At 67.1% G+C, this 57,671-nt stretch carries 51 protein-coding genes (1 of these 51 running past the window's edge); 21 read left to right on the top strand and 30 right to left on the bottom strand.

The annotated features are described in order from the left end of the window. The 3 genes in view from ACWEWT_RS28890 to ACWEWT_RS28880 are tightly spaced (at most 15 nt apart) and all read left to right on the top strand, a layout consistent with a single transcriptional unit that may run on beyond the window. Nucleotides 1–618, top strand: partial view of a hypothetical protein gene (locus ACWEWT_RS28890; RefSeq protein WP_452563633.1) — the 3' portion only. 216 nt of this gene lie to the left of the window's left edge; only the last 618 of its 834 coding nucleotides appear in the window; its start codon lies off the left edge, out of view; the stop codon is at nucleotides 616–618. Between the two features lie 15 nt (nucleotides 619–633). After that, complete coding sequence (locus ACWEWT_RS28885; protein ID WP_452563632.1) at nucleotides 634–2,604, top strand: fumarate reductase/succinate dehydrogenase flavoprotein subunit; 1,971 nt, start codon at nucleotides 634–636, stop codon at nucleotides 2,602–2,604. A gap of 4 nt (nucleotides 2,605–2,608) precedes the next feature. After that, nucleotides 2,609–3,355, top strand: coding sequence for a succinate dehydrogenase/fumarate reductase iron-sulfur subunit (locus tag ACWEWT_RS28880; RefSeq protein ID WP_452563631.1), 747 nt, complete (start codon nucleotides 2,609–2,611; stop codon nucleotides 3,353–3,355). A gap of 21 nt (nucleotides 3,356–3,376) precedes the next feature. Here the strand turns inward: ACWEWT_RS28880 and ACWEWT_RS28875 are convergent, their stop codons facing one another. Together ACWEWT_RS28875 and ACWEWT_RS28870 are read right to left on the bottom strand one after the other, a co-directional pair. Further along, nucleotides 3,377–3,574, bottom strand: a complete 198-nt coding sequence (locus ACWEWT_RS28875) for a hypothetical protein (protein WP_327149036.1) — start codon at nucleotides 3,572–3,574, stop codon at nucleotides 3,377–3,379. A gap of 70 nt (nucleotides 3,575–3,644) precedes the next feature. Beyond that, nucleotides 3,645–3,881 carry a DUF397 domain-containing protein gene (locus ACWEWT_RS28870; RefSeq protein WP_452563630.1) on the bottom strand — a complete coding sequence of 79 codons (237 nt, stop codon included), beginning with the start codon at nucleotides 3,879–3,881 and terminating at the stop codon, nucleotides 3,645–3,647. A 279-nt stretch (nucleotides 3,882–4,160) separates the two neighbouring features. On the opposite strand from ACWEWT_RS28870, the gene ACWEWT_RS28865 reads away from it, so the two are divergent. Continuing rightward, nucleotides 4,161–4,361 carry a hypothetical protein gene (locus ACWEWT_RS28865; RefSeq protein WP_327152527.1) on the top strand — a complete coding sequence of 67 codons (201 nt, stop codon included), beginning with the start codon at nucleotides 4,161–4,163 and terminating at the stop codon, nucleotides 4,359–4,361. 102 nt (nucleotides 4,362–4,463) lie between these two features. Here ACWEWT_RS28865 and ACWEWT_RS28860 read toward each other — a convergent pair whose 3' ends face one another. Further along, nucleotides 4,464–5,411 (bottom strand): DNA-3-methyladenine glycosylase family protein, encoded by a 948-nt coding sequence (locus ACWEWT_RS28860; RefSeq protein ID WP_452563629.1) that lies wholly within the window; start codon nucleotides 5,409–5,411, stop codon nucleotides 4,464–4,466. A 276-nt stretch (nucleotides 5,412–5,687) separates the two neighbouring features. Next, nucleotides 5,688–8,492, bottom strand: a complete 2,805-nt coding sequence (locus tag ACWEWT_RS28855) for an FAD-binding and (Fe-S)-binding domain-containing protein (protein WP_452563627.1) — start codon at nucleotides 8,490–8,492, stop codon at nucleotides 5,688–5,690. A gap of 353 nt (nucleotides 8,493–8,845) precedes the next feature. Here ACWEWT_RS28855 and ACWEWT_RS28850 point away from each other — a divergent pair, with 353 nt between their 5' ends. From ACWEWT_RS28850 to ACWEWT_RS28835, 4 genes are all read left to right on the top strand, one after another. Beyond that, nucleotides 8,846–9,157 carry a hypothetical protein gene (locus tag ACWEWT_RS28850; RefSeq protein WP_452563625.1) on the top strand — a complete coding sequence of 104 codons (312 nt, stop codon included), beginning with the start codon at nucleotides 8,846–8,848 and terminating at the stop codon, nucleotides 9,155–9,157. Next, a complete protein-coding gene (locus ACWEWT_RS28845; protein ID WP_452563624.1) occupies nucleotides 9,154–10,986 on the top strand; it encodes a hypothetical protein in 1,833 nt (610 codons plus the stop codon). The genes ACWEWT_RS28850 and ACWEWT_RS28845 overlap by 4 nt, the downstream gene beginning before the upstream one ends. Nucleotides 10,987–11,331: 345 nt before the next feature. Beyond that, nucleotides 11,332–12,447, top strand: a complete 1,116-nt coding sequence (locus ACWEWT_RS28840) for a DNA polymerase IV (protein WP_452563622.1) — start codon at nucleotides 11,332–11,334, stop codon at nucleotides 12,445–12,447. Between the two features lie 69 nt (nucleotides 12,448–12,516). Beyond that, a complete protein-coding gene (locus ACWEWT_RS28835; protein WP_452563621.1) occupies nucleotides 12,517–14,397 on the top strand; it encodes an ABC transporter ATP-binding protein in 1,881 nt (626 codons plus the stop codon). Between the two features lie 25 nt (nucleotides 14,398–14,422). Here ACWEWT_RS28835 and ACWEWT_RS28830 read toward each other — a convergent pair whose 3' ends face one another. The 7 genes from ACWEWT_RS28830 to ACWEWT_RS28800 form a co-directional block, all read right to left on the bottom strand. Further along, nucleotides 14,423–16,021, bottom strand: a complete 1,599-nt coding sequence (locus ACWEWT_RS28830) for a molybdopterin-dependent oxidoreductase (RefSeq protein WP_452563619.1) — start codon at nucleotides 16,019–16,021, stop codon at nucleotides 14,423–14,425. Between the two features lie 204 nt (nucleotides 16,022–16,225). After that, nucleotides 16,226–17,098, bottom strand: coding sequence for an anti-sigma factor (locus ACWEWT_RS28825; protein WP_452563617.1), 873 nt, complete (start codon nucleotides 17,096–17,098; stop codon nucleotides 16,226–16,228). Continuing rightward, entirely contained in the window at nucleotides 17,091–17,750 is a 660-nt protein-coding gene (sigK, locus tag ACWEWT_RS28820) for an ECF RNA polymerase sigma factor SigK (protein ID WP_452563615.1), read from the bottom strand. Before sigK ends, ACWEWT_RS28825 begins: the two co-directional genes overlap by 8 nt. A gap of 151 nt (nucleotides 17,751–17,901) precedes the next feature. Beyond that, nucleotides 17,902–18,555: a fasciclin domain-containing protein gene (locus ACWEWT_RS28815; RefSeq protein WP_452563614.1), complete on the bottom strand. Its 654-nt coding sequence runs from the start codon at nucleotides 18,553–18,555 to the stop codon at nucleotides 17,902–17,904. A 183-nt stretch (nucleotides 18,556–18,738) separates the two neighbouring features. Continuing rightward, nucleotides 18,739–21,027, bottom strand: a complete 2,289-nt coding sequence (gene lon / locus ACWEWT_RS28810; RefSeq protein ID WP_452563646.1) for an endopeptidase La — start codon at nucleotides 21,025–21,027, stop codon at nucleotides 18,739–18,741. A 203-nt stretch (nucleotides 21,028–21,230) separates the two neighbouring features. Beyond that, entirely contained in the window at nucleotides 21,231–22,949 is a 1,719-nt protein-coding gene (locus ACWEWT_RS28805; protein ID WP_452563612.1) for a thiamine pyrophosphate-binding protein, read from the bottom strand. After that, on the bottom strand, nucleotides 22,946–23,746 hold the full coding sequence (locus tag ACWEWT_RS28800; RefSeq protein ID WP_452563610.1) for a cyclase family protein: 801 nt from the start codon (nucleotides 23,744–23,746) through the stop codon (nucleotides 22,946–22,948). Before ACWEWT_RS28800 ends, ACWEWT_RS28805 begins: the two co-directional genes overlap by 4 nt. Before the next feature lie 133 nt (nucleotides 23,747–23,879). Between ACWEWT_RS28800 and ACWEWT_RS28795 the strand changes: the two genes are divergently transcribed. From ACWEWT_RS28795 to ACWEWT_RS28780, 4 genes are all read left to right on the top strand, one after another. Next, nucleotides 23,880–25,235 carry a hypothetical protein gene (locus ACWEWT_RS28795; protein WP_452563609.1) on the top strand — a complete coding sequence of 452 codons (1,356 nt, stop codon included), beginning with the start codon at nucleotides 23,880–23,882 and terminating at the stop codon, nucleotides 25,233–25,235. Between the two features lie 134 nt (nucleotides 25,236–25,369). Continuing rightward, nucleotides 25,370–26,173: a TIGR03084 family metal-binding protein gene (locus ACWEWT_RS28790; protein WP_452563608.1), complete on the top strand. Its 804-nt coding sequence runs from the start codon at nucleotides 25,370–25,372 to the stop codon at nucleotides 26,171–26,173. A gap of 366 nt (nucleotides 26,174–26,539) precedes the next feature. Beyond that, nucleotides 26,540–27,013, top strand: a complete 474-nt coding sequence (locus ACWEWT_RS28785; RefSeq protein ID WP_452563606.1) for an SRPBCC family protein — start codon at nucleotides 26,540–26,542, stop codon at nucleotides 27,011–27,013. A gap of 9 nt (nucleotides 27,014–27,022) precedes the next feature. Continuing rightward, complete coding sequence (locus ACWEWT_RS28780) at nucleotides 27,023–27,592, top strand: ribonuclease H family protein (RefSeq protein WP_452563604.1); 570 nt, start codon at nucleotides 27,023–27,025, stop codon at nucleotides 27,590–27,592. A gap of 376 nt (nucleotides 27,593–27,968) precedes the next feature. Here the strand turns inward: ACWEWT_RS28780 and ACWEWT_RS28775 are convergent, their stop codons facing one another. Together ACWEWT_RS28775 and ACWEWT_RS28770 are read right to left on the bottom strand one after the other, a co-directional pair. Continuing rightward, nucleotides 27,969–28,439 (bottom strand): NUDIX hydrolase, encoded by a 471-nt coding sequence (locus ACWEWT_RS28775; RefSeq protein WP_452563602.1) that lies wholly within the window; start codon nucleotides 28,437–28,439, stop codon nucleotides 27,969–27,971. Nucleotides 28,440–28,443: 4 nt separating this feature from the next. Continuing rightward, entirely contained in the window at nucleotides 28,444–28,968 is a 525-nt protein-coding gene (locus ACWEWT_RS28770) for a hypothetical protein (RefSeq protein WP_452563600.1), read from the bottom strand. Nucleotides 28,969–29,561: 593 nt separating this feature from the next. Here ACWEWT_RS28770 and ACWEWT_RS28765 point away from each other — a divergent pair. After that, a complete protein-coding gene (locus ACWEWT_RS28765) occupies nucleotides 29,562–29,867 on the top strand; it encodes a hypothetical protein (RefSeq protein WP_452563598.1) in 306 nt (101 codons plus the stop codon). 473 nt (nucleotides 29,868–30,340) lie between these two features. Here the strand turns inward: ACWEWT_RS28765 and ACWEWT_RS28760 are convergent, their stop codons facing one another. From ACWEWT_RS28760 to ACWEWT_RS28710, 11 genes are all read right to left on the bottom strand, one after another. Then, the gene (locus tag ACWEWT_RS28760; protein WP_452563596.1) at nucleotides 30,341–31,021 is read right to left on the bottom strand and encodes a hypothetical protein; all 681 of its coding nucleotides are present in this window, start codon (nucleotides 31,019–31,021) and stop codon (nucleotides 30,341–30,343) included. A gap of 109 nt (nucleotides 31,022–31,130) precedes the next feature. Beyond that, the gene (locus tag ACWEWT_RS28755) at nucleotides 31,131–31,775 is read right to left on the bottom strand and encodes a hypothetical protein (RefSeq protein ID WP_452563594.1); all 645 of its coding nucleotides are present in this window, start codon (nucleotides 31,773–31,775) and stop codon (nucleotides 31,131–31,133) included. Nucleotides 31,776–31,814: 39 nt separating this feature from the next. Beyond that, nucleotides 31,815–32,699, bottom strand: coding sequence for a hypothetical protein (locus ACWEWT_RS28750; protein ID WP_452563592.1), 885 nt, complete (start codon nucleotides 32,697–32,699; stop codon nucleotides 31,815–31,817). Between the two features lie 240 nt (nucleotides 32,700–32,939). Beyond that, on the bottom strand, nucleotides 32,940–34,103 hold the full coding sequence (locus ACWEWT_RS28745) for an MlaD family protein (RefSeq protein ID WP_452563590.1): 1,164 nt from the start codon (nucleotides 34,101–34,103) through the stop codon (nucleotides 32,940–32,942). Beyond that, a complete protein-coding gene (locus ACWEWT_RS28740; protein ID WP_452563589.1) occupies nucleotides 34,103–35,197 on the bottom strand; it encodes an MCE family protein in 1,095 nt (364 codons plus the stop codon). The genes ACWEWT_RS28745 and ACWEWT_RS28740 overlap by 1 nt, the downstream gene beginning before the upstream one ends. Continuing rightward, the gene (locus tag ACWEWT_RS28735) at nucleotides 35,194–36,294 is read right to left on the bottom strand and encodes an MCE family protein (protein WP_452563588.1); all 1,101 of its coding nucleotides are present in this window, start codon (nucleotides 36,292–36,294) and stop codon (nucleotides 35,194–35,196) included. The genes ACWEWT_RS28740 and ACWEWT_RS28735 overlap by 4 nt, the downstream gene beginning before the upstream one ends. Then, the gene (locus ACWEWT_RS28730; protein WP_452563645.1) at nucleotides 36,291–37,286 is read right to left on the bottom strand and encodes an MCE family protein; all 996 of its coding nucleotides are present in this window, start codon (nucleotides 37,284–37,286) and stop codon (nucleotides 36,291–36,293) included. Before ACWEWT_RS28730 ends, ACWEWT_RS28735 begins: the two co-directional genes overlap by 4 nt. Next, the gene (locus ACWEWT_RS28725) at nucleotides 37,286–38,317 is read right to left on the bottom strand and encodes an MCE family protein (protein WP_452563587.1); all 1,032 of its coding nucleotides are present in this window, start codon (nucleotides 38,315–38,317) and stop codon (nucleotides 37,286–37,288) included. The genes ACWEWT_RS28730 and ACWEWT_RS28725 overlap by 1 nt, the downstream gene beginning before the upstream one ends. Beyond that, nucleotides 38,314–39,867 (bottom strand): MlaD family protein, encoded by a 1,554-nt coding sequence (locus ACWEWT_RS28720; protein WP_452563585.1) that lies wholly within the window; start codon nucleotides 39,865–39,867, stop codon nucleotides 38,314–38,316. The genes ACWEWT_RS28725 and ACWEWT_RS28720 overlap by 4 nt, the downstream gene beginning before the upstream one ends. Before the next feature lie 3 nt (nucleotides 39,868–39,870). After that, entirely contained in the window at nucleotides 39,871–40,734 is an 864-nt protein-coding gene (locus tag ACWEWT_RS28715) for an MlaE family ABC transporter permease (RefSeq protein ID WP_058856987.1), read from the bottom strand. 4 nt (nucleotides 40,735–40,738) lie between these two features. Further along, nucleotides 40,739–41,557: an MlaE family ABC transporter permease gene (locus tag ACWEWT_RS28710; RefSeq protein WP_229718928.1), complete on the bottom strand. Its 819-nt coding sequence runs from the start codon at nucleotides 41,555–41,557 to the stop codon at nucleotides 40,739–40,741. A gap of 610 nt (nucleotides 41,558–42,167) precedes the next feature. On the opposite strand from ACWEWT_RS28710, the gene ACWEWT_RS28705 reads away from it, so the two are divergent. Continuing rightward, nucleotides 42,168–42,860 carry a serine protease gene (locus tag ACWEWT_RS28705; RefSeq protein WP_452563583.1) on the top strand — a complete coding sequence of 231 codons (693 nt, stop codon included), beginning with the start codon at nucleotides 42,168–42,170 and terminating at the stop codon, nucleotides 42,858–42,860. Nucleotides 42,861–42,960: 100 nt separating this feature from the next. Here ACWEWT_RS28705 and lppU read toward each other — a convergent pair whose 3' ends face one another. Continuing rightward, nucleotides 42,961–43,581: an LppU family putative lipoprotein gene (gene lppU / locus ACWEWT_RS28700; protein WP_452563582.1), complete on the bottom strand. Its 621-nt coding sequence runs from the start codon at nucleotides 43,579–43,581 to the stop codon at nucleotides 42,961–42,963. A 670-nt stretch (nucleotides 43,582–44,251) separates the two neighbouring features. Between lppU and ACWEWT_RS28695 the strand changes: the two genes are divergently transcribed. Further along, on the top strand, nucleotides 44,252–45,145 hold the full coding sequence (locus ACWEWT_RS28695) for a L,D-transpeptidase (RefSeq protein WP_452563581.1): 894 nt from the start codon (nucleotides 44,252–44,254) through the stop codon (nucleotides 45,143–45,145). Nucleotides 45,146–45,473: 328 nt separating this feature from the next. Here the strand turns inward: ACWEWT_RS28695 and ACWEWT_RS28690 are convergent, their stop codons facing one another. The 3 genes from ACWEWT_RS28690 to ACWEWT_RS28680 form a co-directional block, all read right to left on the bottom strand. Further along, nucleotides 45,474–47,477 carry a M13 family metallopeptidase gene (locus tag ACWEWT_RS28690; RefSeq protein ID WP_452563580.1) on the bottom strand — a complete coding sequence of 668 codons (2,004 nt, stop codon included), beginning with the start codon at nucleotides 47,475–47,477 and terminating at the stop codon, nucleotides 45,474–45,476. A gap of 59 nt (nucleotides 47,478–47,536) precedes the next feature. Continuing rightward, nucleotides 47,537–48,010, bottom strand: a complete 474-nt coding sequence (locus ACWEWT_RS28685; protein ID WP_452563579.1) for a DUF4190 domain-containing protein — start codon at nucleotides 48,008–48,010, stop codon at nucleotides 47,537–47,539. Nucleotides 48,011–48,129: 119 nt separating this feature from the next. Beyond that, nucleotides 48,130–48,909 (bottom strand): pirin family protein, encoded by a 780-nt coding sequence (locus ACWEWT_RS28680; protein WP_452563578.1) that lies wholly within the window; start codon nucleotides 48,907–48,909, stop codon nucleotides 48,130–48,132. A gap of 199 nt (nucleotides 48,910–49,108) precedes the next feature. Between ACWEWT_RS28680 and ACWEWT_RS28675 the strand changes: the two genes are divergently transcribed. The 5 genes from ACWEWT_RS28675 (at nucleotide 49,109) to ACWEWT_RS28655 (ending at nucleotide 53,395) form a co-directional block, all read left to right on the top strand. Next, complete coding sequence (locus ACWEWT_RS28675) at nucleotides 49,109–49,612, top strand: NUDIX hydrolase (RefSeq protein WP_452563577.1); 504 nt, start codon at nucleotides 49,109–49,111, stop codon at nucleotides 49,610–49,612. 79 nt (nucleotides 49,613–49,691) lie between these two features. Next, nucleotides 49,692–51,014, top strand: coding sequence for an MFS transporter (locus ACWEWT_RS28670; protein ID WP_452563643.1), 1,323 nt, complete (start codon nucleotides 49,692–49,694; stop codon nucleotides 51,012–51,014). Between the two features lie 53 nt (nucleotides 51,015–51,067). Further along, nucleotides 51,068–51,823 (top strand): LamB/YcsF family protein, encoded by a 756-nt coding sequence (locus ACWEWT_RS28665; protein WP_452563575.1) that lies wholly within the window; start codon nucleotides 51,068–51,070, stop codon nucleotides 51,821–51,823. Between the two features lie 25 nt (nucleotides 51,824–51,848). Further along, entirely contained in the window at nucleotides 51,849–52,535 is a 687-nt protein-coding gene (locus ACWEWT_RS28660) for a 5-oxoprolinase subunit B family protein (protein ID WP_452563574.1), read from the top strand. After that, nucleotides 52,532–53,395 (top strand): 5-oxoprolinase subunit C family protein, encoded by an 864-nt coding sequence (locus ACWEWT_RS28655; RefSeq protein ID WP_452563572.1) that lies wholly within the window; start codon nucleotides 52,532–52,534, stop codon nucleotides 53,393–53,395. Before ACWEWT_RS28660 ends, ACWEWT_RS28655 begins: the two co-directional genes overlap by 4 nt. A gap of 19 nt (nucleotides 53,396–53,414) precedes the next feature. Here ACWEWT_RS28655 and ACWEWT_RS28650 read toward each other — a convergent pair whose 3' ends face one another. Then, nucleotides 53,415–55,043: a DUF4185 domain-containing protein gene (locus ACWEWT_RS28650; RefSeq protein WP_452563570.1), complete on the bottom strand. Its 1,629-nt coding sequence runs from the start codon at nucleotides 55,041–55,043 to the stop codon at nucleotides 53,415–53,417. A gap of 173 nt (nucleotides 55,044–55,216) precedes the next feature. On the opposite strand from ACWEWT_RS28650, the gene ACWEWT_RS28645 reads away from it, so the two are divergent. Further along, entirely contained in the window at nucleotides 55,217–56,041 is an 825-nt protein-coding gene (locus tag ACWEWT_RS28645; protein ID WP_452563569.1) for a hypothetical protein, read from the top strand. Nucleotides 56,042–56,050: 9 nt separating this feature from the next. Here ACWEWT_RS28645 and ACWEWT_RS28640 read toward each other — a convergent pair whose 3' ends face one another. Next, nucleotides 56,051–57,511 carry a CCA tRNA nucleotidyltransferase gene (locus ACWEWT_RS28640; protein ID WP_452563567.1) on the bottom strand — a complete coding sequence of 487 codons (1,461 nt, stop codon included), beginning with the start codon at nucleotides 57,509–57,511 and terminating at the stop codon, nucleotides 56,051–56,053. Between the last annotated feature and the right edge of the window lie 160 nt (nucleotides 57,512–57,671).

The raw sequence follows: 57,671 nt of genomic DNA, 5'->3' as shown, positions 1-57,671 counted from the left end.
TTCTACTCCCCCTGCCTGAGCACATCGTGCGTCGAGGGAGCGAGCCATTTCGGCACCCCGTTCGGCGATCTGCCGATGATTCTGCCGCTCGGCTTCCTGGTGTTGCCGTTCCTGCTCGGATTCCGGCTCACCTGCTACTACTACCGCAAGGCCTACTACCGGTCGGTGTGGTTCTCACCGCCGGCCTGCGCGGTCGCCGAACCCCATACGAAATACACCGGCGAGACCAGGCTTCCGCTGATCATCCAGAACGCGCACCGCTATTTCTTCTATGTCGCGGTGATCATCTCGTTGATCAACACCTATGACGCCGTCCTCGCCTTCCACGGCAAGACAGGTGGTTTCGGCCTGGGACTGGGCAGCCTGATCATCGCCGGGAACGTGATCCTGCTGTGGGCCTACACCCTGTCCTGCCATTCCTGCCGGCATATCGCGGGCGGCCGACTCAAGCATTTCTCCGCGCATCCGGTGCGGTACCGGTTCTGGACCCAGGTCTCCAAGCTCAACACCAGGCATATGCAGCTCGCCTGGACAACGCTGGGCACCCTCGTGCTCACCGATTTCTACGTGATGTTGGTGGCCAGCGGCACGATTTCCGATCTTCGCATCATCGACTGAGGAGTTTGCACGGCTATGCCCGAAGTGGAGCGGCACACCTACGACGTCGTGGTGATCGGTGCCGGCGGCGCCGGCCTGCGCGCGGTGATCGAAGCCCGGGAACACGGCCTGTCGGTGGCCGTGGTCTGCAAATCGCTGTTCGGCAAGGCACATACCGTCATGGCCGAGGGCGGCTGCGCGGCGGCTATGGGCAATGCCAACGAGAAGGACACCTGGGAGACCCATTTCCGCGACACCATGCGCGGCGGGAAGTTCCTGAACAACTGGCGGATGGCAGAACTGCACGCCCGGGAGGCACCCGACCGGGTCTGGGAGCTGGAAACCTACGGCGCCCTGTTCGATCGGACCGCCGACGGCCGGATCAGTCAGCGCAATTTCGGCGGCCACACCTATCCGCGACTGGCCCACGTGGGCGACCGCACCGGGCTCGAATTGATCCGCACCATGCAGCAGAAGATCGTCTCGCTGCAGCAGGAGGACTACGCGGAGACCGGCGACTACGAATCGCGTATCAAGGTTTTCGCCGAATGCACGGTCACCGATCTGCTCAAAGACGGGGACCGGATCAGCGGTGCCTTCGGCTACTGGCGCGAATCCGGCCGGTTCATCCTGTTCGAGACCCCGGCGGTCGTGCTGGCCACCGGCGGAATCGGCAAGTCCTACAAGGTGACCTCGAACTCCTGGGAGTACACCGGCGACGGCCACGCCCTCGCGCTGCGCGCCGGTGCCCGGCTGATCAATATGGAGTTCCTGCAGTTCCATCCCACCGGAATGGTGTGGCCGCCGAGCGTCAAGGGCATCCTCGTCACCGAGGGGGTCCGAGGTGACGGCGGGGTACTGAAGAACACCGACGGCAGCCGGTTCATGTTCGACTACATTCCGGCCGTTTTCAAAGGTCAGTACGCCGAGAGCGAGGAAGAGGCCGATCAGTGGTTGCGCGACAACGATTCGGCGCGCCGCACCCCTGATCTACTGCCCCGTGACGAGGTGGCCCGGGCCATCAACGAAGAGGTCAAGGCGGGCCGGGGCACCGAGCACGGCGGTGTCTACCTGGATATCGCCTCGCGGCTCACTGCGGAGGAGATCATCCGCCGGCTGCCGTCCATGCACCACCAGTTCAAGGAATTGGCGGATGTGGATATCACCAAGGAGCCGATGGAGGTCGGACCCACCTGTCACTACGTTATGGGCGGTATCGAAGTCGATCCCGATACCGGCGCGGCGCACGTCCCCGGACTCTTCGCCGCGGGTGAATGCTCCGGCGGTATGCACGGATCCAATCGCCTCGGTGGCAACTCGCTGTCCGACCTGCTCGTCTTCGGGCGCCGGGCCGGACTGGGCGCGGCGGAGTACGTGGAAGGACTCGGCGAGCGACCGGCCGTCGCCGACACCGATATCGCGACGGCGGCGCGATCGGCACTCGCTCCGTTCGATCCGCCGGAGGGTGGTTCGGGTGAGAACCCGTACACCCTGCACACCGATCTGCAGCAGACCATGAACGATCTGGTGGGCATCATCCGCAAGGAGCAGGAGGTGCGCGAAGCGGTCGGCCGGCTGGAAGCGCTGCGCGGGCGGTTCGAGCATGTCACCATCGAGGGGCACCGGCAGTTCAACCCGGGCTGGCATCTGGCCCTGGATATGCGGAACATGCTGCTGGTCAGCCAGTGTGTGGCGCAGGCCGCGCTACTGCGCACCGAGAGTCGCGGCGGACATACCCGCGACGATCACCCGGGTATGGACCCGCAGTGGCGCAACAAACTCCTCGTCTGCACCACCGACGGCGAGGGTGTCGCGAATATCCCCGACATCTCGGTGAAGGTGCAGGAGCAACTGCCCATGCGCGACGAACTGCTCGCACTGTTCGATTTCGGCGAGCTGGAAAAGTACTACACCCCAGCCGAACTCGCTGGTCACCCGACCGCGACGAGCGGCACCGCGGCAGGGCCTACGCCCGAGGGCCGCGATTCGGACAGCAAGGAGGCGTAAGCGGATGAGTTACGACGCCCAGTTCCGGGTATGGCGCGGCGATACCGAAGGCGGGGAACTACAGGACTTCACGGTGCCGGTGCACGAGGGCGAGGTGGTGCTCGACATCATCCACCGCCTGCAGGCCACGCAGGCACCCGATCTCGCGGTCCGGTGGAACTGCAAGGCGGGTAAGTGTGGTTCGTGTTCGGCCGAGGTCAACGGAATGCCGCGGCTGCTCTGCATGACCCGGATGTCCACCTTCACCCCGGAAGATGTCGTCACAGTGACGCCGCTACGAACCTTTCCGGTGATTCGCGATCTGGTGACCGATGTCTCCTACAACTACCGAAAGGCCCGGGAGATACCGTCGTTCACTCCGCCACCGGATCTGCGGCCCGGTGAGTACCGCATGCAGCAGGTGGATGTGCAGCGCTCGCAGGAGTTCCGCAAGTGCATCGAATGTTTTCTGTGCCAGAACACCTGTCACGTGGTGCGCGATCACGACGAGAACAAAGAGGCATTCGCCGGACCGCGGTATCTGATGCGTATCGCGGAATTGGAGATGCATCCGCTGGATGTGGCCGATCGCCGGGATGCCGCCCAGGAGGAACACGGCCTCGGCTACTGCAATATCACCAAATGCTGCACCGAGGTGTGCCCGGAGAACATCAAGATCACCGACAACGCGCTCATCCCGATGAAGGAGCGTGTCGCCGACCGGAAATACGATCCGATCGTCTGGCTCGGCAACAAGCTGTTCAGGCGCTGATCGATAGCGCTCCCGCCGTTATCACAGCATCGCGACCACACCGGTCGCGACCAGGCCCACGAGTACCCCGACGAACAACGCCGAGAGAACCGAGCCGGTGAGTACGAACACACCCACCGCGGATGCCGCAAAGAGCAGGCCGACGATCAACCATTCGACGCCGTCGCCGGGCCCGAACTTGCGGAGCCGGGGATGGGAATTCTTGATCCCTGGGTCCACATATTGTTGTCTACCCGTTACCTGACGGAGCCAAACGCAGTGCTCGTGGGTGTATCCGGAAGGCCACGGGTCACGGCCGGTCGAACTCGCCGTCGCGTACACCGGCGGTGAACGCCGCCCACTCTCCCGGAGTGAACACCAGAACGGGCCCGTCGGGATCCTTACCGTCGCGCATCCCCACATGACCGTCGGCGAGCATCGCGATCTCCACCCGGTGGGTCCCCGGCGCGCCGGCGCCTCCATCGGCCGCGCCGCTTACCCAGCTGGCGCCGGAAAGGTCCACATTCGTACCGTTGTCGATGCTCATCCAGGTTCTCCTTCACCGCCGCGAAAATCGCCGTATTTCGTGTCGAGGGCCCCGGCGCAGCGCGCCTCCAGCATGTAGCGCGATGCTACGCGCAACCTCGCCGACACCGGGTTTACACCCGTCTACAAGAAATTCGGTAATTCGGTACCGGCAAAATCGCCGAATCTCACACCATCTGCGTCGTTCTCGGCCTATGGTGAGCTGTTGGTCGTATGTGCACACCCGGAAAACCACCGCGGACAACAGGAGTCGACCGCGGGTTCAGAAGGAGGTCGTGTGATGCGGTTGAATCTGGACGCCCCGATCCCCACCCTGCTCGCATGCGGTGACGATCCCGGCGTGATGACCCCCGAACAAGCCCATTCGGCAATGCAGTTGCACCTGGACTGCACAGTCGACGAGTGCCGGGTCCGCCGGCGCGCCCGTGCCACCCTCGTGGACTCGGGGCGTTGTGTGCTGGACAATCGCGCCCTCCAGTAACGGCCGGTTTCCACCACTCTGCGACACCCGTGACCGGCCCGATTCGGATATCGCCACCGGGCCGGAGCACACCCTCCGCGTTCGCGAAACCCGTTGACCGGCTCAGTGCCAGCGATGGTCGGTGACCGGAGCGCGCGGACCGAACCGTGGCTTACGGGCTTGCCCGCTGATCTCGAGCAGACGGATGGTGCGGTAACGATGCGGACGTACCGGTTCGAGGTACTCGACCATCTCGGCGTCGTCGATATCGCGGCCGAGCAGGGTCCAGCCGACGATCGACGCCAGATGATAGTCACCCACCGAGAGCGCGTCGGCGTCGCCGAACGCGCGCTGCGCGGTTTCCGCGGCCGTCCACTCCCCTATACCGGGGATCGTGCGGAGCCGGCGCGCGGCCTCTTCCGGAGGCAGGGCGGCGGATCGCTCCAGCGAATCGGCGACGCGAGCCGCCCGCACGACGGTCTGCCAGCGCTGCGGCCCGATATTGGCACGGTGGAAACTCCATGAGGGGATCCGGCTCCAGGTCGCCGCGTCGGGGGGCACCCGCATCCCCTCCGGGGCCGGGCCGGGCGGGGGACTTCCGAAACTGTGCAGCAGGCGCCGCCACGCGGCATGGGCGGAAACGGTGGTCACCTTCTGTTCCAGGATGGCGGGGACCAGCGCCTCGAGTACCCGGCCGGTGCGCAGCATCCGCAGCCCGGGGTGCCGCTGATGCGCGGCCGCCACCGTGGGATGGATGGGGACGAAATCGTCGACCTTCTCGTCCAGGCACAACATGCGCTCCAGCCCGTCGAGGAACTCCGCGGCACCGTCACCCCAGGCGTCCGCGGTGACGGTGACCGCATCGTCCTGGACCAGCCGGTAGGTGACCGGCCCGGCCGGCATCAGTGAGGTACGCCAGTGCGCTCCGTCCGGGGTGATCTGGTGGCAGGGGTCGCCGGGCCCACGGCGCAACGGCGCAAGCGTATGGGCGAGGTGGACCGGGGCGTCGGCGGACAGTGTCCGGGTCGCCCACGCGTCGTCGGTGGTTCCCGCTGTTCGGACAGGCACCATGTCATTGTGCGCTGTCGCGAGTAACAGTGCTCCATTGCACGACGATGAAGACCTGGGTCGAGCAAATGTACGGCTCTTGCCGTGAACGGAGGTTCCTATGATCACCGAAGCTCTCAATTGGCTGCTCGCGTTATGGGGGTCGGTATTCGCCGGCAGCTCCGGGTACGAGATTCCACCCGGCACCCTTCCATTCGGAAGTTGATCTTTCCGGAAGCACGGCCGTTTCCCGCCGATCGGCCGTACTCCCGGCTCTCACCCACCCCTGGGTGATCGAAATCAGCCGTCCTCCAGCAGAATCTGCGCGAGATGCCGGCCGCGGTGCGCGGTGAGGTGGGCGGCCTGGGTACGACAGGAGAATCCGTCCGCGACGAGCACCGCGTCCGGGCCGGCTCCCTCGACCGCCGGAAGCATTCCGTTGGCCGCCACCGCCGCCGAAATCTCGTAGTGTCCGTTCTGCATTCCGAAATTTCCGGCCAGACCACAACATCCTGCGATTTCGGTCACCTCGACCCCCATCTGGGCAAATATCCGGCGATCCGCCTCGAATCCCAGCACCGAATAATGATGGCAGTGCGGCTGTACGACCATCGACGAGCCCGGACGGCTCGGTGGCCGCCAGTCCGGTTGCGCGGTCAGGAACTCGGCGAGGGTACGAACCGCGGCCGCCACCGGCGCGGAACGGGGATCGGTGGGCAGCAGTTCGGGCAGATCCGCGCGCAGCGCCGCGGTACAGGAAGGTTCGAGACCGACCACCAGGCCACCGGCCCGCACATGACCCTCCAGGGCGTCGAGTGTGGCGCGTAGCCGTGCCCGGGCGCCGTCCAGCTGCCCGGTACTGATCCAGGTCAGGCCACAGCACACCGGTCGGCGCGGCACCGTCACCCGGTATCCGAGGGAATTGAGCAGGCGTACGGCCGCCAGGGCTATCTCCGGGTCGAAGGCGTTGGTGAAGGTATCCACCCAGAGCATCACGGTCACCGCGTTCGGATCCGTGACCTGCCGGTGCTCCGCTTCCCGCCAGATCCGCCGGAACGGCCGCGGCGCGAGCTCGGGTATCCCGCGGCGCGGATCGACTCCGGCCACCCGCATACCCAGTCTGCGCAGCGGCCCGGCGCCGGCCAGGGCGTTGATCAGCCGCGGCACTCGGGTGGCACCGGCGAGCCAGCGGGGGAGCATGCCCAGCGTGTAGTGATCGCGCGGGCGCAACCGGCGGCGGTATCTGCGGTACAGAGTCTCGGATTTGTAGGTCGCCATATCGACCCCGGCCGGACAGTCGGTCCCACAAGCGCGACAGGAGAGACACAGATCCAGCGATTCGGCCACCGCGGGCGCCGACCAGTCCAGTTCGCCCCGGACGACCTCCTGCAGGACTCGCGCCCGGCCTCGGGTGGTGTCCTTCTCATCGGCTGTCGCCAGGTAGGAGGGGCACATGAACCCGCCCGTGGCCCGCGTATCCGCCCGGCATTTACCCACCCCGACGCAGCGGTGCACCGCGGTCGAGAGATCCCCGGCATCGCCGCCGAACGCGAAACCTCCGGCCCGCGGCAGCGGTGGCAGACCGGCCAGCCGCAGATCGGCGTCGAGCGGACGCGGATCCACCAGCACGCCGGGGTTGAGGATATTCGCCGGATCGAACAGTGCCTTGTAACCCGCGAAGACCGCGCGGACCTCGGGTGAGTACATGATCTCCAGCAGTTCCGACCGGGCTCTGCCGTCGCCGTGTTCACCGCTGAGCGAACCGCCGTGACTCACCACCAGGTGCGCCGCGTCGGTCAGGAAGGCCCGGAACCGCTCCGGGGCGGCGGCTATCGGCAGATCGAGCCGCACATGGATACAGCCGTCACCGATATGCCCGTAGAGCATTCCGTCGACCTTGTGCTCGTAGGTCAACTCCTCGAAATCGCGCAGGTAGGCCCCGAGCCGGGCCGGCGGAACCGCCGCGTCTTCCCAGCCCGGCCAGGCCGGCTCGCCGTCGCGGGTCCGGCCGGCCAGGCCCGCCCCGTCGGCCCGGATACGCCATAGCGCGGCCGCGGCCCGCGTGTCCTCGATGATCCGCGTATCCAGGGCTCCGGCCGTCGTGCACAGGGTCCGCGCGGCGGCGTGGGTCGCGGCCGCGTTCTCGCCCGCCAGCTCCACGAACAGCCAGCCGTCGCCGCGCGGCAGGTCGGGCACCCGGCGGCCGTGGGCCCGCACCATATCGACCAGCCGGGCATCGATACCCTCCACCGCGACCGGCGCGACCGAGACCACCGCGGCGATATCGTCCGCGGCCGTGGCCAGATCCGGGTAACCGAGCACCACCAGCAGGGTCGCGGGCGGGATCTCCACCAGTTCCACCTCGGCCTCGAGCAGCACACCGCAGGTACCCTCGGCACCGACGAAGGAAGCCGCCACCGAACCACCCCGTTCGGGCAGCAGATGTTCCAGGCCGTAGCCCGATGCCTGCCGGTCGAACCGGCCCAGATCGGTGCGCAGTACGGCGAGCGAGTGGGCGGTGAACTCCGGCAGTCCCGGGACGGCGTCCAGGGAGTCCGCCAGCCGGCGGGTCGTGCCGGTACCGTCGATGATCCGCAGCTCCCGGACCCGGTCGGAAGTACGGCCCCAGGCGATGGCATGCGGCCCGCAGGCATTGTTGCCTATCATCCCGCCGAGCGTGCAACGGTTCTGGGTGGACGGATCGGGGCCGAACCGCAGTCCGTGCTCCCGCGCCCTGCGCTGCAGGTCCGACAGCACGACACCCGGTTGCACCCGGGCGGTCCGGCGGTGCGGATCGATACCGGCGATACCGGTCATGTACCTGCTGAAATCGACGACGATGCCGGGGCCGACCGCGTTTCCGGCGACCGAGGTGCCGCCGCCACGCGGTGTGAGGACCGTCCCCTCGGCCCGCGCCGCCTCCAGTACGGCCGCCACATCGTCGTCGGTACGCGGGAAGACCACCGCCTCGGGTAGCACCCGGTAGTTCGAGGCGTCGGACGAGTACTCGATCCGGCGGCGGTGGGAGATATCCACCGCGTCGATATCGATCCGCGCACGCAGATGCCGCGCGAGGGTGTCCCGTCGTATGTCCTGGTCGGTCACACGACCCAGCCTAGGCTCGCTACCCGCGATTCCTTCCGGATTCGCCACCACCCCGCGAACCGCGGCGAGTTGTCCGCCTCCGGATAGAGCACGGTCCCGGCTCAGAACCCGCATCGTGCCCGGGCGCTCTCCGGGCCGGAACCTCCGGTACTCGCGGGACGGGTTCTGCCCGAGCAGGTCTCGTTCCCGTGAACGGCAGGGAAACTTCCGGCCGGCCGGGAACCCATCATCGATCACTGCCGTCCAACCTTGTAGCAGAGCAGAATTCGCGCCGGTCCGGACGAATTCTGTGGTCCGTCGTCCGGCGGACCGCGGCGGTGCTGATCACCGCCGGAGAACGGGGAGAGATCGGTATGTTGATGGATATCGCAGCGGTGCAGGGCATCGCGGGGGAACTGCAGGGATCGGCCGGCGAGGTCAACGCCGCCGCACTACGCGCCGCGGACTGCCTGCGTGGATTCGAAACCGCCGACACCGGTCGCGATTACGGCGCGATCGGCGAGCGCCTGGGTGCGGGCCTCGGTGATATCAGCCGCTACCTGTTCTCCTGGGCCAACTGTGTACACGATTGCGGGACCGCGTTGCGGGCCAGCGCGGACAGCTGCGCCGGGGTGGATCAGGCCACGGCCACCAACCTCGGCGCGGTGGCCGGGGCGTTCGAATGAGATCCACCGACGACACCGGCGCCGACGCCGTCCTGGATACCGGGACGGAGGGGCTCCGGTACTTCGAGATCTTCCTGCCCCGCTACCTCGAATGGACCGGAAAGGTTCCGGCGGGCGGCGACTACCACGCGCTGGCCGCCGCCTACGACCAGCAACGCGGGATGGACCTCGCCACCCTGCGTGATCTCGCCACGGTTCTGGCCGAGGAACTCGACGGCCGGGTCGAGGACGAGGCCACGACCCAGACCACACGGTTCGGACAGGTACCCGGTTTGTGGAACGGGTCCCCCGCGGCCGCCGACGCCCAGCAGTTCCTCACCGATGCGGGGAGCCGGATCAGCACCGGGCTGGATTCCCTGGCGGCCGTCCGCACGGCCGCCACCACCGCGGTCGAACAGATCGACGACGCCCTGCGGAAGAAAGCCGAGGCCGCCCGAACAGGTTTCGACCCTGCCGCCGCGGCGGGAAAAACGGCCCAGCAGATCGACGAATTCATCGATATCGCCCGCGGACAGGGCGATACCGCCGCCGGATCGGTACAGGAGCGGCTGCGTACGGAACTACCCGAAACGTATGTGGACGGAACGGATCCGGAAACGATCTGCCGCAATTGGCTGGACCGGTTCTTCGTCGCCGAGGTCGACGCGCGGGCCGGGGCGTTCACCACGCTGTGCACCGAAGCGCACACCACCGTATCCGGCGCCTACGAGCAGCTGCTCACCGCGCTGAACACCGTGCAGCCCGGCACGTTCCTCTCACCCGGGGGACTGCCCGCGGCCGATTCCGATCTCACCTACACGACCGGGCAACCGGTCTACTCGGCCGCGGTCGGCTCACCGATCGCGGCAACGGTACCGGATGAGGAGACACCGCCGGCCGGGACGACTCCGGCCGCGGAGACACCGGACCCGGACAGCGATCAGGACGCACCGTCCAGCCTCGCATTGACCACGACACCGGCCGCCACGACCGTCCCCGCAACCACCGAAAGCCCGGTGACCACCGAAAGCCCCGTATCCACCGCGAGCCCCGTAACCACCGCGAGCCCCGTAACCACCGCGAGCCCCGTAACCACCGACGATCCCACCGGTACAGGCACCCCGGTGACTGCCGACGATCCCACCGGCACAGACACCCCGGTGACTGCCGACGATCCCACCGGCACAGACACCCCGGTGACTGCCGACGATCCCACCGGCACAGACACCCCGGTGACCGATACATCCGGAACATGGTCCCCCTCCGATATCACCGCCATGGTGACCGCGATCGGCACGATCACCGGAACCATTCCCGACATGATCACCGCGGTCGGCAGCTTCGCCGGAAACCTCGACGAGATCATCGCGGCCGGCGGCGAGGCCACCGCGGCGATCATCGACGCGGTCGACAACCAGAGTGCGACCGATACCTCGGCATCGCCGGGTTCTCCGGCGGATCCGTCCGCTCCGGCCGGCGTCCCCGCCACCGGCGATACCGGTACCGGGGACCCCGCGGCGGAAGTCCCGGCCACCGGCGAAGAGGGCGCCGCCGCGCCGGCGGGCGAGGAGGCCCGGAGCGAGGAGCCCGTCACCGCACCGGAACAACCGGCGCAGACCGAAACCCAGTCGGTGACCGGCCCGGCCGGCACCGACAGCTCGGTACCTGCGTCCACCGGTCCCGCCGGGACGGCGACCGGCGATACGAACACGAGCCCCGCCTTCTCCAGCCTGCGGGGCCTGCCGACAGTGCCGGTCACCCGAACCGCGAGCGACGAAGACCGGGTGCGGCCCGCCTCCAGCATCGTGATCGGCACGGAACGGGAGATCGACAGCGTCGACTCGCACTGAGTCACGAGACCGGCCCGGCGCGCGGATATTCGTCCACTACCGCCGTGGCTCGCTCGACAGCACGCCCGGCCCGCATCGCTGTGCGACCGGTTCACGAAGCGGCCGCGACCCGCTCCGGCGCGCTGCCACCGGGATCATCTGCGCCGCCGCCCGCCGGGATCCGCCGTCACCGCGGCATCCCGACAGGAACAGGTGATTCTCGGTAACCTACGACTCGCGGCGGACCGTCCGACACCCTCGGACCCACGTTGCGAATCCCACAGCCACGCGTTCGATTCGCTTCCCGGAGCGGATGCCACGCCCGATATCCACCGTCTTGTCGTACGGGTGGAGTAAGACGGACTCGTGGCCAGATGGCTGTTACATGTCGACCTCGACCAATTCCAGGCGGCGGTGGAGTTCCGGCGCCACCCCGAACTGCGCGGGCAACCGGTGATCGTGGGCGGGAACGGCGACCCGGAGGAACCGCGCAAGGTGGTGACCTGCGCTTCGTATCCGGCGCGCGCCTTCGGGGTGCGTGCGGGGATGGCATTGCGGTCCGCGGCGCGCAGATGTCCGGACGCGGTGTTCCTGCCTCTGGACGTCCCCTGTTACGAGGAGGCGTCCGAAGAGGTCATGGCCCGGCTACGCACCTTCACCGACCAGGTGGAGGTCTGGGGGTGGGACGAAGCGTTCGTGGCGGCCGATACCGACGATCCCGAACAGTTGGCCCGCGCGATCCGGGCCGCCGTCGCCGAACTGGACCTCACCTGCGCGATCGGTATCGGCGACAACAAGCTCACCGCGAAACTGGCCACCGGTTTCGCCAAATCGGTCGGCAAATCCGGTGCTACCGCGGCCGACCCGCCGGGCGCGCACGACGGGATGTTCCGGCTCACGGCCGCCAACTGGTCGGCGGTGATGGCACATCGTCCGACGAACGCGCTCTGGGGGATCGGGAGCCGGATCGCGGCCCGGCTGGCCGAACTGGATGTGCATACGGTCGGAGATCTGATGGCCGCCGACCGATCCCGGCTCGCGGCCGAGTTCGGTCCGACCAACGGGCCCTATCTCTGGGTGATGGGCCGTGGGGCCGGTGATACCGAGGTGGTGACGAAACCGCCGCCGGCGGTCGGGCGCAGCAGGTCGGAGACCTTTCCCCGGGATCTCGAGGACCGCGCGGAGATCGGCGCGCAGGTCGCCCGGCTGGCGGCCGAGGTCGCCGCGGAGATCACGGCGGCGGGTCGTATCGCGACCCGTGTGGCCGTCACCGTGCGCACCAGTACCTTCTACACCCGCAGCAAACAGTCCAAACTCGCCGAGCCCACCACCGATATCCCCGTGATCGTCGAGACCGCGCTGCGGGTGCTGGATCGTTTTCCGCTGGACCGCCCGGTCCGGCTGCTCGGGGTCCGCCTCGAACTCGCACCGGCCGGTGAGACATCCGGCACGCCGACTCCTGACCCTCCGGCCTTGACCTGAATATTGGTTGAGCTTTTAGTGTCGGTGCACTGGAGTTGAATCGGGCTCCGGAGCGGAAGGACATGTCAGATGAGCATGGAATCGGTGGCCTGGGACCAGATGTACCGGCGCATGCACGCACCCGAGGAACAGCGGTCGTTCAGCCTCGCCACGGCACGACGGATCGTGCGGTTCGCCCGGCCGCACAAGCGGCGGCTGATCACCTTCCTGGTGCTCAGCGTGGCGGCGGCCGTACTGGTGGTCGCCACACCGCTGCTCGCGGGCCGGGTGGTCGACGATATCTTCGCCGGCTCGCCGCCGCGGACGGTGATCCTCCTCGCGCTGGCGATCGCGGGTCTCGCGATTCTCGACGCGGGCATGGGCCTGGCCATTCGCTGGCTGTCGGCGCGTATCGGCGAAGGCCTGATCCTCGACCTGCGGACGGCGGTATTCGATCATGTACAGCGCATGCCGGTCGCGTTCTTCACCCGGACCCGGACCGGCGCGCTGGTCAGCCGGTTGAACAACGATGTGATCGGGGCGCAGCGCGCGTTCAGCGACACGCTGTCCGGTGTGGTCGCCAATATCGTCACCGTGGCACTCACCCTGGTGGTGATGCTCCAATTGTCCTGGCAGATCACCTTGCTCGCGCTACTGCTGCTACCGGTATTCGTGATCCCCGCGCGGCGGATGGGCGACCGGCTGGCCGATATCCAGCGTGAGGCCGCGGGTTTGAACGCGTCGATGAGCACGCAGATGACCGAGCGCTTCTCCGCGCCGGGCGCGACACTGGTGAAACTCTTCGGGCGGCCGGCCCAGGAATCCGCCGAATTCGCCCTGCGTGCCCGGCGGGTCCGCGATATCGGTGTGCGCACCGCGATGCTGCAGACCGTGTTCGTCACCGCGCTGACGCTGGTTTCGGCGCTGGCCGTGGCGCTCGTCTACGGCCTGGGCGGATGGTACGCCCTGCGCGGACAACTGGACGCGGGCGCGGTGGTGGCCCTGTCACTCCTGCTGACCAGGCTGTACTCACCGCTCACCGCGCTGGCCAGCGCACGGATGGAGATCATGTCCGCGCTGGTCAGTTTCGAGCGGGTATTCGAAGTACTGGATCTGCGGCCGCTGATCGAGGACGCGCCCGATGCGCGGCCGGTGCCCGCCGGACCCGTCGCGGTGGAACTCGACGATGTGCGGTTCGGTTACCCGGCCGCGGACAAGGTCTCGCTGGCTTCCCTGGAAGAGGTGGCCACCCTGGACACCCGCGGCGGTGAGGAAGTGCTGCACGGGGTGTCGCTGCGGGCCGAGCCCGGTCAGCTCGTCGCCCTGGTCGGTTCCTCGGGTGCCGGTAAATCGACTATCGCCCAGCTGGTTTCCCGCCTCTACGATGTGGATTCCGGCGCCGTGCGGCTCAACGGCGCCGATATCCGCGAACTCACCACGACATCGATTCAGGAAACGGTCGGCCTGGTCACCCAGGACGGGCATCTGTTCCACGACACCATCCGGTCCAATCTGCTGCTGGCGGCCCCCGAGGCCGCGGAGGAGCAGCTGTGGGACGCGCTGGAACGAGCACGCCTGAGCGATCTGATCGCCGGACTGCCCGACGGTCTGGACACCGTGGTCGGGGAGCGCGGCTACCGCCTCTCCGGCGGCGAGCGCCAGCGACTCACCATTGCCCGGCTGCTGCTCAAACAGCCCCGGGTGGTGGTGCTGGACGAGGCGACGGCCTCCCTCGACTCCACCTCGGAGGCGGCGGTGCAGGCGGCACTGACCGAGGCGTTGCAGGGCCGGACCGCCCTGGTGATCGCGCACCGGCTCTCCACCGTCCGCGCCGCCGATCAGATCCTGGTGGTCGAATCCGGCGGCATCGTGGAACGCGGAACCCATACCGAACTGCTCGCCGCGGACGGGCGCTACGCCGAGCTGTACCGGACCCAGTTCGCCGAAGAACCGGCCCCGGCGGCGGCATAGCGCACCGCGCGCCCGACGGTCACCGTCATCGGACGGTGACCGTCCGGCTGTGCCAACCCGTCGCACCGTCCGGAACGGGATCGGCCCGCTCCTCGGTCTGCGTCCGGCCCGTGCCGTCGGTGGCTCGTACCCGCAGGGTGTGCGTACCGGGCCGTGCGTCCCAGCGCCAGGTCCACTGCCGCCAGGTGTCCAGCGAGTACTCCGGCGCCGGCTCGGCCGGCTGCCACGGCCCGTCGTCGACCTGGACCTCCACGGCGGCGACCCCGCGATGCTGCGCCCAGGCCACGCCGGCCACTGTCACCGGCCCCGCGGCGACGCTGCCGAAGGCCGCCGGGACATCGATACGGGAAGCGGTCTTGATCGGGCCGAATGCCGACCAGCCGCGCCGGGTCCAGTAGGCCTGGGCCCGATCGAATCTGGTGACCTCCAGATCGACGACCCATTTCGTGGCACTGACGTACCCGTAGAGACCGGGCACCACCATCCGGGCCGGATAACCGTGCTCGACCGGCAACGGTTCACCGTTCATACCCACCGCGAGCAGGGCATCGCGACCGTCGGTGAGCGCCGCGACCGGCGTCCCCGCGGTGAATCCGTCGGCGCTGGTGGACAGCACCATATCCGCGTCGGGACGGACTCCGGCCGCGGCGAGGAGGTCGGCCAGCGGGTATCCGATCCAGCGCGCGTTGCCGACCAGATCACCGCCGACCTCGTTGGATACACAGGTCAGGGTGATCACCTTCTCCACCGCGGGCCGCCGCAGCAGATCGTCCATCGTGAACTCGATCTCGCGCTCCACCATGCCGTGGATCCGCAATCGCCAGTCGGCACTGGTCAACGCCGGTACTCGCAGCGCGGTATCGATCCGGTAGAAGGTGTCGTTCGGGGTGAGGAATCCGGTGAGTCCGGGGACGGGCGGATCGGTCCCCGGCGGAATGGGCGCCGCCGCGACCTGTGGGCGCGGGACCACGAACCGCCGCAGGTCGGCGGTCACCGCGCGGGCGCGTTCGCCGGCCCACCGACCGGCCGCGGCCGACCCGGCGGCGAGAACCACCGCCCCGGCGGCCCACCCCAGGAACCGCCGCCGCGAGGTATCGGTACCGTCCCCGGCCGCCTCCCCGGCGGATTCGACCGTTGCCGCGGGGCGCGGTGCCCGGGTGATCAGAATGCGCAGCGTGCAGATACCGGCCACGGCACCGAGCAGTATCGGCACGGCGAACGCCGCGGACGCGTTCGGCCGCTGCAGTACGGCGATACAGACGATGATCGCGAGCCCGGCCAGCAGAGCACTGCCGTAGCGCCGGCGCCGTTCCAGTAATCCGGCCGCCACGGCGAGGACCACCATCACCGCACCCATGGTCAGGAACAGCACGAGCTTGTCGTGGGTACCGAACCGCTGGATCGCGAACTCACGCAGCCCCTCCGGTGTGTGGTCCACCACGGTCGCCCCGGTGGCCACGAACGGGGAGGCCTCCGGGGCGATCAGGGCGGCGGCCAGCTCACCGACTCCGAGAACGACCGCTGCGGCCAGCAGACCGCTCAGACCGGCCGCGAACCACCCGATGGTGTGCCGTTCCTGCTGATCCGGCCCCGTGGAACCGGCCGAACTCGTCGTGTTCTGCATCAGCGTCCTCGTTCATCCGCCGGCGCGGGCGCCCCGGCGCCGGGAATTCGTAACATCACCCTCTGCGGATGGTGTCACTCCTGGCCCCGGGGCGGAAGACGGCCGTACCGAGCAGCTCGGAAACGCCGGAGTTCATCGGCCGTGCCCGCCCCGCGATCGAAGCCACGGAGCGGGCCGACCGGCTACGCCCGGTACCGGCGCGACTCAGCCCAGCGCGACCGCCACCAGTGGAGCGCTGGTGGGCGCGGGTGACCCGCCGTCGGGTTCCACTGTGATCGCCAGCTGATCCGAACCGGTGATCTCGGTGACGAACGGATCGCTCGCACCCGGAAGTTCGTCCATCACACCGGCCGAACGCGGGGTGCCGCTCGCATCGATCAGCCACATCTGATAGTCGCTGCCGGGCGGAGGCGCGGGCGTCGCGTCGAAGGATACGGTGGCCGCGCTCAACGAATCGGATACGTGGACGGTGAGAATACCGTCGGCGCCGATCCGGGTGCTGGTGATCCGGGCGTCCGGCTGGGCCAGCACGTCCTGCGCGGTCACCGACCCGGCCGGTTCGTCGCCACGTTGCGCGACCACGCCCACTCCGACCGCGATACCGATCGCGACCACTACCGCGGCCGCCGCCCCCAGCACTGTCCACCTGCGCGACAGTGCCCGCCTGTGGTCGCGGGCGCGGGCGAGCTCGTCGGTGGTTCCGGCGCCGGGCCCGGCTTCCGGAGCGGCCGGCGCGGTCCCGGTCGAGCCGATCGGCTCATCGGGCGGTGAATCGGTGCGGGCCGGCCGGCGTACCGCGGACCGGGCACCCGGCGTGTGCTCGAGGGACGCGAGAATCCGGGCCTCGACCCGGGCCGGGGGCATCTGGGCATCGAGAATCGACAGCACCGCCATCGCTTCCCGCACATCCCGGACGGTGTCTTCGAAAGCACGGACCGTCGCGGGATCGGCGGCGTGCAGACGCCGATCGATCTCCTGGCCCTCGGCGGCGGCCACCGCGTCGAGCGCGTACGGAACCGCCAGGTCGAGTAGGCCGCCGCCGTTCTCCGGCGGATCGGGTGGTGCGGTATCAGGCATCGGAGACAACCCCTGCCAGGCAGTTCTGGAGCCGCTTCAGACCGTCACGGATGCGGCTCTTGATCGTGGGTAGCGGAGACTCGAGGTGGTCGGCCACCTCGCGGTAGGTACGCCCGCTGTAGTAGGCGAGGGCGACCGCCTCACGCTGAGTGGAGGTCAGCACCTCGAGACAGTCGCGGACCGCCTGCTCGTCGAGGCGCTGATCCACCGTTTCGGAGACGATATCGTGATCGCGTCCCAGATGGGTGTGCCCGTAGACGATGTCTCTTCCGGTGGCCGACTCCTCGGCCCGGACCCGGTCGACAGCGCGCCGGTGGGTGATCATCATCAACCAGCCGATGGCACTCGACCGGGCCGGGTCGTAGCGCGCCGCCGCGGACCAGACCTGGAGATATACCTCCTGGGTGGCTTCCTCGGCGGCGGCCGGATTGCGCAGGATCCGCCGGGCCAGCCCGAATACGCGCGGACTGGTCTCCCGGTAGAACCGGGTGAACGCTTCCCGGTCGCCGTCGCCGGCCGCGAACAGCAGGTCGGCGAGTCGTCGTTGCGTGGCGCGGTCGTCGTACCCGTCGGTACGAACCGGGCAGGCCGCCGAATCGCCGGCCTCCGCATCGACCAACCGGATCGGGCCGGACCCCGGCCCCTTCGTCATGATCGCACCCTCGACTGCATGGCAAGGCGTTCGCCGCAGCCTTCGGCCGGGATGGGTCCGTTTCCCGGGTTGTTGTCCAGATCACCGTGCCGAACACAACGCATCATGGCGACAGTCTGGTGCACCCGCACCGGCCACGCACCGGAAACCGTCAGGCCGGTGGCATGAGGACCTGGTCGATCATGTACACCGTGGCGTTCGCGGTCTGCACTCCACCGCAGATTACCGAGGCGCCGCCGACCTCGATGTTCTCGCCGTCCCGGGTGACCTCGACGGTTCCGCCCTCGACCGTGGTGTGCTTCCCGGCGATATCGGCGGGCTCGATCCGGCCGGGCACGACGTGGTAGGTGAGGATCTTCGTCAACGTGGCGGAATCGGTCTTCAGACTCTCCAACGTCGCCGGATCGATCGCGGCGAACGCCGAATCGACCGGAGCGAAGACGGTGAATTCGCCGCCGTTGAGCGTATCGACCAGATTCACCTGCGGGTTGATCCCGCCCGATACCGCCTGGACCAGTGTCTTCAGCATCGGGTTGTTCGAGGCCGCCACCGCCACCGGGTCCTGCGCCATACCGCCGACCGAACCGGCCCCGTCGGGCACCTGGGCGGCGTAATCGGCACAACCGGGACCGACCGGGCCGGCGGCCGGATCGCCGGCGGCCGGGGATTCCGGATTCGCCATCGGACTGCTCGTGGCCGGGGCTGCGGAATCACTGGTCGCGTCGGTGGAACACGCAGTCGATCCCAGCAGCGCGGCGGTCGAAACGATCGCCGCCGTAAGCACAACACGTCGCATGCTCTTCATGGATTCTCATCACTTTCAGCCAGGACGACCCCTGTGCGGCCGCACCGCGAACATTGCCGGACGGAGTTCGCGTGGAACGGCGTCGCGGATGGGCCCGGGCCGGGATCGGCCGAAAGAAACCGCTGGATACGAAAAGGGCCGCGGCAGCCCTTCGGGGAGCTGCCGCGGCCCGTGACCGTGAAATCAGGCGCTGGCCGCCAGAGCGGGGCCGTCCAGGGCCGGTTCGCGCACCGGTTCGATGGCGTAGGCCAGGATCTCGCCGACATCGCCCACCGGTCGGACGTCGAGATCGGCCAGCACATCGGCGGGGACGTCGTCCAGATCCGGCTCGTTGCGGGCCGGGATGAACACCGTCTTCAGCCCTGCCCGTTGCGCGGCGAGCAGCTTCTGCTTCACCCCGCCGATCGGCAGCACCCGGCCGTTCAGCGTGACCTCGCCGGTCATTCCGACATCGGAGCGCACCGGGCGCCCCAGTGCCAGCGATACCAGCGCGGTGACCATGGTGACACCCGCGGACGGGCCGTCCTTGGGCACGGCTCCGGCGGGCACGTGGACGTGCAGATTGCCGTCGAGTACCGCCGATTCGATACCGATCTCGCCCAGATGCGACCGCACATAGGTCAGCGCGATCTGCGCCGATTCCTTCATGACATCGCCCAGCTGGCCGGTCAGTGTCAGGGCGCGTTCGCCCGCGGCGGTATTGGCCTCGATGTAGAGGACATCACCTCCGAGCCCGGTGACCGCGAGCCCGGTCGCCACCCCCGGCACAGCGGTACGTTCGGCCGAATCCGGAGTGAAGCGCGGTCGGCCGAGATAGTCCTTCAGATCGCCGATATCGATGGTCAGCGCCGCGTCGGCCCCGTCGACCTCCGACAGTCGCGTCGCCGCCTTCCGCAGTGCCTTGGCGATCAGCCGTTCCAGCTGCCGGACACCGGCTTCCCGGGTGTAGTCGGCCGCGATCTCGCGCAGCGCCGCATCGGTGACCTCGACCTCCGCCGCGGTGAGCGCATTGCGTTCCAGCTGCCGGGGCAGCAGGAAGTCGCGGGCGATGGCGACCTTGTCGTCCTCGGTGTACCCGTCGACGGTGATCACTTCCATCCGGTCCAGCAGCGGGCCGGGGATGGTGTCCATGACATTGGCCGTGGCCAGGAACAGCACATCGGACAGGTCCAGGTCCATATCCAGATAGTGATCGCGGAAGGTGTGGTTCTGGGCGGGATCGAGCACTTCGAGCAGGGCCGCCGCGGGATCGCCGCGGAAATCCGATCCGATCTTGTCGACCTCGTCCAGCAGCACGACCGGGTTCATCGATCCGGCTTCCTTGATCGCCCGCACGATCCGGCCGGGCATGGCGCCCACGTAGGTGCGCCGGTGTCCACGGATCTCCGCTTCGTCGCGCACCCCGCCCAGGGCGACCCGCACGAATTCACGGCCCAGAGCCCGGGCGACCGATTCACCCAGCGAGGTCTTGCCGACCCCGGGCGGACCCGCGAGGACCAGCACCGCGCCGGACCCTCGTCCACCCACGACCTCCAGGCCGCGTTGCGCGCGCCGCGCCCGGACGGCCAGGTACTCGACCATCCGGTCCTTCACCTCGTCCAGGCCGTGGTGGTCGGCGTCGAGCACAGCCCGGGCCGCCGCCACATCGGTGGAATCGGTGGTCTTCACCTGCCACGGCAGTTCCAGGACGGTATCCAGCCAGGTCCGGATCCAGCCGCTCTCGGGGCTCTGATCGCTGGACCGTTCCAGCCGGTCGACCTCGCGCAGTGCCGTTTCACGCACCTTGTCGGGCAGTTCGGCCTGCTCCACCCGGGTGCGGTAGTCGTCCGCGCCGTCCGGTTCGTCTTCGCCCAATTCCTTACGGATGGCGTTGAGCTGTTGGCGCAGCAGGAATTCGCGCTGGCTCTTCTCCATGTTCTCGCGGACCTCGTCACCGATCTTCTCGGTGACCTCGGCCTCGGCGATATGGGCCCGGGTCCAGTCGATCAGCAAGTTCAGCCGCTGGGCCACATCAGGGGTCTCGAGCAGTTCGCGTTTCTGCTCATCGGTGAGATACGCGGCGTAGCCGGCGGTATCGGCGATGGCGGACGGATCGGTGAGCTGGTTGAACGCATCGACCATCTGCCACGCCTCGCGACGCTGCAGGACCGATACGACGAGTTTCTTGTACTCGTCGGCCAGTTCACGTGTGCGACCGTCGGCGGCGGGGGTCTCGACCGGTTCGGCCTCCACCCACAGCGCGGCGCCGGGGCCGGTGACGCCGTGCCCGATCTTCGCGCGCCGTTCCGCTTTGAGGACCGCGGCCGCCGCGCCGCCACGCATCCGGCCGATCTGTTCGACCGTGGCGATCACGCCGTAGGCGGCGTACCCCTCGGTCAGGCGCGGGGCCAGCAGTACGGTCCCGGTCTTCGCGGCCTGTGCTGCGTCGATCGCCGCCTGCGCGGATTCGTCCAGTTCGATCGGCACGACCATCCCGGGGAGCACGATGGGATCGGTCAGGAACAGCACCGGAAGATTCAGTGGTGTAGTCACGAACACAACCTCCAATACTTGAGCTACTCCCACTCAACTTCACCGGTATCGCCTTTGTTCCACCTCGTACCAGTGTTCGCCCACGGCGGATTTCCGGACCGGGAAAGCCCTGGTAGAAGCGATTCGATGGAGAGTCGGCGGGCTCAGTGGCCGGCGAACGCCTCAGCGAGCCACCACGCGCCACCGTCACTGGTGATCTTCGCGTCGATCACCAGCGGCCCGGCCCGACCCGTACTCCGGTAGTCCGCGACCCAGTCGCGTACCGCGGCGAGATCAGCGGCGGATCGGACGGTGACCCCGGTGGCCCCGAAACCGCGCGCGACGGCAGCGATATCGGTTTCCGGGAAGGTGACCGTCCCGTGGTCGGCATCACCGAAATGATGGACTTCGGCGCCGTAGGCGGAATCGTTGTAGACGATCACCACCAGCGGGAGCGCACAGCGCACAGCGGTTTCCAGTTCGGAGACCGCCATCAGGAACCCGCCGTCGCCGGCACCGAGTACGGGCAGCCGATCGGGCCGCGCGAAGGCCGCGCCGATGGCGGTGCCGAGCCCCAGCCCGATCGACTGGAACGCCTGGGTGAAACAGAATCCGTTCTCGTCGGGCACCGACAGATGCGTGGCGGGATAGCCCATGAAATTCCCGGAGTCGATCGAGACGATCCGCTGCGCGGGCAGAATCTCGTCCAGCGCGATCGTCAGCGCCCGGGGATCGATTCGGTCGCCGGGCGCCGCCTCCGCCACCGGCACGTCCTGCCAGCGGCCGGAACGCGCGATCCGGGCCGCGACCTCCGCCGTGCGGTAACCGACCACCCGCTCCGCGCCGGTTCGCCGCCACTCGTCGAGTACGTCCCGTGCGGTCGGTTCGCAGTCACCGAGTACCCCGAAGGCCACCGGGCGATGCGCACCGATGGCATCGATATCGTCGTCGACCTGCACGACCGTGGTATCCGCGCCGATCAGCCGCCCGTGCCGCATGGTCCACATATTCAACGCGCAACCCCAGCCGACGACGAGATCGGCGCCGGCGATCAGATCGGCGGTGGTCGGCGACGAGAAGCCGCCGGAGATACCGAGCGCGAACCGGTCACCGGCGAAGAGTCCGTTCGCGACGGCCGAGGTGGCGAGCAACGCTCCGCAGGTCTCGGCGAGGGCGGCGATCGCGGGACCGGCATGACGCGCTCCCCGCCCCGCGACGAACACCGGCGTACGAGCCCGGCGCAGTGCCTCGGCCAGCTGCACCACCGCCGCGGCCCCGGGCCGGACCCGCTCCGGTGCCGCCGGTACCGCAACCGGCCCGGTCGCGGTACCGGGACCGGCCGCGATATCGATCGCCACGTCGAGGACCACCGTGCGGCGCCGGGTCAGGGCTGTCCGGAACGCCCGGGTCACATCGGCGACCGCGGTCTGCGCCGAGTACACCCGCTCACTCACGGCACCCACACTGCGGGCCAGGGCTTCCTGATCGACCCGGAAATTGGACCGCAACGCCGCCGCCGGGCTGTCCGCGGCCAGCACGATCATCGGCGTACGGCTCTTGGCGGCCTCGCCGATACCGGTCATGGCGTTGGTGAGCCCGCAGCCCTGGTGCAGCGTGAGCACCCCGACCCGGCCCGACATCCGCGTGTAGGCGTCGGCCATACTCGCCGCGCCGCCTTCGTGCCGGGCCGCCGTGAACGGGACGCCGCCTCGGCGCAGCGCGTTGGTCATCACGAAATTGCCGCTGCCCACGACACCGAAACAGTGCCCGACGCCCAGATCGGCCAGCACCCCGCCGACTACATCGGCGACAGACGGTCCGTAGCCGGACTGTTCCGCAGCCGGGGACGCCGGCGCGTATTCCGGCGAACCACCGGAGGTCATGCCGCGCCGTCCCGATCGAGCACCGCCAGTACCCGGGACGGGCTCCCGGTGCCGCCGACGATCGGCAGCGGGCTCACCACCAGCATCGCGCCCACGGCCGGCAGCCGGCCGAGGTTGCGCAGCGAGGTGAGTCCGTATTTGTCGTTGCCGAGGAAATAGTGGTGCACCGGGAACGCGGGATCGAAACCACCGGCCAGACCGGCGTCGACCCCGACGGTTTCGACCCCGAGCCCGGTGATGTCGCGCTCGGTCGCCAGCCAGCGCGCACAGTCGACCGCCACCCCGGGCGTATGGGAACCGGTGTCGTCGGCATTCAGGAATTCGGCCTCGGAACCGCCGCGGGCCGCCCAGCCGGTACGCAGCAGCAGCCAGGTCCCCGCGGTCAACCGGCCGTACTCCCGCTCCCATTCCTCGATATGAGCGATCGTGAGCAGATGATCCGGATCGGCGGCGACCGCGGCGGTCAGGTCCAGGACCGCGGCCGGTCCGATCAGTCGGCGCACCGGGATCTGCGAGACATCGTCCCCGTCCCGCCCGGTGACCCAGTGGACCGGAGCGTCGAGATGGGTGCCGATATGTTCCCCGGTGTGGATATTGTTGTGCCGCCAGAACGGGCCCGGCTCGTTGTAGGCACTGACTTCCTCGAGACTGAAATCGATCAGATTCGCGAACGGTTCCGGCAGGCGCAGGGCCGGTGTCGAACTGCTCAGCGGAGTGGTCAGATCGATCACTTCCAGTCGCCCGCCGGCGAGGGCGTCGAGGAAGGCGGGGAGTACCGAGGTCTCGGGGTTGCTCATGTCGGCACCCTATTCCGGATTTCCGCGCCGCGGCATACCTGCGTGATGGGCCGGGAAGCCCTGATTGACACCCGGGACGGCCCGGTGACAATGTGATCATCTCGAATACCGATCCGGCCAAGGGGAGCGCGCGATGATCACACTCTCGTCCGGAGTGTTGATCAATTGGGAAGAACTCACCGGCCAGAGCAAGTTCGTCGTCGATCTGATCAGTTTTCCGATATTCAGCGCGGCCGCCGGTTGGCTCACCAACTGGACCGGCGTGCTCATGCTGTTCTGGCCGCTGCTGTTCCGCGGTATCCGGATTCCCGGCCTCGACGTGCTGTATCCGTATCTACCGCGGCGAGTGCAGGTACTGCCGACCTTTTCCGGGGACGGGTCCCGCCTGGGTTTCCAGGGTTTCATTCCGGCGCGCGCCGAGAAGATGGCGAGTATCTGCGTCGACAAAGCACTGCTGCGGATCGGCAGCCCCCGGGATTTCATCCACGAACTGGACCTCGACGGTATCGCCGACTATGTGGCCGCGCTGGCCCGCAAACAGGTGAAGAGCATCGTCGACGAGGTCATGAACCGGGAGAACCCCGAACTGTGGAATGCCGTACCCCGCGCGATGCGGCAACTGATCTACCAGCGGGTGGAACGGGAATTACCGGAACTCACGAGCCGGGCGTTCGATTCGCTCGGTGACAACGTCGATCAGCTCATCGACGTGAAAGGTTTCGTGATCCGGTATCTCCAGGAGAATCCGGAGATCCTCAAGGACCTCACCACCACCATCGCGGCACCGGAACTGAAATTCATGGTGCGGATCGGTCTGCTCGGCGCCCCGTTCGGCCTGCTGCTCGCCCTGTACCTGCACATCCACTCCGATATCCCGGTCTGGGGCTGGGTTCCCTCCTGGGTGATCGTGCTGGCCGCGTCGGCCCTCATCGGCGTCGTGGTGAACATCATCGCGGTACGGGTCGTGTTCACCCCGGGTGATCCACAACCCCGGTACAAGTACATCTGGAAACAGGCGTTGCTGGCGAAACGGCAGCCGCAGGCGGCCACCGATCTGGCACATATCCTCGCCTATCAGGTGCTGACCCTGCCCAATCTGTCCAACGAGTTGCTCAACGGCCCCAACGGTGACAAGACCCGGCTGCTGCTCGAACAGCTCATCTCCGACGAGATCCACCGGCAGCTCGGCCGCACGACCTCGGTGGTGCGGGCCGCGTTCGGGCGGCAGCAGTTCGACAATCTGAAGGTCGGCGCGGCGGGGGCGGCAGTGGGGCTGGCGCCCGCGCTGGTGGAGGACGCCGATTTCATCCGGGAGCAGGCCGAGAACATCGATGAGTTCGCGGCCCGCAAATTGCAGTTGCTGACCCCCGGCGAGTTCATGGAGATGTTCTACGCCTCGGTCGAGCAGGACGCCTGGTTGCTGTACCTGCACGGCGCCGCGCTCGGCCTGATGGTCGGTGCCACGCATCTGCTCCTCTTCGGCTGGTAGAGACCCGGCCGCTACCTATCGGCCGTGGCGCGCTCATGCGGCCGCCAAATCAAGCAAGCGTGCTTGTATTTTTCTCGGACCGCTGGAATGCTGAACCGCGCACGATGCCGTGCGCGACGGAGGTGAGGGAACCGATGGCCGATCTGGACGCGCTACTGCGCGACCTCGCTGCCGAGAGCGCCGACCTGGAGAGCCTGGTCGCCGACCTACCCGGGCCGGACTGGGCCCGGCCCACCCCCGCGACAGGGTGGACCATCGCCCATCAGATCGGGCATCTCGCCTGGACCGACGAGGTGGCCGGCCTGGCCGCCACCGACGCGCGGACCGGCGGTACCGCCTTCTCCGACCTCCTGACCGAGGCCGCCGCCCGGGTGACGACCTTCGTGGACGACGCCGCCGCGGCGGCCGCCGCCGTACCGCCACCGGAACTGCTCGAGCGGTGGCGGCGCGGCCGGGCCGCACTCGCCGCCGCACTCCGCGCGGTACCCGGGGACGCGAAAGTGCCCTGGTTCGGACCGCCCATGCGGCCGGGGTCGATGGTCACCGCCCGGCTCATGGAGACCTGGGCGCACGGCCAGGATGTCGCCGATACGCTCGGGATCCGCCGTGCGGCGACCGATCGATTGCGTTCGGTCGCGCATATCGGTGTCCGGACCCGGAATTTCGCGTACGCCGTCCGGGAGCTACCCGCTCCGGCTGCGGAGTTCCGGATAGAGCTGCGTGCGCCGTCGGGCGCCCTGTGGTCGTGGGGCCCCGAGGACGCGCTCGAACGGGTCACCGGGCCGGCCCTGGATTTCTGCCTGCTGGTCACCCAGCGCCGGCATCCCGATGATCTGGCACTGCGCACAACGGGCGCGGAGGCCGCACGGTGGCTGACGATCGCCCAGGCCTTCGCCGGGCCGCCGGGCAGCGGCCGCGAGCCGGTCCGGCAGGGCTGAACGGGAGCCGGCGAGCGTCACACCAGGTTCCCGCGACAGCCGGACATCGTTGGCCGGATGGGCACTCACGGCAGTCGAGTACGGCGCTCGCCGGCGGGTGATAGGTACCCTCCGCACCGGTGCCGAAACCCGGAACCGGTCACAGATGGGACACCCGGCTCGACAAGATCGGCGACGCTGTGACACTCGTCTCGAGTGTCGAGGCGCCTTGTTCTCGCCCGTTCGGCTCCTACCTGCCCTGATACGCTCGCCCGATGTTTCGGCCCTGTGTCACATATAGTGTCCAGCGGCTATCGGATCTCCAACTGCCCGAAATAAACCGGAAAACTATAGTACTTTTATCGGGCAGCCGTGGAGGGAGGGCCCGTGGGCTTCATCAAATACGCGAGCGACGTAACGGCGCCGATCACCGTTGCCTTCGCCTATGCCGACAACCCCCTGTCCATCCCGAACTGGATGGTAGGTGCCACCGAGATCACCCGGCGCGGCGATCCCGAACGCGGCCTCGGCGCGATGTACGAGATCAGATACCGGTTCGGTCCCTGGCGCCCCGTAATCCGCTGCGAGATCACCGAACACCGCCAGGACGCGGTGCTGGGTTATCTCCTGACCAGCGGTCTCGTCACCGCCCGGCTGACCCTGCGTTTCGACCCGCTCGGCCGCGGCCGTTCGGTGCTGACCTCCGAGCTCGACAGTCCCAGCTCCCGCGGGCTCACCGCGATTCTGCGCGACCGCCCGCGCGACGCACTGCTACGCCGCGCGCTGCGGCGCAGCGAATCGCGATTGCGCAGGGCGATAGAGGAATTCCACGGTACCGATCTTGTCGGCCGACTTGCGTAGGGTACATCCATGATCATCGTGAGTACCGACGGATCGTGTCTGCGAAATCCCGGCGGAGCGATCGGTTGGGCGTGGGTGGACCACGCGGGCGGCGCGGAGAGCGGTGGCGCGGCATCGGGTACCAACCAGATCGCCGAACTACGTGCCGTACTGGAGGCGGTACAGGCCCATCCGGGGTCGGATCCGCTGCTGATCGAAAGCGATTCGCTCTACGCCATCAAATGCGCGTCCGAATGGCTGCCCAACTGGCGCAACAACGGTTGGCGCACCTCGAGCGGATCCGCGGTCAAGAACGTCGAGATCATCCGGCAGATAGACCACGCCATCGCGGGGCGGCCCGGCCCGGTGCGCTTTCGCTGGGTGCGCGGCCATGTCGGTAACTATTTCAACGAGCAGGCCGATGCACTGGCCGGGGCTGCCGCGCGCAAGGCCGCGGCTACCGCCGCACCGGCGGCCCGAACAGTGACCATGGCCGCTCCGGCGGCCCCCGAAACCTCCGCAGCAGCAGGGAAGGCTGCGGAACCGGCGGTTCCGACCGCCGACTACGCGACAACAGCGCAGGCGCTCCACCTGTTCTGAATCCGGCCGGGATGGGAGCGCCCGCGCTGTTGTCGCCGTAGTCTTCGTATTGCGATACCACCCGAATAGCCTCCGGCGGTGGTGGCTCGACCCACCGCCGGAGGCGCCCGGGACTCGTAAATGAGTGCATAACAGGTGATATACCAAATCGACATCACCACAAATCAGCCTGAACCATGGGCAGTTGTGCCCAAAATGTGCCCACGGGAGCCCTGACCGATAGCCGAAGAACTCCGGCGAGGACCATCTTTCCGACGTCGGAAAGATGGTCGGCCGGGTACTCGGTGGTGAGTGCCCCGGCAGTTGCGGTTATGAGCACTGCGGCTGGCCTATTCGCGGAACATCGCGACGGTGAGCCCGGTCGGCACGAATGTGTTCAGCCGAGGTACGGCGCGGACCGCCCTTCCAGATAGTGCGCCAGCCTGAGTCGCTGGGTGTGGTGCATGTCGAGGCTGTCCAGTTCGCCGGGGGCTACGAAGCGTAGTTCCGTGGACTCATCGGAGATAGCCAGTTCGCCGCCGACGACACGGGCGAGGAAGCACACGTTGAACTGGCGGCGGACCTCGCCGCCGCTGTAGGCGATGATGTGGCGGGGGTCGGTGTAGGTCCCGACGAGTCCGGTGATTTCGATGTCCAGCCCGGTTTCTTCCTTGACCTCTCGCACAGCGCAGCCGGGAAGACTGTCGGTCATCTCCATCCCACCGCCGGGCAGCGCCCATAGGCCGCTGTCGGCGCGCCGCTGCAACAGGACGCGGCCGTTGTCGTCGCACACCACGGCGGAAGCCGCGACGACCAGACTGTTCGGCTCGGGTGCGGTGGGGTCGTCGTAGAACTCGGTGCGTACCATCGGCTTACCCTTCCAACGGTCGGCCGGTCTGCCAGACTGCCTCGAAACTCGAGGCGTATGTGTCGAACAGGCCACCACCGACAGTACGGCGCAGATGCCAGACGGGCGCGCCGTAGGCGTTCACGCCCCATACGTGGGCATTGACCAGCATTTCCTCGTCGGCGCGGAAGATGCTGTTGTAGAGCGTCGTGGCATGGGTCCGCAGCTCGATGCCCGGCGTTGCTTGCAGCGCTCGATAGTGCATCGAGGCGAGACGGCAGCGGGATTCGATGCCGTGCCCGAACTTCTCTTCCCTGCCCCGTTGTTGGACGATGGCGCTATCGGCATCACCTACGGCTATGCGAATCGAACAACCCACCTCGGCCCGTTCGATCAGTAGATCATTGAGGCGGGGGTATGCCTCGTGCAGGAAGACAGCCGCATAGACCAGGATGTCGATGTGGTGGCGCGCGGACGCGAACGCGTTGACGAACATCGACGCCGGAACGTCGGCCCGTTGGTCGTACAGGGCGACGAGTTCGGGACTCACAGCGCGAGTCGTACGTGCCTGCCGGAGGGCGGGCCACAGTGCGTGCACGTCTTCACCCAAGGTTTCCGCGGCAAGGATTGCGGTGCGGCGGCGGGGAACTCGACCGAGATTCACCCATCGCTCAACCGATTTCGGATCTACGCCTGCCGCCTCGGCCAAACTGGCGTGAGTCCATCCGCCGACACCCATTGCGGTGCGCAACCTCTCATTCCGCATAGGGACGTTCTACACCAGCCGAGACGTCCCGAAATGGGAAACGTACAAGGTTCCACCGTCCCCCTGATCAACGAGACGCTGATTCCAGCCCCACCGCCGGGATGATGCCCCGACTTCCCCGGCGGGGGGTGCTATCCACACAGCGGCAGGTCGGGGATACAGGGGTATGTAGTGGTCGGGAAATGGCTTACCGATTCGCGGACATTGCGCCGCGTGGCCGCGGGACTGAGGCGGCTGGAGATCTGTCCGGCGCCTTGCAAGTGGACGGACCCGTTACGCGGCCGGCCTCATGCCCTGCACGTCATGGCGATCCACGCTGGGCATCGATGCCCCCGATTCTCCATGGCCGCCGCGTATCTCGAGACGGTGAACTGATCATGACCCCACCACAGCGAGCAATCGCGTTGATCCGCATAGACGTAGCAGGGGACGGTTCGGACGTACACAAGGTCGCAGAGCATCACGGGTACCGGGTCGTGCACACGCTCTATCTCGATACCGGGCCGCGGATATCGGCAATGATCGTGGCCGGCGCTGTCATGGAACACGGCGTGACGGCCGTGGTGGTGCAGTCCTTCGAGCATGCCGATACGGTGCGGCACATAATCACCGAGAACGCCGCTCTGCTCACGCCGGTATGCAGCTACCCGCGGGGGCACCGGTGGCCGTTGGTGGGGCTGTGATCGCGGATATCGCCCTGGCCGCCCTTGTGATCGGTTTGACTGGGCTCACCGTGGCGCTGTTCGTGGTGTAGACGATCGTTCCGGTTTCAGTCACAGCATCACTGTGATCTGTGCTGGCGCTGACCGGATGCCGAGGCCCCGAAAGGGTCGGCACGTGACGAGGAGTCGGTCGATAGCGGGCTCGTTACGCCACCTCAGGAGATCTCGGAACGGGTGCACGACTGAATATTCGGATCTATCTGTTCCCCGAATCGCGCGAATGGAATCCGTGCCGAACAGCTGAAGACCTGGAGTCTGCTGTCAAGCCACTCCGAACTCGGCAGCAGCCTCGCACTCGATGATGCTGGGTTCTCCGGCCAGTTCTCCGACAACTACACGGTGTCTACCCTCGGTGGTTGCCAGACCCACCGCCTGAGGCGCCCGGGCCAGAATTCCGGACGCCCACTGGGTGCTCGGCCTGCCCGCAGAACCTTTCAGACCGGCGGCAGGTCCCGCCGGTACGGCGGATCTGCCGAGAGTTCGGTCTCTTCGGCGTCCAGCAACGGATCGGCGCATATCGTGGCGATGAGGTCCGCGCTCCCGCCGATACCGGTCCAGGGCAGATCTATCTCCGTGGCCACGAACCAGTTCCGGTCCGCCGGCCAGATGAGGTTCGGGCTGTTGATGGGTCGCGGCCATTCCGGCATCAGGTCCGCGGCACCCCACTGCCCGGCTTCGCCCAGCGGGCCGCGGAACAGCAGATAATCCCGGGCGGGGATGCGGAGGCGCGGACCGTCGAGCACTTCGGGTGGGAAAGCCGCCGGGACAGGCGGAACCGGGACGTATCCGGCGGGATCGGTGCTCGCGACCGCGAATGCGCCACCGCCGTGTATATCGCCGAAGCCGTCCCAGAGCGCGAAGAAACAGTCGCCGGAACTCCGGGTGTGCTCGGCGAGAATACCGACAAGCCGTTTCAGGACCTGCGGATCGAGGTCGCCTTCGCGCTGATCGATCGGGTCCGGATCATCGGCGTCCGACCCGGACCGCGGTGGATGGAACAGCCGTGCGTAACGAGCGAATCCGCTCGGCCCCAGTGCCGACACCTGGGTCCACGGCTCCTCGCGATCGGTGAACCATTTCGCCACCGAGACATCGGGTTCGAATCGCAACGGCATGCGCACAGCCTATTCCGGCGGCCACGGCCGGACGTCGATCATCCGGGGGGCGAAACAGGTGAGCGACCCTGCCGGATCCGGCAGGGTCGCTCACCTGATGTCACAGGGGTCAGTTGCCCGGCGCCGGAGCGGGCTGTCCGCCCTCCGGCGCGGCCGGCGCGGGTCCCGCCGGCGCGGGTCCCGCCGGTGCCTGTGCCGCGCCCTGGCCACCGAGGCCGCCCAGCATCGCCAGCTCCCACTGGTTCACGATCCAGCGGTCGCCGTCCTTCTCCATATTCGCGACCACCGCGATGTCCTGGCGTTTGGGCTCGGGAGTCACCGAATTCGTCTTCATGAGACCGATATTGACCAGGACCTTCGCGGTCTTCTCGTCACCGGACTGGAAGCCACAGGTCACATCGTCGACCCAGGATTTCACTTTGGACTCGGTGAGCAACTGGCGCATCACATCCCAGTTCTGCTCCAGCGAGGACACCACATTGTCGGTGGCGCCGTCCTTCATCGCCTGCAGGAACCCGTCCAGATCACCCTGATAGTCATAGGTATTGGTCGCGCGGGCGAAATCGCAGGCCGCGCTGGTGGACTGGTCCTGTGCGGCCAGCTCGGCCCGGTTCTGCTGGAACGCACGGAAGTACACGACTCCGGCGGCGACCAGCGCCACCAGCACCACACCCGCCACGAAGGCGGCCACCACCGGCAGCAGTCCGGACTTGTCGTCGTTGCCCGGTGTCGCCGCGGTCTCCTTCTCAGCCATAGCTTCGAGTCCTCACTTCTGTTCGTCTCGCGGCTGCAACTACTGCTGCATCATCGGTGTGTCGAAGTCGGCGACCAGCCAGGTGCCGTCGACTTTCTGCATGGAGACATCGGCCGCCACCTTGACCTGCCCCGGCCCCTGCTCCTGCGGTACGTTCACGGTCGTGAACTGCTGGTCGATGACCAGGACCACGCGGGCCTCGTCACCGGATCCGGACTCGTAGCCGCACTGCACGCTGAGGGCGCTGGAGCTGACCTGCGATTGCGCGAACCGGGTCTTCAGGTCGGGGCCGATCTGGGATACCAGATCCTTCCACTCACCGGTGGCGGACCGGTCCAGGCGCTGCAGGTAGTCGTCGACCTCTTTCCCCGTGTAGGTGGAGAAGGTATTCCCGAAATCGCAGGCGGCCTTGGTCGCCGCGGCGCGACGGTCCAGTTCGTCCTGCTCGTTCCCGGCCAGGAAGAAGAAGACCCCGACCGCGACCAGTGCGGCGACCAGCACGACCGCGGCACCGATCAACGCGGGCAGCGGGAACGGTGAGCGGCGGCCGGGCGATTTCCCGGAGTCGGTGGTCGCGGCGGCGCCGGACTTCTTCCCGGCCCCCGGAATCTTCTCGGTGGCCGCGTCCGGCTGCTGCTCGGTATCGGCCTTCCCGGCGGATTCGCCGGCATCCGATTTGCTCAGGGCGACCGTGGCGCCGGAATCCACCTTCTCCGTATCGGCGGTGGTGGTATCGGCCGCGGCCGTCGCCGCGGCCTTGTCGATCTGCACGGTCGCGTCGTCGCCCACCGCGTCCGTATCCACCGCGGGCGCCGATTTCGTGGCGTCTTCGGCCGATTCGGCGGCGGCCTTCCCGGCCTCGCCGGTGGCCGCCGGATCACCGGTGTCCGCCGCACCGGAATCGGCCTTATCACTGCTGCTCACAGCGTCTTTCTCATCGCTCCCGGAAGTGGCGTGCTCAGCCGCGGCGTCCGCTGGCACACCGGTGCCTTCCGGCTCCGAGGCGTCGGAGACGGGTTTTTCTGAGGACATCTGTACTGTTCACACCTTTCCGGCGCGGCTGGAAACGCGCCGTGATCTACCGGTCGGTAACGACCGCCGGGTGTGGCGGGCATCTCTGCGAGAGTATGCACCGTCGCACCCGGCGCCGGACGACCGGTCCTTCTACCGCACGGGCGGCAGCGTACGTTCGTTCGGGTCCACCCCGGGCGGAATGGTCGCGCCGTTGTTCGGGATGTTCGGTCGCGGTGCGTTCACCGCGCCACGGATCTGCTCACCCGGTCCCGGGCTGTCGCAGTAGTTCCACATCGGCAGGGTGCCGTCCTGCACCACCTGGGTCTTCACCGGAGTGGACTGGTACTGGCAGTACGGCCGGAACCAGATATCGAGGATGGTGTGGAACTCGTTGTCGTGGGCGGGTACACCGAGCGCCGCGCCGCCGAGCTCGAGCGCCGGGAACAACGCCGCCAGTGCGGGCGTGCGCAGCTGCGCCGCCCGGGTGAGGGCGAGGAAGTTGCCGGCGAGCGCGGTGATCGGATCGCTGGTGCTGTCCAAGGTCGCCGTGACGGCCGCGAACTGTCCCGGAGCCTGGTCGAGCACATTGATCAGTTCGGCGTTGGCCTTGTTGAACTGATCGAACAGCACCCGCGAATTGGCGGTCAGCGTACCCAGGTCCGGCTGTGCCTGTGAGGTGGTGGACGCGATGGTACGCAGGTTGGTGATCAGATTCGTGGTCTGCGGCAGCAGCGAATCCATCCCCGCCGTCACCAGACTGACCCCTTCGATCAGCGAACGCAGCTGGTCGGGTCCGCCGCTGAGCGCGGTATCGAGCTCGTTCAGGATCACCGCGAAATGTTCCGGGTTCACCTGGGCGATGAGATCGCTGGAGTTCTCCAGTACCGACGACACCGGGACCGGAGTGCTCACGCGCTCCGGATCGAAGTCGATCTCCGAACCATCGGTCAGGAACGGGCCCTGATCGGTGGCGGGCCGGAAATCGATGTACTGCTCACCGGCACCGGACAGCGCCTGCACCGCGACCGCGGTATCCACCGGAATGTCGTACCGCGAATCGATCTCGGCCCGCGCCTGGATCCCAGCGCCGTCACCGACGAGTTCGAGATTGCTCACCTCGCCCACGCGGTAGCCGCGCAGGGTGACATCGTTACCGGGTTGCAGACCGCCCGAACGGTCGAGGTTCACGGTGACGGTGTAGGTGCTGCGCAGCGGATTGACCCGCATGACGTCGATCAGCAGATAGGTGCCACCGATCAGGAGTGCCAGGACCAGACCTATATTCGACAGCAGGATCTTGTTCTTGGACAACATCACTGGCCTCCTACGCGGAACTGCACGACCTGGAGGATCTGGATCAGGCTGCCCGCGAAGTCCTGCAGATCGCGCACATCGTAGAAGTGGCTGGTGCCGGGCGCGGTCAGCATCGCGATATCGAGGTTGGTGACGTTGACCTGGGCGGCCAGGCTGCTGCCGCGGAAGGTGGCGTTCACCGGCCCCTTCAGATCGTGCAGGGCATCCAGCAGTGCGCCGAAGTTGTCTCCGGTCGCCGCGAGCGCCGCCATCAGATTGTTCAGATTGTCCAGCGTGCCGGCCAGATCTCCACCGGTGGTGTCGGCGTAGTCACCGAGCGCGGCGCTGGTGGTGGCGATCTTGCCGAGCAGGTCGCCGAGTGCCCGGTTGTTCTCGGCGATCGCGCCGATCATATCCGGTAGGGTGTCGGCCACCTGCCCGAGCTCGGTCCGCCGGGTGTCGAGCGTATCGGCCAGTACGTTGAATTCACCTAGCACACTGTCGATCCGGTCCGAGTTGGCGTTGACACTCGACACCACACCGGTGATCTCGTTGACCAGATGCACGAGCTGATCACTGCGTCCACCGACAATGGAGTCCAGTTCGGTGCCCAGGCGGGTCAGATGCGCGATACCACCGCCGTTGAACATCAGCGATACCGACAGCAGCAGTTCCTCCACTGTCGCACCGGCCGAAGTCTTGTCGATGGGCAGCGTATCGCCGTCGGTGAGTAGTCGGCTGTCCTGTTCGGTGGGCGGTTTGGACACCGCGATGAACACATCGCCGAGCGGGGTGGCCTGGCGGAGTTCGGCGGTGGTGCCGACCGGGAGGTCGATATCCTTGCGGATCTGCATATCGACGATGGCCTGGAAGTTCTTGGTTTCGATATTGGTGACGACACCGACATCGGAACCACCGATCTTGACCTTGGCCTGATCGGGCAGGTTCAGCGCGTTCTCGAATACCGCTTTCAGCGTGAAGGTGTCACCGCCGATTCCGGGTTTCGGCAGCGGTATGTCCTCCACGTTCAGACCGCATCCGGAGGCCAGCACCACCGTCCCGGCCGCCACGAGGGCGGCCATGGCGCGGCGGGCTCGGCGGATCGTTCGCATCATTTCGTCAGTCCCAGCAGTGCGGCGGTGAGTCCGAAGTCCGGTCCGAAATCTTCGGGCCGGCCGGTGCGGCAGCCGTCGGACTTCATCTGTATCCGTTCGCAGAACAGGCTGATGAGCTCGCCGTTCGCGAGGTTCGTGCCGATCAGCGCGTGCAGCCGGACGTAGCCCTGTTCGTAGTTCATCGACCGGTGGATGCTCTGCAGCAGCATCGGTGCGACGTCGACCACCTCGGTGACGCCGTGCGCGTTCGCCCGCAACTGGTCGATCACGCCGTTCATCTTGGTCAGCGTGTCCACCAGCTGATCCTGATGAGTCGCGAACACCGAACTGGTGTTGTTCAGGAAGTCGTAGAGCTGCTGGAGCGTGGCCTGCAGGCCGGGTGCCTGCTCGGCCAGCATGGTGGTCATCTGGGTGGCCTGATTGCTGAAATCGCGGACCGACTGATCGTTCTCGGCCAGCATCGTGGTCAGCTCGTTGAGCTTGATGATGATGTTCGAGATGTGGTCCTTGTTGTCGACACCGACCTTCAGCGCACTCGACAGCGCGTTGAGGGTGTCGCGCATCTTCGCGCCCTGGCCGTTGAGCATCGGGTAGAGCACCCGGCCCGACAGCGGCCCGATCCCCTCCTGGCCTTCCTGGGGTTTGAGTGCGTCGGCGAATTTGTCGATGGTCTTGAGCATCGTGTCCAGCTCCACCGGAACGTCGGTACGCTCCAGCGGCAGGTGGTCGCCGTCCTGGAGAGTGTCGCCCTCGACGTAGCGCGGGGTCATCTCGATATGCCGGTCGGTGACGATGGAGGGTGAGACCACCACCGCCATGGCGTCCTTCGGGATCTCCACATCACCGTCGATGGTCATATGGACCTCGACCAGATCGCCGTGCGGCACGATCTTGTCGACCTTGCCGACTTCGAGTCCGAGCACGGTGATCGGGTTGCCCTCGAACATGCCGGCGATGTTCTCGAAATCGGCGGTGATCTCGAGATCGCCGCCGGTCACGCTGTTCACCACCGAGCAGCTACCGAGCGCCACCGCCGATACCCCGATGACCAACGCCTGGGCGGCGCGTTTCACGATCCCGATCTTGTTCATGATCATCCCTGGCACCCTTCGGCGACTTGGGCGAAGCACAACCAGTTGTCCGGGAACAGCCACGGAATACCGACCTCGGCGTAGTTGCCGTTACCCCAGGCATTGGCCAGGTACCGGACCGACGGCGGCATGATCGACAGCAGCCGATCCAGGTTGTCCTTGTTCTTCTGCAGACCCGTCGCCATAGTGTTCAGCTGGTCGAGCGTATTGCCGAACTGGTTGTTGTTCTGTGCTCCGATCGCCTGCAACTGCGCGGTCAGCGTGGCCACATTGTCGAGCAGAGTCCGCAGCAGTTGCTGGCGTTCCACCACCCGCGAGGCGATGGCCTCGCCCTGGGTGATGATCAGCAGTGTGCTGTTGCGGTTGTCGGCCAGGATGGTGGTCACCCGGTCGAGATCCTTGAGCAGCTGCGCGACATCGTCTTTGCGGTTGTCGATCACCTTGGCCAGCGCGCCGATACTGTCCAGCGACTGCACGACCAGCTCCGGCGAACCCTGCAACTGCTCGTTGAACAGGTTCAGCGATTCGGCGAGCTTGCCGGGATCGAGTTCCTGGAACTCCGGGGTGCCCTTGGTGACCACATCGGCGAGATCGTAGGGGACCGCGGTGTTGGTCTTCGGGATCCGGTCGTCGGGCAGGCCCGAACCGTCACCGGGATCCAGATCCACATAGCGGGCACCGAGCAGGGTCGCCATCTTGATGGAGGCCCGCGCGTCGGGGCCGAGCTTCACATCGTTGTCGACCTGGAGGGTCAGCAGGACATGATCGCCCTCGAGTTCGGCGGCGGATACGCGACCCACCGGAACACCGGCGACGTCGACCTTGTCACCGACGGTGATACCGGCGGACTGGACGAACTCCGCCTCGATGGACTGCTCACCGATTCCGAGGTTGCGGAATCCGCTAGAGGCCAGGACCAGCACACCCACGACGATGACGCCGATGATGCCGAGGCCGAAGTAGCGATTGTTGTTGAACCAGGTCTTGAGTTTGGTCATCATGGCCGGCACACCGCCGATTGCGAGTTTCCACCGATCTGGGAGAAGAGGCCGCGCGGGAAGAGAACACCGTAGAGCGATACATCCAGCCGGCAGATATAGGCGTTGGCGTACGCGCCTTCGGAGGTGAAGCGGCCCGCGTCGGCGAGGATGGACGGCAGGTCGATCGCGGCCTGATCCAGTTTGGCGCCGTTGGCCAGGAACAGGGTCAAAGCGTCACGTGTCGAATTCTGTACCGCGTCCAGCTTCGGCTGGATATTGCCCACCATGCCGACGAGGGCGGTGGTCGCGCCCGCGATCTGTTCGGTCGAGCCGAGCAGTTGCTGTCCCTGCTCGTACAGCCCGCCGATCAGCGCCCGCGTCTGGGTTATCAGCGTCTCCAATTCGTCCCCTCGTTTGGCCAGGCCGGCCATCACGCCACTGAGGTTGGTGATCACATCACTGAGGATGGCGTCGCGCCGCTGGAAATCGGTGGCCATGGTGGCTGCCTGCGTAATGAACGAGCTCAAGGACACCCGGTCGCCCTGCAGGGCGAGGATGAAGGTCTCCGAGAGCCGGTTCACCTGCGCGGGTTCGAGCACCTCGAACAGCGGCTGGAATCCGTTGAGCAGCGCCGAGATATCGAAGGAGGGCTCGGTGCGGTCGACGGGAATATTGCCGTCATCCGGCAGCTGGGACGCGTCCCCGCCGGAGCCCGGCGCCAGCGCGACATAGCGCTGACCGATCAGGTTCTGGTAGCGGACCAGCGCCTTGGTGTTGCCGAACAGGGTCTGGTCGTCCTGGACGATGAAGCTGACCTTGGCGTTGTGGTCGTCGGTCAGCTCGATCTTCTCGACCTTGCCGACCCGCACGCCCGCCATCCGGACATCGTCGCCCTCGCGTAGCCCCAGTACATCGGTGAAAACCGCGGAATACGATTTCGTACCACCGTCGACCGTGCGGGCCAGCGTGTTCCACACCAGCACGGTCACCAGCACCGAGACCACTGCGAACAGGCCGAACCCGATCAGCGGTTTACGAACTCCCCTCACGAGGCGGCCTCCTCGGTCACGCGCAGGGTTCCGCCCTCCAGAATCGAACTCAGCATCAGGTACTCCATCGAGGACGGCTTCCGGCCGAGCAGAGTCGTCACGGCGGCGTCGCCCTCGTAGGTGATCGGTGCGGCCGCGGGCACAACGCCGGTGCCCGGGGCGGTGCCGCTGTCCGCGGCCGGCGCGGGTGCACCCGGAGTGGCCGGCGGGTTCTGCGGCTGTTCACCGGGCTGCGCGGCGGGTGCCGGAGCCGGCGCGCCGGGCAGCCCCGGAAGCTGCGGCAACCCCTGCGGGAAAAGCCCTTCCAGCGGCGTACCGGCGAACGGGTTGTTGGCCTGCGCCTGGGTCGGGGCGGGCGCCCCGGCCTGCGTGGTGACCCCCGGGATCTCCGGTAGGCCGGGCAGCGGCGGCATGATCGGCAGACCGTCGGCGGCCGGCAGCCGACGCGGTTTCACCTGCTCGGGCAGGTACCCGGGATCGGCGACCGCCGGCGCGGTACCACAGCTCGGACCGGCCAGCTCGCCGTAGCGCGGGCAGTCCGCCACGGTGTTGGGGTTGAACGGGGTGAAGGTGACGCCCGCGTTCCAGACCATCTGACGCTGCGGCCCCCAGGTGAACACCGTGTTCAGCTTGCGCGAGGAACTGTTCAGATTGCTGATCGCGTTGGTGATCGAGGACGGGTTCGCGGCCAGCGCACCGAAGGTCTGGTTCATGCCGACGGTGAGTTCCTTGCCGACATTCGGGTTACGGGCGAACAGATCGTTGATCTGGTCGGCCATACTGCTGGCACCGGTGATCACGTTCACCAGTTCCGCACGCCGGTCGGCGATCGTACTCGCGGTCTGTACCGACGAGGCCAGTACATCCATCAGTTCCGGTGCCGACTCGTTGAGCGCGTGCGCCGATCCCGACAGATCGCCGAGGAAGACACCGAGATCCGGGATCGACTCGTCGACCGAGGTGACCCACCGGTCGAGCCGTTCGATGGTCGAACCGGGGACCCGGCCGCTGCCGTCCAGCGCGTAGGACAGGGTGCCGAGCACCCGGCCGAACTGGATCGGATCGATGGCGTCGAGGATGTTCTGCACCGTGGTCAGCGTGTCCTGCAGGGCGATGGTGCCCTGGCTGCGGTCTTCCTCGATGACCGAACCTTCGTCGAGGTGGTCGGCGTTGGGCCCGTTGTAGACCAGCTCGACCGAGGTGACGGCGAACAGGTTGCTGGGCACCACGCGAGCGGTGACCGTGGCCGGGATGCCGTCGGCGAACTCGGGCTTCAGATCGATGTTCACCTGCTGCAGCTCGCCCTGGGCGGCGACCGAGACATTCTTGACCGCACCGACCAGCACCCCGCGGAACTTGACGTCCGCCTCTTCGGGGAGTCCGTCACCGGTGGTGGTGAGGTTGGCCGTAACCTTCACTTTCTCCACGAAATAGCCCTGGTATCGGGCCATCAGGAAGCCGAGCACGATCGCGAAGACGATCAGGCCGCAGACGCCCGCGATGAGCAACTGCTTCATCGTGGGCCCGCGCCCACTGGGATCGATGATCATTGCCTACCCCGAGATCCGGATGCCGGGGTTGACACCCCAGATGGCCAAGGTCATGAAGAGGTCCACGAAGACGGTGGCGATGATGCACATCTTGATGGCGCGGCCGGCCGCGACACCCACGCCCTCGGGACCACCGGAGGCGAAGAAGCCGTAGTAGCACTGGATGAAGGTCGTGATGGCGACGAAGACGATCGCTTTGAGCAGCGAGTACAGCACATCCGTCGGTATCAGGAACTGATAGAAGTAGTGCTGATAGGTTCCGCTGGCGGTACCGCCGATCAGCTGCACGGTCAGCGCGCAGGAGATGTAGGCCATCGCCAGGCCCAGGCAGTACAGCGGCAGGATGGTGATCATCGCGGCGATCATGCGGGTGCTCACCAGATAGGGCAGCGGGCGGATCGCGATCGACTCGAGCGCGTCTATCTCCTCGGAGATACGCATGGCGCCGAGCTGAGCCGTGAAACGACAGCCCGCCTGGGCCGCGAAGGCCAGGGCGGCGAGCAGCGGACCGAGCTCACGGGTGGTCGCGAAGGCCGAGATGGCACCCGTGATCGGACTCAGGCCGAGTAGATCGAGCGAGGTGTGGCCCTGGATGGCCACGGTCATTCCGCCGAACGCGCTCAGGATGAGTACGACGCCGATGGTTCCGCCACCGACGATCAGGTTGCCGTTACCCCAGGTGACGTCCGAGAGCAGCCGCCAGACTTCTTTGGGGTACTGCTTGAACGCCAGCGGCATCGAGCCGACCGAGCGCAGGAAGAAGAACACCTGATGCCCGAGCCGGGCCAGCATATCGACCGGTGCGCCGGCCGCATTTCGCAGTTGCTGCAGGGGTTTGAGCAGCGGGGGCACATAGGTTGCGGACACCGGCTCACACCACCTGTGGGGGGAACAAAGTGTTGTACACCTGGGTGAAGATCACATTCACTCCGAACAACATCACCGCGGACATGACAACGGCGGTATTCACCGAGTTGGCGACACCACCCGGACCACCGCGGGTGTTCAGTCCGGTATCGCAGGCGATGATTGCGGCGAGGAGACCGAACAACAGCGATTTCACCAGCGCGACAAGCAGATCGAGCGTTACCGCGAAAGAGGCGAAGGTCGAGATATACGAACCCGGGGTTCCACCCTGGGCGAAAATATTGAAAATGTATCCGGTCAGAAATCCGACGAAGACTACGAATCCGCAGAGCAACACGCTGACCAGCATTGCGGCTCCGAGCCGGGGTGCCACGAGGCGGCGCAGCGGATCGACACCCATGACTTTCATGGCATCGATTTCTTCGCGAATGGTCCGGGAACCGAGATCGGCGCAGATCGCGGAACCGACGGCGCCGGCGATCATCAACACGGTGACCAGTGGCGCACCCTGCTGAATGATGCCGAGGCCGTTGGCCGCGCCGATGAACGAAGTGGCGCCGACCTGCTGCGCGACCGCGCCGACCTGGATGGATACGATAACGCCGATCGGGATGGCCACCAGGAGCGTCGGCGCCGCGGCCACATTGGCCATGAACGCGCACTGCCGGATGAACTCGTTTACGGGAAACCGTCCGCGAAAAATACTGACCACGAGTTCGGTAATGGCTTCGACGGCCATGGTCATCTGACGGCCGAGCGTCTCCACAGAACGTCTGGGGTGGTCGCGCCAGTAGTCCCGCGTCCACTCGACCGCTCCGCTCAACCGAGAACCTGTTGGTGGACTCTTGGTCGACTGCACTGACTAACCCCTCTCGACGTCGGTTACCTACCCCGACGGCTGGTTTGCTTGAGGCACCTTACTACGTAGTAGTGCGGAACACACCATAGGCGCGTGAGCGCAGTCACAGATGTTCATCACTTTGTGGCGTGACCACTGAGTTATCGCCCGTTCCTTGGTGAGTATCCCAATGAGAGTTCCGCGGCACCGGAAGAACATACAGCTGACCGGCGCTAAATGTGGCGCAGACGGTGAGAACCCGTGCGAACCGTGGTTCACTTAAATACCGGAGAGTATTCCGGGAAATTAACCCTTTCGCGGCGGTGTGGAGATTCGACCGTTACTCGACCCGCGCGGCCAAATCCGCGACAATTAATAGCGTTCGGCTATTCTTCCGAGGGTTATCGTGGCCGGAGTTCGTGCGGTGCGCACCGCACGCTGAGCACCCCGGCCGAATGCACGACCGAATAGCCGAAACTCTTTGTTGCGCAGTCCAACTCGCGGGTAGCGGCTACTCGGGGCGCGCGTCGGGGCCGTTGCTGCCACGATGAGGTGCCACACATTGATATCGTGCGGCTTCGAGGTCTGGAGGGATATGTTCAGGAAACTCGCCCAGGCGGCCAGTGCCGTCCTCGCCGTCGCACTGAGCACGGCGTTGCTCGGCACCGGGGCGGCTGCGGCCGATCCGGGCCGGCCGGTACTCGGTGGTGGCTCGGGGCTCATCATCTCCTCCGAGCCCGGCCGGATGTCCGAGTACGCGATCCAGTGCACGCTCACCACGATCGGCCACGACGGCGCCGGCAGACTGGTCGGCCTCACCGCCGGACACTGCGGAACACCTGGACACGAGGTCTATGCGGAACAGGACCCCGGAGCCGGCGTGCTCGGGCGGTTCGTCTACTCCAACCAGGACCTGGACTACGCGGTACTCGAATTCGATCCGGGCCGGGTGACCCCGGTCAACCGGGTCGGCAACCTGAGCATCACCGGCATCGGCGCGCCGGCCCAGTTCCCCAATATCGTCTGCAAGGAAGGCCGTACCACCGGCAACACCTGCGGTATCGCATACGGCGACATCTTCGCCAGCAGTATGGAGACCTGGTCGCAGATGTGTGTGATGGAAGGCGATTCCGGCGCACCGGTCGTCGTCGGTTCGACCTTGGTCGGCATGGTGAACGCCTACCTCGCCATCGCGTGCTTCGGCCCCGAGGTCGGCACCAATATGGCCACCATCATCGGCGATATCGACAACCGGAAGAGTGTGGGAGCGGGCTTCCGGCCCGTCTAGCGAACACTGCGGATACGAAAGGAGGCGGGCACCCCTGGTGCCCGCCTCGTTTCGTATTCCGGGCCCGGTGCGTGTACGGCAGCACCCGGGAACCCGGACTTCAGAGTTCCTCGACGCAGACCACGAAGCGACGGTCGGGATACACATATCCACTGCTGCCCGCGCCGCAGGCGTTGACATCCGTGGCACCCTGCTCGATCGCGACGACCTTCACCCCGTCCGATGCCGAGGTCTCGGTGCAGTCGATGCGCTCGGGGCCGGTGGTCCCGCCGCCGACATCCATACAGCCACCGACCACCCAGTCGATATCGAGGCACAGCGCCCCCATCTCGATACCGTTGCGGCTCTCGGCGTAGTAGTTGTCGGCATCGCCGATGCACTGACTGCTCTGCTCGGCCTTGCCGATCACCTTGTAGTTCGACTCGGTACTACCGCAGGACGCCTCTTCGATACTGGCGTCGGTGGTAGTTCCGCCGAGAGTCACGCAGTCACCGACCTCGGCGTCGAAACCGACAGCGCCACCCTCCGGGGTGGTGGTCGGCGCGCTGGTCGTGGTGGTGGTGCGTGAGGAGGTCGTACCGGCACCGGGGGTGCCGGTCACATCGACAGCGTTCACCGTGCCGGTCTCCGTCACCGGTTGCGCCCGGCCCTCGATGGTCGAACTACAACCGGCGACCGCCAGGCCGGCCGCCACCGCGGCCCCGGCGATCGCCACCGTCAATCGAGATGATGTCCATCCAGACACGCACAGTCCTCCCGCTGTGATGCCGAACTCTGCTCCCGCGTCGAATCCGAACCTCACTACAGCTCCGCCAGCAATATCACGCCATGAATACACCATGGCGGCGCGAGCGTCGACCCCGCTGACACCGCCCACGGGGAGTCACCTCCGCGCGGAAAGAACGGCCGGGTACGCGCAGCGCGCAGCGGCGTGACATATGTCATCAACAGGTTTGGTAACGCAGATCACCCACGGTCCATCCGGGCGCACCGCCCGAACAGGAATCCCCGGCACACCGGGTGTCCGGTGGGCCGTCGGACACCCCGGCGGGGGAGCGTGGCGAGTCGCACCGATGATGCATAACAGCTATGTAACGGAAACCAGGACTGGTCACGACTTCGTCGAGGCAGTACGAAGGAACTCGGAGCGGAGGCGCATCAGCTGGAACCTCAGTCGGCTTCCGCGATGCGCGACAGCCCGTCGGGACCGCTCCACAACTCCACGACCGAGCGGCACGCGGACGACCTCTCGAGAAGCTCACGAGCCGGCGCGGGCCGTGGAGGGGCTCCACAGAACTCCGCGAATACTTCGCCGGAGTGCTCCGAAGGACGTATCGGCGGCCCACCGGCCCCGTACGCTCCAGAGTCGAAACGGACGGACGAACACTCTTATGCATGTCTTCAACAACACCGGGTCGCTGCCGGCCGGTCGCCGCACTTCGCAGCGACTCCGGCAGGGTGTCCTGTTGACGGCCGCGATCGCCGCGGCAACCACCGTGGCCACTGCGCCCGCCTACGCTCTGCCCAGCCTGCCCTCGGGCTCGGCAGCCGGAGCCGGGGTCACCGAGCCCGCCCCGCCGGTGGCGAACTTCGCGCCGCCCGCCGTCAACCCCTCCGAAGGTGAAGAGGTCGGCATCGCGCAGCCGATCATCATCAACTTCAAGGATCCGGTCGACGATCGGGCCGCCGCCGAACGCGCCATCGAGATCACCTCGTCGAACGAGGTAGCCGGCCATTTCTACTGGTGGAGCGATAAGCAGGTGCGCTGGCGGCCGAACGAGTTCTGGCCCGCGCAGAGCGACGTCGTAGTGGAGGCGGGCGGCACCCGCAGCGCCTTCCATGTGGGCGACGCCGTGATCGCCACCGCCGACGACAACACCAAGATGATCACCGTGACCCGTAACGGCGAGGTCGTACGCACCATGCCCACCTCGATGGGCAAGGTGGACCACGAAACGCCCAACGGCACCTACATCGTCGGTGAGCAGAAACGCGAAATGGTGATGGACTCTTCGACCTACGGAGTCCCGATCGACGCGCCCGAGGGCTACAAGCTCGACGTCGAATACGCGACCCGGATCTCCAACAGCGGCATCTTCGTCCACGCCGCGCCGTGGTCGGTCGGTTCGCAGGGCTACGCGAACACCAGCCACGGCTGCCTCAATGTGAGCACCGAGGATGCCAAATGGTTCTACGACAACGTCAAGAAGGGTGACGCCGTGGTCGTACAGAACACTCAGGGCGGCACCCTGAACGCCGGTGACGGCCTGGGCGACTGGAACTGAGAGGTGTTTTCGGCGCCGCGGGATCGAGGCCCCCGATGTCCCGCCGTTCAGGCCTCGAGACTCGCGCTTTCGGCTCATGCGACGTGCGGTCGGCCATTCACGGAACGTGGCCGTTGAGCACCTCCGGCCGAGGGGCGGGACGGGCCTCGACCCTTTGAGCTGTCTCGTAGGACTCGACTCAGGTGAGTTGCGTCGGGCAAGGCGGCTCGGCGAGCAAATCCTGGGGGTAGGCACCCGGCCTCAGTACAGGCCGACTGTAGAAAGCAGGACCGACGTGGCCCCGCCCGCATGTTACGGGCGGGGCCATGTCGTCGCTACGGGGTGACAATTACCAGATCTTGACCCGCTCCTCGGGTGCCAGGTAGAGGGCGTCGTCGGGGGTCAGGTCGAAGGCTTCGTGGAAGGCGTCGATATTGCGGACCACCGCGTTGCAGCGGAATTCCGCGGGGGAATGCGGGTCCACCGCGAGCCGGCGGATCGCTTCCTCGGGCCGCGCTTTGGTCCGCCAGACCTGCGCCCAGCCGAAGAACACTCGCTGCAGCCCGGTCAGGCCGTCGATCACCGGGGCTTCCTGTCCGTCCAGCGATATCCGGTAGGCCTGCAGGGCAATGGACAGTCCGCCCAGATCGCCGATGTTCTCGCCGATCGTGAATTCACCGTTGACGGTGTGGTCGGCGGACAATTCGGCAGGTGAGAGCACGTCGTACTGGTCGATCAGCGCGCGTGTGCGCTTACCGAACTCGGCGCGATCGGTATCGGTCCACCAATCCACCATATTGCCGTCGCCGTCGTACTTGGCACCCTGATCGTCGAACCCGTGCCCGATCTCGTGCCCGATCACCGCCCCGATCCCGCCGTAGTTGGCGGCGTCGTCGGCGTTCATATCGAAGAACGGCGGCTGCAGGATGGCGGCCGGGAAGACGATCTCGTTCATTCCCGGGTTGTAGTACGCGTTCACCGTCTGTGGCGTCATGAACCACTCGTCGCGATCCACCGGGCCACCGAGTTTGTTCAGGTCACGATCGTGTTCGACGGCGTAGCCGCGGCGATAGTTCCCGACCAGATCGGCCGGGGTCACCGTGATCGCCGAGTAGTCGCGCCAGCGGTCCGGGTAGCCGATCTTGGGGGTGAACTTCTCCAGCTTGGCCAGCGCCGCCTGCCGGGTCGCCGGACTCATCCACTCCAGCTCGGCGATATTGCGGCGATAGGCTTCGCGCAGGTTGTCCACCAGACGCACCATCGCCGTTTTCGCCTCGGGTGGGAAATGCTCGGCCACATACAGTTTGCCCACGGCCTCGCCGAGTAGATCCTGGACCAGCGAAACCCCGCGCTTCCAGCGTTCGCGGTTCTCCTGAGCTCCGGTCAGCGTGCGGCCGTAGAAATCGAAGCTCTCCTCCACCACCACGTCGGTGAGATAGGGAGCCCGGGAGCGCAATACCCGCCACTGGGCCCACAGTCGCCACTCCTCCAGGGGTTCCGACGCCCACAGCTGCGCGAAGGTCCGCAGGTAATCCGGTTGCCGGACGACCAGTTCGGCCAGGAATTCCGGCCCGCCGGCCGATACGCCCTCGGCGAGGCCGTCGGCCCAGGCGGTCCAGTCGAACTCGGGATCCGCGGCCACCAGATCGGCGAAATTCGTGAGGTTGTAGCTCAATTCGGCGTCGCGGCGACGCACCACATCCCAGTGCCCGGCCGCGAGTTTGCGTTCGAGCTCGAACACCCGGGCGCCCACCGGTCCCGCGGGCACCAGCTCCGCGACCCGCGGATCGGCCGCGACCAGGGCGAACATCCGATCGATATGCGCGATATAGCGTTCGCGCACCTCGGCGTATTCGCCGGAACGGTAGTAGGACTCGTCGGGCAGGCCGATACCGGACTGGGTCGCGTGGACGAGGTACCGCTGCGAATTCTTGTCGTCGGTATCGACGTAGACTGCGACCGCACCGGAGACCCCGACGCGCTGCAACCGGCCGAGCAGTCCGGCGAACTCACCGCGGTCGGTGGTCCGCGCGAGCGCCGCCAGTTCTTCGACGATCGGCGTCAGGCCCAGCGATTCGACGGTGTCGGTATCCATGAACGAGGCGAAGAGGTCGGCGATCTTGCGGGCATCGCTGCCGGGCTCACCCGCGGCGTTCCGGATGATCTCCTGGACGTCGAGCTCCGCCCGGTCGTAGAGCTTGCGGAACGCGCCGTCCACCGCCCGGTCGGCCGGGATCTCGTACCCGGCCAGCCAGGCGCCGTTGACATGCGTGAACAGGTCGTCCTGCACCCGGACAGCCGGGGCGAGATGGGTCAGATCGATACCGGAGGGGCTGGTCACGTCGGAAGTCACACAACCCAGTATGCCGGTGCCGGACGGGGCCGGGCGGGATGTACGCCCGGCCCTTCCGCTCAGTTGGTCGGCTCCGGGGGAACGATCGTCACACCGTACTGATCGTCGATGCGCTGTTTGAACTCGTCCTCGCATTGCGAGATGGCGGTCTGGTCGCCGTTCGCCTTGCTCACGCAGTCATAGAAATCGCGGCCACCCGATTCCTCCCAGATTCCCCAGCCGACGATGGCGATCACGATTCCGCCGATCAGCGAAAGTACGCCCAGGACCAGGCCGATCGCCGCCATGATCCCGCCGCCGCCGGTACCGCGATTGGCCTTCACCAGGGCGATCAGACCGAGGATGACAGCGATAAGACCGAAGAGGATACCGCCGACGATCGTCCAGAAGCTCAGAATGCCGAGGATGCCGAGAACCAGCGCGGCGATCGCCATCCCTTTGCGCTTCGGTGACTCCTGCCAGTACTCGGGCTGCCCGCCGGGGCCGGGATAGGATCCCGGCTCGGGGTAGCCCGGGGGCGGTGGGTAGGACATACGTTCCTCCTCGGCTGAGCTGGTCGAGACCCCGCGGATGATGTGCGGCGATCTCGGTCCGCATATCATTGTCGAGGGCCTGTACCGTTCGGGTCGACCCTATCCGGACTTTTCGGACGTTACCCGGCCCCGAGCCGGGCATGCATCTCCCAGATCAGCACTTCGGCCGGTTCCCGCGCCGTGAGGCGCTGGCCGCCGGAAAAGGTCAGGCGCACCGCGTCACCCGCGTCCAGCAGGCCCACACCCTCCATCTCGATCGCCCCGCGCGCCACGAATACGTGCACGTAGGGCGCTTCGGGCAGCTGCACCGTCGGCTGCCCCTCCGGCGCCAGCTTCGCCACGTGCAGTGCCGAATGCGAACTGTTGATGGCGATGGCGGTGCGGTCGCGGTATCGCGGCAGCCCGGACGCCACGGTCACCAGCCCACCGGCGGCCAGCTGGTCGTCGATCTCGAGTTGCTGGTAGCCCGGCTCGATGCCGGGTTCGTCGGGCAACACCCACATCTGCACGAAATGCACCGGATCCTCGTGTTCGGGCCGGTTGCCCTCGACCCGCCAGGAATCGTTCTTCTCCGAATGCCGGATTCCGGTTCCGGCGCTCATCCGCTGCGCGAGCCCCGGATAGATGACCCCGTTGTGACCGAGCGAATCCTGGTGAACCAGGGAACCCTCCAGCACCCAGGTCACAATTTCCATATCGCGGTGCGGATGTGTGTCGAAGCCCTGGCCGGGAAGAACGATATCGTCATTGTTCACCAGCAACAGACCGTGATGGGTGTTCTCGGGGTCGTAGTGCGCGCCGAAGGAGAACGAATGCTTGGAATCGAGCCAGGATATCCGGGTTTTCATACGATCACCCGCACGATGTACATCGATATGCGGCGTCGGCAGCGTGGACATCGCACGACTCCTTTCCGGCTCGGGCACAATTACCTTTCCCGTATGTAGTACCTCGGCGATACCACGACCTGGTCGATTGTCCGCTCTCGGCATTTTACGCGAGCGACCTCGCGGTGAACGGCTGGTGAGGAACGGGGGCGGTAATAGCGGTGTGGCACGTGTTCATCGAAAATGGAGACAAGGAACCGGGAGGTGGAAGATGCGCCCCGAAACACTCGCGCGAACCGAGCAGCGGCTGCTCGCCGCCGCGCGGCGCGACGGCGTCACCGACCTGGTCGTCGGTGTCGCGGTGTTCCGGGATGGAAAACTGCTGGTGGTGCGCCGGGTGCCGGGCGACTATCTCGGCGGTATGTACGAGCTGCCCGGTGGTGGGGTCGAATCCGGGGAGTCGCTCACCGAGGGGGTGGCGCGGGAACTGCTCGAGGAGACCGGGCTGGTGGCCAGCCGCATCACCGATTTCCTCGGCTGGTTCGACTACGCCACCCGGACCAAACCCAAGGTGCGCAAATTCAGCTTCCTGGCCGAGGCCGAACCCGGCGGGATAACGCTGGACCCGGACGAGCACGACGATTACGCCTGGATAGACGCCGGTGCGCTGGGCACCCTGCCGATGGCCCCGGATATGCGTGAGGCCGTCGACCTGCTGATCACCGAACGGATCCCCGGACCGGCCGGAATGCCCCCCGGACTGCGGGGCGGGTAGCGTCGCGGCGGTGTCCAGCTCTGCACCCGAACCCACCACCACGGACCGGACACCCGGGGGAGGCGGGCGCAGACACGATCTGAGAGCCCTGCGCACCGCGATAGCCGAGAGCCCCGGCGCGATCCGGCTGACCCTGGTGCGATTCACGAGCCAGTTCGGTGACGGTATGTTCCAGGCCGCGTTGTCCGGCGCGATCCTGTTCAACCCCGAGCGCGAAACCGATCCGCTCGCTGTCGCGGCCGGTTTCGCCGTACTGCTGCTGCCCTATTCACTGATCGGACCGTACGCGGGCGCCCTGCTGGACCGGTGGGATCGACGACTGGTCCTGCTGGTCGCGAATCTGATGCGCGGTCTGCTGATCGCCGCCGTGGCACTCGGGCTGCTCGCCGGCGCCGCGGCGAGCCCGTTGCTGCTGCTGGCCCTCGCGGTGGTCGGTATCAGCCGGTTCACCGCCGCCGGTGTCTCGGCGGCGCTGCCGCGGGTACTGGCGCAACATCGGCTGGTACCGGCCAACTCCGTTCTCGCCACGGTGGGTTCGGCCTGCGCGGCCGCGGGTGCGGGGACCGCGGTGGCGGTGATCGGCGCGGTCGGCGCCGGGGATGCCGGATCGGCGGTGGCCGTGGCGCTGAGTGTGAGCGGTTCGGTGGCCGGAGTAGTGCTCACGGCCGGTTTCCGGCCCCGCACGCTGGGTCCGGAATCGGGACCCGACGACGTATCGGGCGCGATCCGGGCGGTACTGGCCGGATTGGTGGTGGGCGCGCGTGCGGTCCGGCGGTCGGTCGATGTATCGACCGCCATGATCGGGATCGGAACCCATCGAATCGTGTTCGGCGCCAACACTCTCGTCATGGTGCTGGTGCTGCGGGAGTCACCGTCGCACGGCGCGGCGGTGGACAGCGGGCTGATCGGCTTCGGTGTCGCGATCACGGCCACCGCCGCCGGGATGCTGCTGGCGGCGCTGCTGACACCGCTGCTCATTCCGCGGCTGGGCCGGCCGCGGACGATACTGCTCGCCCTGTCCTGCGCGATCGCGGTACAGCTGGCATTGGTTCTCCCGACCGCCCTCACCCATTCCGCCGACACCGTGCACCGAGCCCATCAACTCCTGCTCGCCGGGGCTTTCCTGCTGGGTCTCGCGGGGCAGACGATCAAACTCACCGGTGACGCCGCCATGCAGATGGATATCCCCGACGACCGGCGCGGGCAGGTTTTCGCCCTCCAGGACACCGTGTTCAATATCGCCTTCGTGCTGGCGGTGGCGGCGACGGCGCTGGTCGTCCCGGCGGACGGCAGATCACCGGTCGTGGTACTGGCCGGGGCGGGGTGTTACGGCGCGGGAATCGTCGCACTGCTGCTCAACAACCGCAGACGGATCCGGCCGCCGACCGGCGCATCGGATTGATCCGCGCGCGCTCTTACCGTGAACAATGAAGGAGAGAGCCGGAAGGAGGCGCGATGGGACTCGACCTCAACAGTGACCTCGGCGAGGGTTTCGGGGCGTGGGCGATGGGCGAGGACACCGCCATGCTGGATATCGTGACCAGCGCGAACATCGCCTGCGGTTTCCATGCCGGTGACCCGTTCATCATGCGGCGAACCTGCGTTCGGGCGGTGGAGAAGGGGGTGCGTATCGGGGCGCATATCGGATACCGGGACCTGGCCGGGTTCGGCCGCCGGGCCATGGCCGTACCACCCAACGAACTGCGCGACGAGACGCTCTATCAGATCGGCGCCCTGGACGGTTTCGCCCGCGCCGCCGGGGACCGGGTGCGATATGTGAAACCGCACGGCGCGTTGTACCACGCGGCGGCTGCGGATGCGGCGCTCGCCGATGCCGTGGTCGGAGCGCTCCGCGACTACGACCCCGTTCTCGCACTGCTCGGCCCCGCGGGCACGCACCTGGAGAAGTCCGCGTTGGCGGCGGGGACGCCGTTCGTGAGCGAGGGGTTCGCCGATCGGGCCTATACCGCGGAAGGCGGTCTGGCGGCCCGGGGAACCCCGGGCGCTGTACTCGACACCGATACGGCCGTCGCCCAGGCGGTATCACTGGCGGAGACCGGTACCGCCCGAGTGGCGCACGGAGGCGGTACCGTGGCGGTCTCGCCCGACAGTATCTGCGTACACGGCGATACTCCGGCGGCGGTCGGGATGGCCCGGCGGATCCGGGCCGCGCTGGCGGATGCCGGGATCGCGGTGGCGTCCTTCATCTGAACGAGCGGAACGAGGTGACGTGGAGTTGTCACGACCGCCACAGATCCGGGAAACCGACCCGGCGGCGACGATACGGAGCGCGGGCGACCGGGCCTTTCTGCTCACCGCGGCCGATCCGGATCGAGTCGGACAACTGGTCGCGGCATTGTCCGGACGAACCGTCTCGGGGCTGGTGGATATCCTGCCGGCCGCGGAAACCGTTCTGATCACCTTGGATTCGGTACATTCGGCGCCCCGGGCACGCCGGGAGCTGGAGCAGATCGTCGCCGGAGTGGACGCGGCGGAAGGCGATGTTTCCCGTGGAACATTCACCACCGCAACCGAACCCGTACGAATCCCGGTGCGCTACGACGGTCCCGACCTCGACACCGTGGCCGAAATGCTCGAAATACGTCCGGATCAGGTGGTTTCCGCACATACCGCGGCGATATGGCACTGCGCCTTCGTCGGTTTCGCACCCGGGTTCGGATATCTGACCGCCACCGGCTGGCAGTCGTCGATCGCCCGCCGGGACACAGCGCGCACCCGGATACCGGCCGGATCGGTAGGACTGGCCGGTGCCTATTCGGCGGTGTACCCGCGCGAGACCCCGGGCGGCTGGCAGCTCATCGGCACCACCGACCTGACCATGTGGGATACCGGCCGCGACCCGCCCGCGCTGGTACACGCCGGCGCCCGGGTGCGGTTCGTCGATGTGGACGCCGTGCCGTGATCGTGATCGAGCAGGTCGGACCGTCGGCCACCGTCCAGGATCTGGGGCGCCCGGGCTGGTTCGGTTCCGGAGTCGGCCCCGCCGGAGCGGCGGACCGCGGCGCCCTGCGACTGGCGAACCGCCTGGTGGGAAACCCGCAGGGGGCGGCCGGGATCGAGGTCCTGCTGGGCGGATTGACGCTGCGCGCCGAAAGCCCGCTGCTGGTGGCGGTCACCGGCGCCCCGGCGCCGGCCACCGTCGACGGGACCCCGGTGGGGCATGCGAGCGTGCTGCATCTCGAACCCGGCCGGCGCCTGCGGCTCGGTTTCACCCGGACCGGGCTGCGTAGCTATATCGGGGTACGCGGGGGTCTGGACATCGCACCGGTCCTGGGTTCGCGCAGCTACGACACGCTGTCCGGTATCGGCCCGCCACCCCTGCGCGGCGGGGAATCCGTCCCCATCGGTCCACCACTGGGCGAGTGGCCGAATATCGAGCAGGCACCGCAGCCCCCACCACCCGGAACGCTGGAGATCCACGCACTGCCCGGACCACGTGACGACTGGTTCACCGACCCGTCCGCCCTGTTCACCGGGTGCTGGACGGTGAGCGCCGATACCGACCGCATCGGCGCGCGCCTGGACCGGGCCGATGGACCTCCGCTGCAACGGATCTCGGCCGACGAACTCGCCACCGAGGGTATGGCGCTCGGATCGGTGCAGGTCCCGCCCAGTGGGCAACCGGTGGTCTTCCTCGCCGACCATCCCATCACCGGCGGCTATCCGGTGATCGCGGTGGTCGCCGACGCCGATATCGACCGGATGGCGCAGGCCCGTCCCGGTCAGCTGATCCGGTTCCGCCGTACGACGGGGCCCCGCTGAATCCGCGCGTCCGTATCCGTCACGAGGTGGGCGCCCCGCCCGGCGGCGTCAGCTGGGCGTGCAGGAGATAGACGTTGTAGGAATCCCAGGACGACAGCGTGAAATACAGGTCCCGCGAGGTGGACCACGGGTGGAGGAAACCCCCGTAGCCCTTGGGGTAGTCGGCGGTCGATACGAGCTGGACCGGTTCGGTCCAGGTTCCCTGTGGATCGGCGGCGGTCCGCAGGACGATCGCGCCACGCGCGGAATCCAGATAACTCATCTGCCACTGCCCGGTCTCCGGATCGACCCGTACCGACAGTTCGCTGGCGATACCCGCCACCAGAGGTGTCGCCAGATTCTCCGCCGCGGGCGCCCAGGTGCCGCCCACCCAGTACTGATACGCCGTTTTGTTCAGTACCTCGTCCTTCGGGACCCGGGCCAGACCGATCACGCCCACCCGGCCGTTCGGTGTACCGAACATATAGACGTGATCCCCGTGCGGCACCATGGCCGCCACCTGGAACCGCCCGAGCCCGAACAGGTTCTCCCACCGGGCGTGCTGGTCCTTCACCCAGGTACTGCCGTTGTCGTCGGAGTAGGCGATACCGCCGAAATTGGTCAACCACATACCGGGTATCCGGCTCCACCTGTTCACCGACATGAAGCTGAGGTACTGCCGGCCGTCCAGCGCGAAACCGGATGTCGGGATGGTGGTGGTCTCCCAGTTCTTGATCTTGCGACTACCGAGCAGTTCGGCGGCATGACAGCGACTGTCCTGGACCATCGTGTCCAGGGACAGTCCGTCGGAGAGATCGCGATCGGTGCTGTAACCCAGCACATTGCTGCGCCAGTCGTCGTCGGGACCGCCCACGCCGCCGGCCGACCAGCCCTTGCCGAAGGTGTCACCGAAGACCACCGCGACCTCACCCGGTTTCGTCTCCCACATCAACCCCAGATCGGTGCCGTCGACCTGCCAGCGCATATCGGTCCGGTTCGGCGAACCGTGCCCGGTGAGCTGCTCGACCAGCCGCACCGATTCGACCCGCGGGGGCGCGACCGGGGGCGCGACCGGACCGGGCTCGGCCGGATGCACCACCTGCGGCGGCGCCGGTTGCGCGGGAACTCCCTCGCCGCCGGGCACGGGGTAGGGGATGGGTTCGATCTCTGGATTGATCCGGATCTCGGGCAGTCGCCACGGAACACCGGAACCGGATCCACTGCCCGCCCCGCTACCACCCGCCGAACCGCTGTCCGGAGCTTCGGGAGTCGGCGGTCCTCCGGGTTCCGGGGCCGGTTCCGGGGGTTTCGGTGTGTCACGGATATCGGGACACGGATTCCGACAGGGGTCGGCGGGTAGCGGTTCCGGCGTGATCCGCGTGTTGTCGGGCGGCGGATCGGGCACCGGTACCGGTTGCAGTTGCGGCACCGGTACCGGGATATCGATCCGCGGGGGGATCTGCAGCGGCGGCGCGGGCGGCGCCGACGGATCGGGTTCCCGGGCCAGCGGGTCGAAACCGGTTTCGCCACAGGCGTTCACCGGTGGCGGAGCCCACGGGAACGGTGCGGAACGAGCAGGTACCGGGACGACGACGTACCCCGCGAGTACCAATCCGAGGAAGACCAGCCCGATACGACCGGGCCGGGTATCCGGCACGACCCCGGACACAACTTTTCGCGATCTTGCGTCGAGTCCCATTGCCGGAACGAACCTACCCGAACTCGACGGCATTCGGGCTCATTGAGCGAGGCCGGGTCTATCGCTGGGCCCGGACACCGGAAGTGACCTGAACGACTTCGCACGGTCGCGGGCCGGTCGGCCCAGTAGGCTGGCAGCTGATCATGACCGCCTACCCCGATCCGCGATCGGCTTCCCCGCTCTCCGCACTGCGGGCCGTCGACCTCGGCAGACGACTGTTCGAGCAGACCGGGCTGGAACAGTGGATCGGCTATACCACCGCCTGGATGGAACCGATGGCCGATCTCGGGGCCGGAACCGTCACCGCGCTGCTACCGGACACGCTGCTCACCGTGCTGAGCGAAGGAATTCTGAGCCGGTTCGGCGGTCAGGAGATCAGCGCGACACTGCTCGGCCATCGGCTGACCGGCACCCTGGACACGCTGAAGGTGCGCCGGCGCGGCGCGCATTTCCAGACCAAGGCCGTCCTGCGGGAACTGCGCTGGGACGAACGGTCCATCGACGAGGTCACCGTCGTCTCGCACGAGGTGCGACTGGTCCCCGGCGTGCCCACCCGGGTCCGCACCGGCCGGATCGATATCGAAGGCACGGTCGGCCTGGACACAGTGGTGGACTGGCTCGCCGACCGGCAGCGGGAATGGGAACTGTCGGTCACCGAATCGGGTCTCATCCGGACGGCGCATCGGCGCAAACGCATCACCGCCGAACTCGACGCCTCGGTGACCGACGATGTGCTGCGCCTCGCGGTCCGTCGCGCCACCTGGGCCGGCCTGCCGGTACCCCGGCGATGGCGCACCATGGACCCCATCCCGATGGGGGAGTTGCCCCGGGGCGCCCGGGTGCGGTGGGCTGTGCGGGACGGCGCGCTGGTGCGGTTCCGGATCGAACTGGCACCGCTGCGCGCGTCGTTCGACCTGGCTCAGATCCGTTCGGCGATCGTGGCCGGAACCACGCTCATCGTATTCTGACCGGCCGGTTCATTTCTGGGTCTGCCACCACTGTTCGAGTGCCCGCTCGGCTTCGTCCCGGGTGAGCGGACCGTGATCGAGACGCAGCTCTTTCAGATATCGCCATGCCCGGCCGACCTCCGGCCCCGGCGGCAGCCCCAGCAGTTCCATGATCGCGTTGCCGTCCAGATCCGGCCGCACCCGGGCGAGATCCTCCTGCTCCTGCAATCGCGCGATCCGTACCTCGAGATCGTCGTAGGTGGACCGCAGGGCAGCCGCCCGGCGCTTGTTCCGGGTGGTGCAGTCGGCCCGGACGAGCTTGTGCAGGCGGGGTAACAGTTCTCCGGCATCGGTGACATAGCGGCGGACGGCGGAATCGGTCCACTGGCCCTTGCCGTAGCCGTGGAATCGCAGATGCAGGAACACCAGGCGGGCGACATCCTCGGTGAACTGCTTCGGATACTTCAGCGCGCGCATCCGCTTGCGCACCATCTTGGCACCCACCACCTCGTGGTGATGGAAGCTCACCCCGCCGCCGGGCTCGTTACGCTTGGTATCGGGTTTACCGATGTCGTGCAGCAGAGCGGCCCAGCGCAGCACCAGGTCGGGATCGCCCTCTTCTTGGTCGATCGCCTGATCCAGCACCGTCAGCGAATGCCAGTAGACGTCTTTGTGCTGGTGATGCTCGTCGATCTCCAGTTTCATCTCCGGCACCTCGGGCAGCACCCGCTGGGCCAGACCCGTTTCACACATCATGTTGATGCCGTCGATCGGATGCGCTCCGCCGATCAGTTTGTCCAGCTCGGTCCGCACCCGCTCCGCAGTGATCCGATCGATCTCCGGCGCCATCTCGGCGATCGCGTCCCGGACCCGAGGGTGGGCGTCGAAACCGAGCTGCGAGACGAAACGAGCCGCTCGCAGCATCCGGAGCGGGTCGTCGTCGAAGGAGTCCTCCGGAGCGGCGGGTGTATCCAGGACCCCCTCCAGCAGCGCCGCCATACCGTCCAGCGGGTCCACGAATTCCAGCGATCCGTCCACCGCGATCCGCACGGCCATCGCGTTCACCGTGAAATCCCGCCGGACCAGATCACCCTCCAAGGTGTCACCGAAGCTGACCTGCGGATTGCGCGAAACCCGGTCGTAGGTATCGCTACGGAATGTGGTGATCTCCAGTTGCTGCCCGTTCTTGGCGGCGCTCACCGTCCCGAACGCCAGCCCTCCGGTGTCCCACAGCTGATCGGCCCAGCCGCGCAGTATCTCCTGCACCTGCTCCGGTCGCGCGTCGGTGGTGAAGTCCAGATCGGTCCCGAGCCGCCCCAGCACAGCGTCGCGCACACTGCCGCCCACCAGATAGAGCTGGAACCCGCGCGCGGCGAACATCTCTCCCAGCGGAGTGAGCACATCGGAGAGCCGACCCAGGGTAATAGCGGCCGCCGCGAGTAAACGGGTACGGCGATCCTGCACAACGTCGTCGGACTCGGTCGAAACCACAGCAGAACCTTACTGTGCTTATTTGCGCGCCTTCGGCGCGCGGGGTCGAGGCTGTGTTTTTTGGCGCCGCCTTCGGCGGCGCGGGGTCGAGGCCCCCTGGTGTCCCGCCGTTCAGGCCTCGAGACTCGCGCCTTCGGCGCATGCGCTTCGAGGCCTGAAC

It is taken from the genome of Nocardia sp. NPDC003963 (genome assembly GCF_053605105.1).
Note: the sequence above shows the minus strand (reverse complement) of the source record. Positions and strands in the feature narration are given on the sequence as shown.

Bases quoted from the DNA above. Each gene is read 5' to 3' on its own strand.
- ACWEWT_RS28815 (WP_452563614.1), bottom strand. From the start codon at position 18,555: ATGAAGAGCATGCGACGTGTTGTGCTTACGGCGGCGATCGTTTCGACC.
- ACWEWT_RS28675 (WP_452563577.1), top strand. From the start codon at position 49,109: ATGCGCCCCGAAACACTCGCGCGAACCGAGCAGCGGCTGCTCGCCGCC.
- ACWEWT_RS28860 (WP_452563629.1), bottom strand. From the start codon at position 5,411: ATGGTGCCTGTCCGAACAGCGGGAACCACCGACGACGCGTGGGCGACC.
- ACWEWT_RS28865 (WP_327152527.1), top strand. From the start codon at position 4,161: ATGCGGTTGAATCTGGACGCCCCGATCCCCACCCTGCTCGCATGCGGT.
- ACWEWT_RS28845 (WP_452563624.1), top strand. From the start codon at position 9,154: ATGAGATCCACCGACGACACCGGCGCCGACGCCGTCCTGGATACCGGG.
- ACWEWT_RS28740 (WP_452563589.1), bottom strand. From the start codon at position 35,197: ATGATGCGAACGATCCGCCGAGCCCGCCGCGCCATGGCCGCCCTCGTG.
- ACWEWT_RS28720 (WP_452563585.1), bottom strand. From the start codon at position 39,867: ATGATCATCGATCCCAGTGGGCGCGGGCCCACGATGAAGCAGTTGCTC.
- ACWEWT_RS28645 (WP_452563569.1), top strand. From the start codon at position 55,217: ATGACCGCCTACCCCGATCCGCGATCGGCTTCCCCGCTCTCCGCACTG.
- ACWEWT_RS28775 (WP_452563602.1), bottom strand. From the start codon at position 28,439: ATGGTACGCACCGAGTTCTACGACGACCCCACCGCACCCGAGCCGAAC.
- ACWEWT_RS28850 (WP_452563625.1), top strand. From the start codon at position 8,846: ATGTTGATGGATATCGCAGCGGTGCAGGGCATCGCGGGGGAACTGCAG.
- ACWEWT_RS28705 (WP_452563583.1), top strand. From the start codon at position 42,168: ATGTTCAGGAAACTCGCCCAGGCGGCCAGTGCCGTCCTCGCCGTCGCA.
- ACWEWT_RS28735 (WP_452563588.1), bottom strand. From the start codon at position 36,294: ATGATCATGAACAAGATCGGGATCGTGAAACGCGCCGCCCAGGCGTTG.
- ACWEWT_RS28825 (WP_452563617.1), bottom strand. From the start codon at position 17,098: ATGCCTGATACCGCACCACCCGATCCGCCGGAGAACGGCGGCGGCCTA.
- ACWEWT_RS28880 (WP_452563631.1), top strand. From the start codon at position 2,609: ATGAGTTACGACGCCCAGTTCCGGGTATGGCGCGGCGATACCGAAGGC.
- ACWEWT_RS28685 (WP_452563579.1), bottom strand. From the start codon at position 48,010: ATGTCCTACCCACCGCCCCCGGGCTACCCCGAGCCGGGATCCTATCCC.
- lon (WP_452563646.1), bottom strand. From the start codon at position 21,027: ATGGTCGTGCCGATCGAACTGGACGAATCCGCGCAGGCGGCGATCGAC.
- sigK (WP_452563615.1), bottom strand. From the start codon at position 17,750: ATGACGAAGGGGCCGGGGTCCGGCCCGATCCGGTTGGTCGATGCGGAG.
- ACWEWT_RS28830 (WP_452563619.1), bottom strand. From the start codon at position 16,021: ATGCAGAACACGACGAGTTCGGCCGGTTCCACGGGGCCGGATCAGCAG.
- ACWEWT_RS28745 (WP_452563590.1), bottom strand. From the start codon at position 34,103: ATGTTGTCCAAGAACAAGATCCTGCTGTCGAATATAGGTCTGGTCCTG.
- ACWEWT_RS28780 (WP_452563604.1), top strand. From the start codon at position 27,023: ATGATCATCGTGAGTACCGACGGATCGTGTCTGCGAAATCCCGGCGGA.
- ACWEWT_RS28680 (WP_452563578.1), bottom strand. From the start codon at position 48,909: ATGTCCACGCTGCCGACGCCGCATATCGATGTACATCGTGCGGGTGAT.
- ACWEWT_RS28795 (WP_452563609.1), top strand. From the start codon at position 23,880: ATGATCACACTCTCGTCCGGAGTGTTGATCAATTGGGAAGAACTCACC.
- ACWEWT_RS28790 (WP_452563608.1), top strand. From the start codon at position 25,370: ATGGCCGATCTGGACGCGCTACTGCGCGACCTCGCTGCCGAGAGCGCC.
- ACWEWT_RS28870 (WP_452563630.1), bottom strand. From the start codon at position 3,881: ATGAGCATCGACAACGGTACGAATGTGGACCTTTCCGGCGCCAGCTGG.
- ACWEWT_RS28765 (WP_452563598.1), top strand. From the start codon at position 29,562: ATGACCCCACCACAGCGAGCAATCGCGTTGATCCGCATAGACGTAGCA.
- ACWEWT_RS28835 (WP_452563621.1), top strand. From the start codon at position 12,517: ATGAGCATGGAATCGGTGGCCTGGGACCAGATGTACCGGCGCATGCAC.
- ACWEWT_RS28730 (WP_452563645.1), bottom strand. From the start codon at position 37,286: ATGACCAAACTCAAGACCTGGTTCAACAACAATCGCTACTTCGGCCTC.
- ACWEWT_RS28755 (WP_452563594.1), bottom strand. From the start codon at position 31,775: ATGGCTGAGAAGGAGACCGCGGCGACACCGGGCAACGACGACAAGTCC.
- ACWEWT_RS28800 (WP_452563610.1), bottom strand. From the start codon at position 23,746: ATGAGCAACCCCGAGACCTCGGTACTCCCCGCCTTCCTCGACGCCCTC.
- ACWEWT_RS28885 (WP_452563632.1), top strand. From the start codon at position 634: ATGCCCGAAGTGGAGCGGCACACCTACGACGTCGTGGTGATCGGTGCC.
- ACWEWT_RS28805 (WP_452563612.1), bottom strand. From the start codon at position 22,949: ATGACCTCCGGTGGTTCGCCGGAATACGCGCCGGCGTCCCCGGCTGCG.
- ACWEWT_RS28665 (WP_452563575.1), top strand. From the start codon at position 51,068: ATGGGACTCGACCTCAACAGTGACCTCGGCGAGGGTTTCGGGGCGTGG.
- ACWEWT_RS28695 (WP_452563581.1), top strand. From the start codon at position 44,252: ATGCATGTCTTCAACAACACCGGGTCGCTGCCGGCCGGTCGCCGCACT.
- ACWEWT_RS28760 (WP_452563596.1), bottom strand. From the start codon at position 31,021: ATGCCGTTGCGATTCGAACCCGATGTCTCGGTGGCGAAATGGTTCACC.